This window comes from Naasia lichenicola, from assembly GCF_004801885.1.
Lineage (GTDB): Bacteria > Actinomycetota > Actinomycetes > Actinomycetales > Microbacteriaceae > Naasia > Naasia lichenicola.
This window is the reverse complement of record NZ_SSSM01000001.1, coordinates 341,104-397,462: the sequence shown is the minus strand read 5'-3', so window position 1 is coordinate 397,462 and position 56,359 is coordinate 341,104. Positions and strand designations below refer to the sequence as shown.

53 protein-coding genes (2 of these 53 running past the window's edge) are annotated in these 56,359 nt (G+C 68.3%); 22 read left to right on the top strand and 31 right to left on the bottom strand.

The annotated features are described in order from the left end of the window. Positions 1-145 carry the end of a YbaK/EbsC family protein gene (locus E6C64_RS01880; RefSeq protein WP_136425915.1) on the top strand. It extends 317 nt beyond the left edge of the window, so only the last 145 of its 462 coding nucleotides appear in the window; the start codon falls outside the window, past its left edge; the stop codon is at positions 143-145. A gap of 109 nt (positions 146-254) precedes the next feature. Here the strand turns inward: E6C64_RS01880 and E6C64_RS01875 are convergent, their stop codons facing one another. Beyond that, a complete protein-coding gene (locus tag E6C64_RS01875; protein WP_136425914.1) occupies positions 255-1,379 on the bottom strand; it encodes a glycosyltransferase family 4 protein in 1,125 nt (374 codons plus the stop codon). 40 nt (positions 1,380-1,419) lie between these two features. Beyond that, positions 1,420-2,340: an alpha/beta fold hydrolase gene (locus tag E6C64_RS01870; protein ID WP_136425913.1), complete on the bottom strand. Its 921-nt coding sequence runs from the start codon at positions 2,338-2,340 to the stop codon at positions 1,420-1,422. 142 nt (positions 2,341-2,482) lie between these two features. Between E6C64_RS01870 and treS the strand changes: the two genes are divergently transcribed. Continuing rightward, positions 2,483-4,234 carry a maltose alpha-D-glucosyltransferase gene (gene treS, locus E6C64_RS01865; protein WP_233255405.1) on the top strand — a complete coding sequence of 584 codons (1,752 nt, stop codon included), beginning with the start codon at positions 2,483-2,485 and terminating at the stop codon, positions 4,232-4,234. A 9-nt stretch (positions 4,235-4,243) separates the two neighbouring features. Then, entirely contained in the window at positions 4,244-5,095 is an 852-nt protein-coding gene (locus E6C64_RS01860; RefSeq protein WP_332908209.1) for an exonuclease domain-containing protein, read from the top strand. Positions 5,096-5,237: 142 nt separating this feature from the next. Here the strand turns inward: E6C64_RS01860 and E6C64_RS01855 are convergent, their stop codons facing one another. The 3 genes from E6C64_RS01855 to glgA form a co-directional block, all read right to left on the bottom strand. Further along, positions 5,238-5,486, bottom strand: coding sequence for a type B 50S ribosomal protein L31 (locus E6C64_RS01855; RefSeq protein WP_136425911.1), 249 nt, complete (start codon positions 5,484-5,486; stop codon positions 5,238-5,240). Between the two features lie 186 nt (positions 5,487-5,672). Next, on the bottom strand, positions 5,673-6,455 hold the full coding sequence (locus E6C64_RS01850; protein WP_136425910.1) for an ABC transporter ATP-binding protein: 783 nt from the start codon (positions 6,453-6,455) through the stop codon (positions 5,673-5,675). 100 nt (positions 6,456-6,555) lie between these two features. Then, positions 6,556-7,737 (bottom strand): glycogen synthase, encoded by a 1,182-nt coding sequence (glgA, locus tag E6C64_RS01845; RefSeq protein WP_136425909.1) that lies wholly within the window; start codon positions 7,735-7,737, stop codon positions 6,556-6,558. 121 nt (positions 7,738-7,858) lie between these two features. Between glgA and glgC the strand changes: the two genes are divergently transcribed. After that, positions 7,859-9,100, top strand: a complete 1,242-nt coding sequence (gene glgC, locus E6C64_RS01840; protein ID WP_136425908.1) for a glucose-1-phosphate adenylyltransferase — start codon at positions 7,859-7,861, stop codon at positions 9,098-9,100. Between the two features lie 59 nt (positions 9,101-9,159). Then, complete coding sequence (serB, locus tag E6C64_RS01835; protein ID WP_136426369.1) at positions 9,160-9,810, top strand: phosphoserine phosphatase SerB; 651 nt, start codon at positions 9,160-9,162, stop codon at positions 9,808-9,810. Positions 9,811-9,902: 92 nt separating this feature from the next. Here serB and fabG read toward each other — a convergent pair whose 3' ends face one another. Beyond that, a complete protein-coding gene (gene fabG / locus E6C64_RS01830; protein ID WP_136425907.1) occupies positions 9,903-10,613 on the bottom strand; it encodes a 3-oxoacyl-ACP reductase FabG in 711 nt (236 codons plus the stop codon). A gap of 173 nt (positions 10,614-10,786) precedes the next feature. On the opposite strand from fabG, the gene E6C64_RS01825 reads away from it, so the two are divergent. The 4 genes from E6C64_RS01825 (at position 10,787) to E6C64_RS01810 (ending at position 13,806) form a co-directional block, all read left to right on the top strand. Next, the gene (locus tag E6C64_RS01825; RefSeq protein ID WP_136425906.1) at positions 10,787-11,095 is read left to right on the top strand and encodes a DUF3099 domain-containing protein; all 309 of its coding nucleotides are present in this window, start codon (positions 10,787-10,789) and stop codon (positions 11,093-11,095) included. 31 nt (positions 11,096-11,126) lie between these two features. After that, positions 11,127-11,354, top strand: a complete 228-nt coding sequence (locus E6C64_RS01820) for a hypothetical protein (RefSeq protein WP_233255404.1) — start codon at positions 11,127-11,129, stop codon at positions 11,352-11,354. A 120-nt stretch (positions 11,355-11,474) separates the two neighbouring features. Further along, complete coding sequence (locus E6C64_RS01815; RefSeq protein WP_136425904.1) at positions 11,475-12,311, top strand: SURF1 family cytochrome oxidase biogenesis protein; 837 nt, start codon at positions 11,475-11,477, stop codon at positions 12,309-12,311. 73 nt (positions 12,312-12,384) lie between these two features. Then, complete coding sequence (locus tag E6C64_RS01810; protein WP_136425903.1) at positions 12,385-13,806, top strand: NAD(P)/FAD-dependent oxidoreductase; 1,422 nt, start codon at positions 12,385-12,387, stop codon at positions 13,804-13,806. 155 nt (positions 13,807-13,961) lie between these two features. Here the strand turns inward: E6C64_RS01810 and E6C64_RS01805 are convergent, their stop codons facing one another. The 4 genes from E6C64_RS01805 to E6C64_RS01790 all read right to left on the bottom strand — a co-directional run bounded on the left by E6C64_RS01805 (position 13,962) and on the right by E6C64_RS01790 (position 18,247). After that, positions 13,962-14,888: an ABC transporter permease gene (locus tag E6C64_RS01805; RefSeq protein ID WP_136425902.1), complete on the bottom strand. Its 927-nt coding sequence runs from the start codon at positions 14,886-14,888 to the stop codon at positions 13,962-13,964. Next, positions 14,885-15,859 (bottom strand): ABC transporter permease, encoded by a 975-nt coding sequence (locus tag E6C64_RS01800; RefSeq protein WP_136425901.1) that lies wholly within the window; start codon positions 15,857-15,859, stop codon positions 14,885-14,887. The genes E6C64_RS01805 and E6C64_RS01800 overlap by 4 nt, the downstream gene beginning before the upstream one ends. Before the next feature lie 19 nt (positions 15,860-15,878). Next, a complete protein-coding gene (locus E6C64_RS01795; RefSeq protein ID WP_136425900.1) occupies positions 15,879-17,030 on the bottom strand; it encodes a polyamine ABC transporter substrate-binding protein in 1,152 nt (383 codons plus the stop codon). Positions 17,031-17,113: 83 nt separating this feature from the next. Continuing rightward, entirely contained in the window at positions 17,114-18,247 is a 1,134-nt protein-coding gene (locus E6C64_RS01790) for an ABC transporter ATP-binding protein (RefSeq protein WP_136425899.1), read from the bottom strand. 227 nt (positions 18,248-18,474) lie between these two features. On the opposite strand from E6C64_RS01790, the gene E6C64_RS01785 reads away from it, so the two are divergent. Continuing rightward, positions 18,475-18,843, top strand: a complete 369-nt coding sequence (locus E6C64_RS01785) for a cupin domain-containing protein (RefSeq protein ID WP_136425898.1) — start codon at positions 18,475-18,477, stop codon at positions 18,841-18,843. Between the two features lie 43 nt (positions 18,844-18,886). On the opposite strand, the gene E6C64_RS01780 is transcribed toward E6C64_RS01785, so the two are convergent. After that, a complete protein-coding gene (locus E6C64_RS01780; protein ID WP_136425897.1) occupies positions 18,887-20,551 on the bottom strand; it encodes an amidohydrolase in 1,665 nt (554 codons plus the stop codon). Positions 20,552-20,652: 101 nt separating this feature from the next. Between E6C64_RS01780 and E6C64_RS01775 the strand changes: the two genes are divergently transcribed. Beyond that, entirely contained in the window at positions 20,653-21,708 is a 1,056-nt protein-coding gene (locus tag E6C64_RS01775) for an agmatine deiminase family protein (protein WP_136425896.1), read from the top strand. Between the two features lie 209 nt (positions 21,709-21,917). Here E6C64_RS01775 and E6C64_RS01770 read toward each other — a convergent pair whose 3' ends face one another. Further along, complete coding sequence (locus E6C64_RS01770) at positions 21,918-23,516, bottom strand: ABC-F family ATP-binding cassette domain-containing protein (protein ID WP_136425895.1); 1,599 nt, start codon at positions 23,514-23,516, stop codon at positions 21,918-21,920. A gap of 221 nt (positions 23,517-23,737) precedes the next feature. Here E6C64_RS01770 and E6C64_RS01765 point away from each other — a divergent pair, with 221 nt between their 5' ends. Continuing rightward, complete coding sequence (locus tag E6C64_RS01765) at positions 23,738-24,349, top strand: biotin transporter BioY (RefSeq protein WP_136425894.1); 612 nt, start codon at positions 23,738-23,740, stop codon at positions 24,347-24,349. A gap of 159 nt (positions 24,350-24,508) precedes the next feature. Here E6C64_RS01765 and E6C64_RS01760 read toward each other — a convergent pair whose 3' ends face one another. The 5 genes from E6C64_RS01760 to sufB all read right to left on the bottom strand — a co-directional run bounded on the left by E6C64_RS01760 (position 24,509) and on the right by sufB (position 28,732). After that, complete coding sequence (locus E6C64_RS01760; RefSeq protein WP_136425893.1) at positions 24,509-24,838, bottom strand: metal-sulfur cluster assembly factor; 330 nt, start codon at positions 24,836-24,838, stop codon at positions 24,509-24,511. Next, positions 24,838-25,605, bottom strand: a complete 768-nt coding sequence (gene sufC, locus E6C64_RS01755; protein WP_136425892.1) for a Fe-S cluster assembly ATPase SufC — start codon at positions 25,603-25,605, stop codon at positions 24,838-24,840. Before sufC ends, E6C64_RS01760 begins: the two co-directional genes overlap by 1 nt. Positions 25,606-25,669: 64 nt before the next feature. Next, positions 25,670-25,999, bottom strand: coding sequence for a non-heme iron oxygenase ferredoxin subunit (locus tag E6C64_RS01750; RefSeq protein WP_136425891.1), 330 nt, complete (start codon positions 25,997-25,999; stop codon positions 25,670-25,672). Beyond that, a complete protein-coding gene (locus E6C64_RS01745; RefSeq protein ID WP_136426368.1) occupies positions 25,999-27,213 on the bottom strand; it encodes a SufB/SufD family protein in 1,215 nt (404 codons plus the stop codon). Before E6C64_RS01745 ends, E6C64_RS01750 begins: the two co-directional genes overlap by 1 nt. 100 nt (positions 27,214-27,313) lie before the next feature. Continuing rightward, positions 27,314-28,732, bottom strand: coding sequence for a Fe-S cluster assembly protein SufB (gene sufB / locus E6C64_RS01740; protein WP_136425890.1), 1,419 nt, complete (start codon positions 28,730-28,732; stop codon positions 27,314-27,316). A gap of 396 nt (positions 28,733-29,128) precedes the next feature. On the opposite strand from sufB, the gene E6C64_RS01735 reads away from it, so the two are divergent. Beyond that, a complete protein-coding gene (locus E6C64_RS01735) occupies positions 29,129-30,097 on the top strand; it encodes a COX15/CtaA family protein (RefSeq protein ID WP_233255403.1) in 969 nt (322 codons plus the stop codon). A gap of 248 nt (positions 30,098-30,345) precedes the next feature. On the opposite strand, the gene E6C64_RS01730 is transcribed toward E6C64_RS01735, so the two are convergent. Beyond that, a complete protein-coding gene (locus E6C64_RS01730) occupies positions 30,346-31,239 on the bottom strand; it encodes a heme o synthase (protein ID WP_233255448.1) in 894 nt (297 codons plus the stop codon). A 230-nt stretch (positions 31,240-31,469) separates the two neighbouring features. On the opposite strand from E6C64_RS01730, the gene tkt reads away from it, so the two are divergent. The 5 genes from tkt (at position 31,470) to pgl (ending at position 38,299) form a co-directional block, all read left to right on the top strand. Further along, the gene (tkt, locus tag E6C64_RS01725; RefSeq protein ID WP_136425887.1) at positions 31,470-33,569 is read left to right on the top strand and encodes a transketolase; all 2,100 of its coding nucleotides are present in this window, start codon (positions 31,470-31,472) and stop codon (positions 33,567-33,569) included. Between the two features lie 88 nt (positions 33,570-33,657). After that, on the top strand, positions 33,658-34,785 hold the full coding sequence (gene tal, locus E6C64_RS01720) for a transaldolase (protein WP_136425886.1): 1,128 nt from the start codon (positions 33,658-33,660) through the stop codon (positions 34,783-34,785). Positions 34,786-35,013: 228 nt separating this feature from the next. Next, positions 35,014-36,552: a glucose-6-phosphate dehydrogenase gene (gene zwf, locus E6C64_RS01715; protein WP_136425885.1), complete on the top strand. Its 1,539-nt coding sequence runs from the start codon at positions 35,014-35,016 to the stop codon at positions 36,550-36,552. Further along, the gene (locus E6C64_RS01710) at positions 36,549-37,532 is read left to right on the top strand and encodes a glucose-6-phosphate dehydrogenase assembly protein OpcA (RefSeq protein ID WP_136425884.1); all 984 of its coding nucleotides are present in this window, start codon (positions 36,549-36,551) and stop codon (positions 37,530-37,532) included. Before zwf ends, E6C64_RS01710 begins: the two co-directional genes overlap by 4 nt. Then, positions 37,529-38,299 carry a 6-phosphogluconolactonase gene (pgl, locus tag E6C64_RS01705; RefSeq protein ID WP_136425883.1) on the top strand — a complete coding sequence of 257 codons (771 nt, stop codon included), beginning with the start codon at positions 37,529-37,531 and terminating at the stop codon, positions 38,297-38,299. The genes E6C64_RS01710 and pgl overlap by 4 nt, the downstream gene beginning before the upstream one ends. Positions 38,300-38,475: 176 nt before the next feature. On the opposite strand, the gene E6C64_RS01700 is transcribed toward pgl, so the two are convergent. From E6C64_RS01700 to uvrB, 11 genes are all read right to left on the bottom strand, one after another. Beyond that, positions 38,476-38,847 carry an RNA polymerase-binding protein RbpA gene (locus E6C64_RS01700; RefSeq protein ID WP_136425882.1) on the bottom strand — a complete coding sequence of 124 codons (372 nt, stop codon included), beginning with the start codon at positions 38,845-38,847 and terminating at the stop codon, positions 38,476-38,478. Between the two features lie 58 nt (positions 38,848-38,905). Next, the gene (secG, locus tag E6C64_RS01695) at positions 38,906-39,157 is read right to left on the bottom strand and encodes a preprotein translocase subunit SecG (RefSeq protein ID WP_136425881.1); all 252 of its coding nucleotides are present in this window, start codon (positions 39,155-39,157) and stop codon (positions 38,906-38,908) included. A 228-nt stretch (positions 39,158-39,385) separates the two neighbouring features. Beyond that, positions 39,386-40,204 carry a triose-phosphate isomerase gene (gene tpiA / locus E6C64_RS01690; RefSeq protein WP_136425880.1) on the bottom strand — a complete coding sequence of 273 codons (819 nt, stop codon included), beginning with the start codon at positions 40,202-40,204 and terminating at the stop codon, positions 39,386-39,388. Then, a complete protein-coding gene (locus E6C64_RS01685; RefSeq protein ID WP_136425879.1) occupies positions 40,189-41,391 on the bottom strand; it encodes a phosphoglycerate kinase in 1,203 nt (400 codons plus the stop codon). Before E6C64_RS01685 ends, tpiA begins: the two co-directional genes overlap by 16 nt. Positions 41,392-41,416: 25 nt before the next feature. Continuing rightward, a complete protein-coding gene (gap, locus tag E6C64_RS01680; protein ID WP_136425878.1) occupies positions 41,417-42,421 on the bottom strand; it encodes a type I glyceraldehyde-3-phosphate dehydrogenase in 1,005 nt (334 codons plus the stop codon). Positions 42,422-42,669: 248 nt separating this feature from the next. Next, positions 42,670-43,296 carry a superoxide dismutase gene (locus E6C64_RS01675; protein WP_136425877.1) on the bottom strand — a complete coding sequence of 209 codons (627 nt, stop codon included), beginning with the start codon at positions 43,294-43,296 and terminating at the stop codon, positions 42,670-42,672. Between the two features lie 185 nt (positions 43,297-43,481). Beyond that, positions 43,482-44,459, bottom strand: coding sequence for a DNA-binding protein WhiA (gene whiA / locus E6C64_RS01670; RefSeq protein WP_136425876.1), 978 nt, complete (start codon positions 44,457-44,459; stop codon positions 43,482-43,484). 270 nt (positions 44,460-44,729) lie between these two features. Further along, positions 44,730-45,647 carry an RNase adapter RapZ gene (gene rapZ / locus E6C64_RS01665; RefSeq protein ID WP_136425875.1) on the bottom strand — a complete coding sequence of 306 codons (918 nt, stop codon included), beginning with the start codon at positions 45,645-45,647 and terminating at the stop codon, positions 44,730-44,732. A 103-nt stretch (positions 45,648-45,750) separates the two neighbouring features. Further along, positions 45,751-47,745, bottom strand: coding sequence for an excinuclease ABC subunit UvrC (uvrC, locus tag E6C64_RS01660; protein ID WP_136425874.1), 1,995 nt, complete (start codon positions 47,743-47,745; stop codon positions 45,751-45,753). Positions 47,746-47,747: 2 nt separating this feature from the next. Further along, entirely contained in the window at positions 47,748-50,633 is a 2,886-nt protein-coding gene (gene uvrA, locus E6C64_RS01655; protein WP_136425873.1) for an excinuclease ABC subunit UvrA, read from the bottom strand. A 141-nt stretch (positions 50,634-50,774) separates the two neighbouring features. Continuing rightward, positions 50,775-52,844 (bottom strand): excinuclease ABC subunit UvrB, encoded by a 2,070-nt coding sequence (gene uvrB / locus E6C64_RS01650; RefSeq protein ID WP_136425872.1) that lies wholly within the window; start codon positions 52,842-52,844, stop codon positions 50,775-50,777. 298 nt (positions 52,845-53,142) lie between these two features. Between uvrB and E6C64_RS01645 the strand changes: the two genes are divergently transcribed. The 4 genes from E6C64_RS01645 (at position 53,143) to E6C64_RS01630 (ending at position 55,559) form a co-directional block, all read left to right on the top strand. Beyond that, positions 53,143-53,661, top strand: a complete 519-nt coding sequence (locus E6C64_RS01645; RefSeq protein ID WP_136425871.1) for a hypothetical protein — start codon at positions 53,143-53,145, stop codon at positions 53,659-53,661. A gap of 275 nt (positions 53,662-53,936) precedes the next feature. Beyond that, positions 53,937-54,437, top strand: coding sequence for a hypothetical protein (locus E6C64_RS01640; protein ID WP_136425870.1), 501 nt, complete (start codon positions 53,937-53,939; stop codon positions 54,435-54,437). A 5-nt stretch (positions 54,438-54,442) separates the two neighbouring features. Further along, positions 54,443-54,634 (top strand): hypothetical protein, encoded by a 192-nt coding sequence (locus tag E6C64_RS01635; protein WP_136425869.1) that lies wholly within the window; start codon positions 54,443-54,445, stop codon positions 54,632-54,634. A gap of 25 nt (positions 54,635-54,659) precedes the next feature. After that, the gene (locus E6C64_RS01630) at positions 54,660-55,559 is read left to right on the top strand and encodes an EamA family transporter (protein WP_136425868.1); all 900 of its coding nucleotides are present in this window, start codon (positions 54,660-54,662) and stop codon (positions 55,557-55,559) included. Here E6C64_RS01630 and coaE read toward each other — a convergent pair. Together coaE and rpsA are read right to left on the bottom strand one after the other, a co-directional pair. Beyond that, entirely contained in the window at positions 55,556-56,167 is a 612-nt protein-coding gene (gene coaE / locus E6C64_RS01625) for a dephospho-CoA kinase (RefSeq protein ID WP_136425867.1), read from the bottom strand. The genes E6C64_RS01630 and coaE overlap by 4 nt on opposite strands. Before the next feature lie 131 nt (positions 56,168-56,298). Continuing rightward, positions 56,299-56,359, bottom strand: partial view of a 30S ribosomal protein S1 gene (rpsA, locus tag E6C64_RS01620; protein ID WP_136425866.1) — the 3' end only. 1,397 nt of this gene lie beyond the right edge of the window; the window shows 61 of its 1,458 coding nt (coding positions 1,398-1,458); the start codon falls outside the window, past its right edge; it ends in the stop codon at positions 56,299-56,301.

Sequence of the window (56,359 nt, the reverse complement as noted above, 5' to 3'; positions counted from 1 at the left end):
CGCACCGCTGCCGACGCTCATCGATGAGGATCTGCTCGCCCTGGAGATCCTGTGGGCGGCGGCCGGCATGCCGAACGCGGTCTTCCCGATCTCCCCTGCCCGTCTCGTGGAGCTCACCGGCGGCACGGTGGCGCGGATCCACTGAACTCACGCGCGGGGCCTCGATACGGGCGCAGGGCGCCCTACTCGACCAACGAGAATGTCGCGGCCCGCTGGTCGAGTAGGCCGTATCGAGGCCCATGACGGTTCGATCCTCAGCGCTTCGGCCGCTCACCCAGCTGCACCAGGACGTCCCAGAGCACCGCCGCGGAGGCATCCCAGCTGAACAGCTCGGCCTGCCTCACGGACGCGGCCGATCGCGCCGCCCATTCGGTCGGGTCGTCGAGGGTGCCGATGGCCTGCGCGATCGCCGCGGGATCGTGCGGGTCGACGAGGATCGCCGCGTCGCCGCCGATCTCCTCGAAGATCTCGATGTCGCTGATCACCACGGGCGTGCCCAGGCGCATCGCCTCGATGACGGGGATTCCGAACCCCTCGTCGAGCGACGAGGAGACGAGCGCTGTGGCACTCAGCAGAGCATCCGCGTACTGCTCGTCCGTGGCCCCGTTGTGAAATCTCAGGCGCGCTCCGGGGGCGATCCGCTCCAGCCGGTGCAGCTCGTCCGGCGTGATCCGGCTCATCAGATGCAGCTCGTGATCGGGCAGGAAGGCCATGGCGCGCACGAGCGCCTCGACGTTCTTGTAGCCGATGAACGAGCCCATGTAGATGAGGATCCGCGGCTCCGATGAAGCGGGAGCCGGCGGCGTCCGAGCGCTCGCGAGGGCCAGCCGCTCCCCCACCGGATCGTCGGATGCGTTGTAGACCACGTCCACTCGGCGCCGGGTGAGCCGGTGCTGCGCCATCAGCCGCTTCGTGGTCTTCGAGACAGTGACCACCGAGTCGGCGCCGTTGAGCAGCAGCCGCTGCGGCCACCAGGCGAGGTAGTAGATGCGCCACAGAAGCCGCACCCACCAGGCGAACTCGCGCGGAGGCGTGCGGTGGCGGTAGTAGATGAGATCGTGCAGCGTGACGACCAGTCGGTAGCGCCGTCCGAGCTTGCCCATGGTCTGCATCGGCGTGAAGACGACGTCGGGCTCGAGCCGGTTGACCTGCAGCGCCACCAGGGGCTCGCGCGGGCTGGTCGGTGCGGAAGCCATGGCCCATGGCAGGTCGGGCAGCAGCTCGAGCTGCTTCTTCGAGCTGATCAGCATGGTCAGCTCGACGTCCGGAGACCGGGCGGCTCGTCGGGCGAGCGCGGTGACGATGCCGTTGCTGTAGCGGCTGATCCCGTCGTGCCGGCCGTCCGTGCGGATGTAGCGGCAGTCGACGACGAGCTTCACAGGGCGGCCTCCATCGGCGTCGGGCTCATCGGCGAGGGGCTCACGAGGCGGGTGGGCTCTGCGGCAGCACGAAGGCGTCGATCTGGCGGGCCGCCTCTGCGGGGACCTCGTAGTGGATGAGGTGTCCGACGCCCGGGATCATCTTCAGGTCCGCCGATGGGAACAGGCGCGCAAGAGCCTCGTTGTCCGCGACCGGGGTGATGTCGTCGAGCTCGGCGGCGATCAGCTGGACCGGGATGGCGATGGACGGTGCGTATTCGCTGACGTCATGGCTCACGGATGCTCGGAACGCGTCCAGCACGACCTGTCGGTTGGCGAAGGCGCCGAAGAAGCGGTCGTGCTGGTTGTGCACCCAGCGGCGCAGCACCGGGTCCTTCGACTTCGTCATGAAGATGCTGATCCCGCGGGTGACCAGTCGCCAGCGGAGGATCCAGAACCCGAGCCGCTCCGGCAGACGGGCACCCAGCCAGTAGTAGAAGATCGCGAGTCGCGTGCCGACGGCGTTCGGCCCCGACAGGGCGGGCGAGGCGATCGGATTGATCAGGATCGCACGCGGCGCGGGAAGTCCTCCGCCGAGCGCCGCCGCGACGACGATCGAGCCGAAGGAGTGGCCGAGCACGACGGCGGTACCGAGCAGCCCGAGACGGTCGAGGAAGGCGCGCAGCCAGCTCGCGTAGCCGGCGAGGTCATGCACGTCGTAGTGCAGAGGCTCGGAGACGCCGAAGCCGGGGAGATCGGGAGAGATCACGCGGATCCGCGGATCGTTCGCGCAGAGGTGGGCGACGATCGACTCGAGGCCGTTGTGGTCTCCGCGGAAGCCGTGCACCGCCACGATGGTGACCTCGGCGCCGACCGGTCCGTACTCCCAGTAGCGCGTCGCGCTGCCCAGCACGTCGACCTTCTGGGTCCGGACCTCCACCGCGTCGACGAGCCCTGCATAGGGCGAAGCGACCGTTTTCATCCGGTCGAGTCTATGGCGGCTGTCCGACGCGCCGAGCTCGACGCGGCGGAGACGAACGCCGAAAGCAAGGTGAGAATCGGCTCCGAGCGACTCGCTAGGGTTGATGCACGGGCCCGGAGAAGGGTCTTCCGTCGCCGAAGGGATGTCCGTGAGCTTCACTGCCCCCATCACTCTGCCTGGTCTGGCCCTCGATCCGCAGTGGTACCGCCGATCCGTGTTCTACGAGGTCATGGTCCGCTCGTTCGTCGACGGGAACGGAGACGGCACCGGCGATCTCGGCGGGCTCATCTCCCGGCTGGAGTACCTGCAGTGGCTCGGGGTCGATGCGCTCTGGATGCCGCCGTTCTACCAGTCGCCTCTCCGCGACGGCGGCTACGACGTCTCGGACTTCAAGGCGGTCCTGCCGGAGTTCGGCACCCTCGACGAGTTCCGCGAGCTGGTCCGCAAGGCGCACGAGCGCAACATGCGGATCATCATGGACTTCCCGCTCAACCACACCTCCGACGCCCACGACTGGTTCCAGCAGTCACGGAGCGACCCCGAGGGGCCGTACGGCGACTACTACGTCTGGCGCGACACCGACGAGGAGTATCCGAACATCCGGATCATCTTCGTCGACACCGAGGAGTCGAACTGGACGTTCGATCCCGTCCGTCGGCAGTTCTTCTTCCACCGCTTCTTCTCGCACCAGCCCGACCTCAACTTCGAGAACCCGGCGGTGCAGCAGGAGATCTTCGACACGGTCCGCTTCTGGCTCGACCTGGGCGTGGACGGACTGCGGCTCGACGCCATCCCGTATCTGTTCGAGTCGCCGGACGGCAACGGAGAGGGCGAGCCGCCGACGCACGAGTTCATCCAGCGCCTGCGGGCGATGATGGACCGCGACTACCCCGGACGGATCCTGGTCGCCGAGGCCAACCAGTGGCCGCGCGAGGTCGCTGCGTTCTTCGGCACCGAGGAGGACCCCGAGTGCCACATGGCGTTCGACTTCCCGATCATGCCGCGCATCTTCTACTCCCTGCGCTCGCAGACCTCGAACGAGCTCATCAAGATTCTCTCCGAGACCACCGACGTGCCCTCCAGCGCCGCCTGGGGCGTGTTCCTCCGCAACCATGACGAGCTCACGCTCGAGATGGTCTCGGAGGAGTACCGGCAGGCGATGTACGGCTGGTACGCCTACGACCCGCGGATGCGCTCCAACATCGGCATCCGGCGGCGTCTCGCGCCGCTGCTCGACAACTCCCGCGCCGAGCTCGAACTCGCCCACGCGATCCTGTTCTCGCTCCCCGGCAGCCCGTTCCTCTACTACGGCGACGAGATCGGCATGGGCGACAACATCTGGCTCGCCGACCGCGACGCGTCCCGCACCCCGATGCAGTGGACGCCGGATCGCAACGCGGGCTTCTCATCCGCCGATCCCGGCAAGCTCTTCCTGCCCGTGATCCAGTCGCTCGTGTACCACTACGGCCAGGTCAACGTCGAGGCGCAGCTGGCCCAGTCGCGCTCGCTGCTGCACTGGGTGCGCAACGTCATCCACGTGCGCAAGGCGCATCCGACCTTCGGCCTCGGCACGATGCACGTGCAGACCACCGACCACGAGTCGGCTCTCGCCTTCGTGCGCTCCTACAAGGGCAGCGGACAGCACTTCGGCGATCAGCCGGAGGACATCCTGTGCGTCTTCAACTTCTCGCACAACCCGATCTCGACGACCGTCTCGGTGCCCGAGTTCGCCGGCGAAGAGCTGACGGACCTCTTCGGCGGCGGCCAGTTCCCCAAGGTCGACGCAGAAGGCAACGTCACCCTGACCCTGGGAACGCAGAGCTTCTACTGGCTGAAGATCGGCAACGCGCGCCGTCTGGCGCGGGCTACGGCCGATGACGGAGGCCAGATCTAGGCTGACGGGGTGACCCGGCGCAGCGCAGATCCGTTCGCGACGCCCCTCTTCGATTTGGAGTGGGCGGAGCTCGACTTCGAGCACCCCGATGTGCCGACGCGGACCCACGTCGCGCCGGCACCGGCGCGGCCCGTCCCCCCTGCGCCCGCCCTGCTCGAGCCGCTGCTGCCCGGTCCTCCCGAGTGGTCCGACGCGCTGGGCGTCTTCGATCTCGAGACGACCGGAATCGATACCGACATCGCTCGGATCGTCACCGCGCACGTCGGACTGATCGACGAGACAGGTGCCATCGTCGAGCGCAAGGAGTGGATCATCGACCCGGGCGAGCCGATCCCCGCCGGCGCCACGGCGGTGCACGGCATCGACGACGCACGCGTGCGCCGCTTCGGCCGCTCCCCCGCCGAGGTCGTGCCCGAGATCCTCGACGCCATCCGCTCGGTCACCAGACGCGGCTTCCCGCTCGCGATCTACAACGCCCCGTACGACCTCACCCTGCTGTCGCGGGAGGCCGCCCGGCTCGGGCTCGAGCCGCTCGACGGCACCCAGCTCATCGTCGACGCGCTGGTTCTCGATCGTGCGCTGGACAAGTACCGCAAGGGCAAGCGCACCCTCGAGCTGAACGCCGCCTTCTACGGAGTGCCGCTCGAGACCGCGCACGACGCCGGCGCCGACGCCATCGCTGCCGGCCGGGTGGCGCAGGCCATCGCCCGCCGCTACCCCGTCGAGCTCGGCGTCGAAATGGATCGGCTGCACGCCATGCAGGCGGAGTGGTGCCGGATCCAGGCGGCGGACTTCCAGGAGTACATGCGCCGCACCCGCGACCCCGACTTCACCGCCGACGGCGCCTGGCCCCTGCGCTGATCTAGCGCCGAGCACTGTCGTACGGACCGAGCACTGCCCTAGACCGCAGTGTTCTGTCCGCGCAACAGTGTTCGCCCTGCAGACGCACGAATGCCGCCCGGACGGATCCGGACGGCATTCGAGGCGGCTGAAGCTCGGTGGCCTACTTGCCGAAGTTCTTGAAGCGCTGGTTGAACTTCTCGACGCGGCCGGCGGAGTCCATGATGCGCTGCTTGCCCGTGTAGAACGGGTGCGAGGCGGACGAGATCTCGACGTCGATGACCGGGTAGGTCTCGCCGTCGAGCTCGATGGTCTTGCCGCTCGAGACGGTGGAGCGGGTGAGGAAGGTCTCACCGGACGCGAGGTCGCGGAAGACGACTGCCTTGTACTCGGGGTGGGCGCCTGACTTCATAGCGGTATTCCTCAATCGATGGATGCGGAGTCACAGGTCGGGCGATGCACCCGACTGGAGCTGGTGGGGCCGCCGTGGAACTGGGACGAGCCGACGGACAAGGTTATCAGAGCTTGGGCGGGCATGCCATCCGATTCGAGGGCCTCGATACGGCGCCGACGCGCCTACTCGACACCGGCAGCAGGACTAACTGGCGCGAGCCGCGAATCGTCCACCCGTGTTGACGACCTCGAGGCTGACGCCGAAGGCCTCCGAGAGGACCTCGGAGGTGATGACCTCGTCGATCGGGCCGGAGCGCACGACGGCGCCGTCGCTGAGCAGCAGGGCGTGGGTGAATCCGCGCGGGATCTCCTCCACGTGGTGGGTGACCATGATGATCCCGGGCGCGAACGGCGAGCTGGCGTAGCCGCCGAGCAGCTGGAGCAGCTCTTCGCGGGCGCCCAGGTCGAGGCTGGCGGCCGGCTCATCGAGCAGCAGCAGCTCGGGGTCGGTCATCACCGCACGGGCGATCTGCACGCGCTTCTGCTCGCCGTCGCTGAGCAGTCCGAAGCGGCGGTCGCCGAGGTGGCCGAGCTTCCATTCGGCGAGCACGCGCTGGGCGCGGCGCACGTCGAGATCGTCGTACTCCTCGTTCCAGCGTCCGGTGACGGAGTAGGCGGCGGTCAGCACGACGTCGAGCACCGTCTCGCTCGCCGGGATGCGCTTGGCCATCGCGGTGCTCGCGAAGCCGATCCGAGGGCGCAGCTCGAACACGTCGCTCTTGCCGAGCGCGGACTCGAGGATCGTGGCGTTGCCCCGCGTCGGATGGATGAGGGCCGCAGCGATCTGCAGCAGCGTCGTCTTGCCCGCGCCGTTCGGACCGAGCACGACCCATCGCTCGGAGCTGTCGACGGTCCAGTCGACCTTGTCGAGGATGTCGTTGCCATCGCGGACGACGGTGACGCCCTTCAGGTCGAGAACCGTTGTCATGAGATCCAGACTACTGGGAGGAACAGGAGCGGTCCGGGCCGCGGCGCGCGTTCAGCGGCGCAGCGGACCGGTGGAGCAGGTCGGGCCTGCGGACGGGGAGTCAGAGCAGCGAGGCGTAGATCTCTCGGGTCTGGGCGGCGATGCTCGACCAGCTGAAAAGCTCCTCGGCGCGTCGCCTTCCCGCCTCGCCGTATCGCGACGCCAGGGCGGGATCGGACACGACCTCGGTCAGCGTCTCAGCGAGATCCTTGACGAACCGGTCGGGATCCAGCGGGGTCCCGGTGCCGTCGTCGACCTGCTCGATCGGCACGAGGCGTCCGGTCACCCCGTCCGCGACGACCTCGGGGATGCCGCCGGTCGCGGTGCCGACGACCGCGGCGCCGCAAGCCATCGCCTCGAGGTTGACGATGCCGAGCGGCTCGTACACCGAGGGGCAGACGAAGGTGGTGGCCGAGCTCAGCACCGCGCGCAGCTCGGTTCGACTGAGCAGGCGATCGATCCAGACCACACCGGTGCGCTCCGTCTGCAGCTGGGCGACCGCGCCGCTGACCTCGGCCATGATCTCCGCCGTGTCGGGTGCACCGGCGCAGAGCACGAGCTGCACCTCAGGAGGCAGCAGGCGGGCGGCGCGCAGCAGGTACGGAAGGCCCTTCTGCCGGGTGATCCGACCGACGAAGACCACGGAGGGACGCTCGGGATCGATGCCGAGCGAGCGGACGAGCGCCTCGTCGTCGAGCGGCGCCCAGTCCTCGAGATCGATGCCGTTGTAGACGACCGAGACCTTGGCCGGGTCGATGGAGGGGTAGCTGCGCAGGATGTCGCGACGCATCCCGTCGCTGACCGCGATGACCGCCGACGCCGACTCGAACGACTCCTTCTCGATCCAGCTCGAGATCCGGTATCCGCCGCCCAGCTGCTCGGCCTTCCACGGACGCAGCGGCTCGAGGCTGTGCGCGGTGACGACGTGCGGGATGCCGTGCAGCATCGATGCGAGCTTTCCGGCCGCGTTGGCGTACCAGGTGTGCGAATGCACGAGATCGGCGCCCGCGGTGTCCGCCGCGATCTGCAGATCGACGCCCAGAGTCGCGAGGCTCGGATTGGCATCGGCCAGCTGCCCCGGCACCTGATAGGCGAACACGCCCGGCTCGTCGCGCGGCAGGCCGAAGCACCGCACGGTGACGTCGATGTCGGCGCGCAGCGCCTTCACCAGTTCGGCCACATGGACCCCTGCCCCGCCGTAGATCTCCGGCGGATACTCCCTTGTCAGCAGATCGACTCGCACGGCACCACGTTAGTCCCTGCACCCCTCCCGCTGCCCTACCTCCATGTGTGCTCATGGAGCCACCGGATGTGCCCCGATGAGGGTGGGTACTTGCGCCCTCATCAGGCTCTAAGGTTGGCTCATGGCATCAAAGAAGATCTTCGGAATCGTCCTCGCCGGAGGTGAGGGCAAGCGCCTCATGCCCCTGACGGCCGACCGAGCCAAACCCGCTGTGCCCTTCGGCGGCACCTACCGCCTGATCGACTTCGCGCTGTCGAATCTGATCAACTCCGGTCTCACCCAGATCGTCGTCCTCACCCAGTACAAGTCGCACAGCCTCGACCGCCACGTGGCCGAGACCTGGCGGCTGTCGGGCCTGCTGAACGCGTACGTGGCATCGGTGCCCGCCCAGCAGCGGCTCGGCAAGCGCTGGTTCTCGGGATCGGCCGACGCCATCCTGCAGAGCCTCAACCTCATCAACGACGAGAAGCCCGACATCGTGGTCGTGGTCGGTGCCGACCACGTGTACCGCATGGACTTCAGCCAGATGATCGACGCCCACATCGAATCGGGCAGCGGAGTGACCGTCGCGGCGATCCGACAGCCGATCTCGCTCGCGAACCAGTTCGGCGTGATCCAGACGGGTGTGCGCAAGCCCACCTCCATCCAGAAGTTCCTGGAGAAGCCGGCCAACCCCAAGGGACTCGCCGACTCCCCCGACGAGGTGCTGGCCTCGATGGGCAACTACGTCTTCGACACCCAGGCCCTCATCGACGCGGTCGTCGCCGATGCCGAGCTGCCCGACTCCAAGCACGACATGGGCGGCGACATCATCCCGGCCTTCGTGAAGGCGGGCAACGCGGCGGTCTACGACCTCAACCGCAACGACGTTCCGGGCGCGACCGACCGCGACCGCTTCTACTGGCGCGACGTGGGGACGATCGACTCGTTCTTCGAGGCCCACCAGGACCTCATCTCGGCTCTGCCGGTGTTCAACCTGTACAACCGCCAGTGGCCGATCTACACGCAGCAGCTCAACTCGCCGCCCGCGAAGCTCGTGCGCGATGCGCACGGCAACAACGGCAGCATGACCGACTCCATCGTGTCGCTGGGGTCCCTCATCTCCGGTGCGCGGATCGAGCGCAGCGTCATCGGCCCGTGGTCGACCATCGAGTCGAACGCCGTGGTCACCGACTCGGTGCTGTTCGATCGGGTCACCGTGCACGCCAACACCGTCGTCGCCCGCGCGATCCTCGACAAGAACGTCGTGATCGAGGAGGGCGCCCGGGTCGGCGTCGACCACGAGCACGACCGTTCCCGAGGCTTCACCGTCACCGACAGCGGCATCACCGTCGTCGGCAAGGGCGAACGGGTAGCGCCGTAGCCGGGACGGCTGTGCCCGACCCGGGCCCGCCGGTCGGCACCGCCACCGGGTCCCTCGCCCTGCCACGGGCGGGGATCCGCCACCTGGTGGTGCTCGACGTCGACTCGACACTGATCGAGGACGAGGTGATCGAGCTGCTCGCCGACGCAGCGGGCAGCCGTCCGCTGGTGGCCGAGATCACCCGCCGTGCCATGGAGGGCGAGCTCGACTTCGCCGCAAGCCTGCGCGAGCGGGTCGCGACCCTCGCCGGAGTGCCGGTCGACGTGTTCGAGCGGATCGGGAAGCAGATCCGCGTCACCGACGGCGTGCCCGCCATGGTCGCCGGACTGCATGCGGCCGGCTGCCGCGTCGCCACCGTCTCGGGCGGCTTCCACGAGATCCTCGATCCACTCGCGGACCGGCTCGGCCTCGACTTCTGGCGAGCCAATCGCCTCGAGGTCCGGGATGGGCTGCTGACCGGCGGACTGGTCGGGCCCATCATCGACGCCGCGGCGAAGGCGCAGGCGCTGACCGAGTGGTCGGCGGCCTGCGGTATCCCGCTCGCTCGCACCATCGCCATCGGGGACGGCGCCAACGACCTGCTGATGATGGCCTGCGCCGGGCTGTCGGTGGCCTTCGACGCCAAGGCGCCGGTGCGTGGTCAGGCGGACGTCATCGTCGACGGCCGCGACCTCTCCCAGATCCTGGCCCTGGTCGGCCTGCGAGGCTAGACCCCGTCATCGAGATGCCAGTTTCCGTCCCAAGAACGCGCGGATAGGGACGGAAAGTGGCATCTCGATCCGGCTGTGGATCGGCGAGGTGCTCAGTGGCCCATGCCGAGGCCGCCGTCGACGGGGATGACGGCGCCCGAGATGTAGCCGGCGTCGTCGCTCGCGATCCAGGCGACGACCTTCGCGACCTCGGCCGCGCTCGCGAACCGACCGGCGGGGATGGCCTTCCGGTACTCGGCCTGCTGCGCTTCGGGGAGCTCCGCGGTCATCTCCGTCTCGATGAATCCCGGAGCGACGACGTTGGCGGTGAGGCCACGGGCGCCCAGCTCGCGGGTGAGCGACCGGGCCATGCCGACCAGCGCGGCCTTGGAGGCGGAGTAGTTGACCTGGCCCGCTCCCCCGTACAGGCCGACGACGCTCGAGATGAAGATCACGCGACCGAAGCGAGCCTTCAGCATGCCCTTCGATGCGCGCTTGACCAGACGGAAGGCCCCGGTGAGGTTCGTGTCGATGACATCCGTGAAGTCGTCCTCGGACATGCGCAGCACGAGGGTGTCCCGAGTGATCCCGGCGTTGGCGACGATGACCTCGACAGGGCCGAGCTCGGCCTCCACGGCGGTGAACGCGGCGTCGATGCTCGCGGCGTCGGTTACATCCCCCGCCACGGTGAGCGCGCCATCCGGCCCGCCGCTGCCGGAGCGGGAGGTGACTGCGACCCGGTGGCCCTGCGCGACGAACTCCTCGGCGATCGCATAGCCGATACCGCGATTCCCGCCGGTGATGAGAACGGTTCGAGTGGTCAACGCGGGCTCCTGTCGCCTGCCGAACGGCGACGTCCGATCGGCGGCGTCCAGCCTAGAGCGTCGCCCGCGCGACCACCGGCCCGGCCGGCGCTCCGGACCTCTCGCTGTGCCGTTGCTGTAAACGGGGGCGCCGCGACTGGGGCGCCGTTCCACCGGCGTAGGCTGATCCGGTCATGGTCAAACGCGATCAGCCGCAGTCCCTCACCAACCTTCCCGCATCTCCCAGCGAGGAGCGGCACTCTCGCGCCGTGAGGTACACGGTGACCATGGGCGTGCGCACGATCTGCCTCATCGCCTGCATCATCTCTCGGGATAATCTGGTGCTCGTGGCCATCTTCGGTCTCGGAGCCATCGTCCTCCCGTACGTCGCCGTCGTCTTCGCGAACGTGGGCGCCAAGCCCGCGCCGCAGACCTCGATCGTCGGCCCGGTGCAGGTCGTTCCCGTGCTGGAGCAGCGCCGAGACCCGACGAGCGGACAGTAGGCGGGCGATAGTCATGGGGGCGGTGAACGGGATGCAGACGGAACCGGATGCCGTGCCCATCTGCTCGCGGGCCGGCTGCCGACTGCCGGCGGTGGCGCGGATCGAATGGCGCAACCCCCGCATCCACTCGGAAGACCGCGTGAAGGTCTGGCTCGGCTGCGACGAGCACGCGCCGTGGCTGCTCGACTACCTCCTGTCCCGCGACTTCCCCGCACGCATCGTGGATGGCGTCACGCCGGAGCACACCGAGATCCCGTGACGCCGTCCGGCCGACGGCGACCATCGCGGCACCCGTCGCCCTGCCGCCCGTCTCAGCTCGTCGTGCCAGGCTTGGCGCGATGACCGAGTCGACGCCGCCGCCCGCGAACCGAGCGGTCCGATGAACCGCTGGCGCTTCGCGCTCACCGGACGGTGGCTGCGCTACCTGGCACTCGCGGTGCTGTTCGCCGTGGCCTGCGCGGGTCTGGCATGGTGGCAGCTCGAGCGGAGAGCCGAGAAGGTCGCCGAGGACACTCGGATCGAGCAGAACTACGACGCCGAGCCGATTCCGCTCGCCGACGCGCTGACCGGGCTCACGGACTACCGCGTCACCGAGAAGTGGCAGCCGGTCGCCATGACCGGGACCTACGAGACCGACCAGCAGCTCCTGGTCCGCAATCGTCCTCGCAGCTCGCAGCCCGGGTTCGAGGTGCTCACCCCCCTGCGCCTCGCCGACGGCTCGGTGTTCATCGTGGACCGGGGCTGGCTGCCGGTCGAGTCGTCGGCGCTGGCGCCGGACAGCATTCCCGATCCGCCGAGCGGACAGGTGAGCGTCGTCGCCCGCCTCAAACCCGGCGAGCCGACCGTGCCGGCCGGGACCACGGCCACCGGGGTGCTCGCCTCGATCCACCTGCCAACGATCGCCACGACTCTGGACCAGCCGACCTACACGGGGGCATACGGCCTCCTGGTCAGCGAGAGCCCCTCGGTCACCGAGGTGCCGTTGCCCAACTTCCGACCGGAGATCGATGAGGGTCCTCACCTCTCCTACGCCTTCCAGTGGGTGATCTTCGCGATCATCGGCTTCGTCGGGCTCGGCTTCGCCATCCGCCAGGAATACCGGTACCGCAACGCCGACGACCCAGAGGAGCAGGAGCGGGCGGCGCAGCGCGTCCGCAGACGCGCGGCGAAGAGGTCGGACAGCGATATCGAGGATGCCCTGCTCGAGAAGCGCTGATACCGGATCCATTGCGTGACGGGTCGCGGACTGTCGGAAACGTCCGTCGGACGTGGCCGGTAGGCTCGGATCCGTGGCAACCACCGTCTTCGAACGCCAGGCTCCACCCGCGAGCGCCGTCGAGCACTCCCTCGCTCAGAGCCGTCGTGGGGGGTTCTGGCTGAACGATCTCGGACCCCGGGTGCAGCACCCCCGCCTGACCGCCGACATCCACGCCGACCTGGTCGTGGTGGGCGGCGGCTACTGCGGTCTGTGGACGGCGCTGCTCGCGAAGCAGCGCGATCCGGATCGCTCGGTGGTCCTGCTGGAGGCCAAGACCGTGGGCTGGGCGGCGTCCGGCCGCAACGGCGGGTTCGTGGCCGCCAGCCTCACGCACGGGGCCGCCAATGGCGAGGCGCGGTTCCCCCAGGAGCTCGCGCAGCTCGACCGGCTCGGCATGGAGAACCTCGACGCCATCGAGCGCACCGTCGCCGAGCTGGGGCTCGACTGCGACTTCGAGCGTTCGGGCGGCATCGACATCGCCACCGAACCGCACCAGGTCGAGTGGCTGCGTGAGGCGGCAGCCGCCGACCCGCACAGTCAGCTGCTCGAGGGCGACGCCATCCGAGCGCTCGTCGACTCCCCCACCTACCTCGCGGGCCTTCGCGATGCGCGGACCACCGCTCTGGTGCATCCGGCGAAGCTCGCCGTCGAACTCGCCCGCGTCGCGGTCGAGGCCGGAGTGCAGATCTTCGAGGACACCCGCGTCACCGAGCTCGACAGCGACGGAGACGGCGTGCAGGTCCGCACCCCCGACGCCCGCGTGCAGGCCGGCTCCGTCGCGCTCGCGACCAACGTCTACCCGTCGCTGCTCGCGCGGAACCGACTGATGACCGTTCCCGTCTACGACTACGTGCTCATGACCGAGCCGCTGACCGACGCACAGCTCGCCGCGATCGGATGGAGTGGACGCGAGGGCATCGGCGATGCCGCCAACCAGTTCCACTACTACCGACTGAGCGCCGACAACCGGATCCTGTGGGGCGGCTACGACGCCGTGTACTACGCCGGCGGCAAGGTGCGCTCCCGCTATGAGAAGCGGCCGAAGAGCTTCGAGCGGCTCGCCAGCCACTTCCTCACGACGTTCCCGCAGCTCGAGGGCATCCGGTTCACCCACCGCTGGGCGGGCGCCATCGACACCTGCAGCCGCTTCTGCGCGTTCTACGGAACCGCACGCAAGGGCCGGGTCGCCTACGCCGCCGGCTTCACCGGACTCGGCGTCGGAGCCACGAGGTTCGCGGCTGAGGTCATGCTCGACCTCCTCTCCGGGGAGAAGACCGAGCGCACCGAGCTCGAGATGGTGAAGTCCCTGCCCATCCCGTTCCCGCCCGAGCCGCTCGCCTCGATCGGCATCCAGGCCACGCGCTGGTCGCTCGACCGCGCCGACCACCGCGAGGGACGGCGCAACGTCCTGCTCAAGGCCATGGACGCCGTCGGCCTCGGCTTCGACTCGTAAGTCAGGACCCGCTCAGCCGGTCTCGAGACGGCCGTGAACGGCCTCCTCGACCAACGATGCATGGACGAACTGCCCAGTTCTGCTGCCTGAGAGTGCTTTCAAGCGGCAGAACTGGGCAGTTCGTTGTCATGCAGAGGGTGCTTGCGCCCGATGGATCAGCCGCCGGCGAGGGTGGAGGCAAGGCTCGGGCCCTCGCCCGTCTTCTTGCTGGCCCGGGACAGCACGAAGGCCACGAGGCCGAGTGCGACGAGGGTCAGCAGCAGCATGAGCGTCGACATCGCCGCGATCTCGGGCCGCAGGCTCGAGCGCAGCGACGAGAAGACGAACACCGGCCACGGCGTCGACCCCGCGACGGACACGAAGCTCGAGAGCACCGTGTTGTCGAGGCTGAGTGTGAACGACAGCAGGGCGCCCGAGATCACCGCGGGACGCATGAGCGGGAAGGTGATGTCGAGGAACCGGCGGATCGGCGGAGCACCGAGGTCGGCAGCTGCCTCCTCCAGGGAAACGCTGAGCCCCGCCATCCTGGCCCGGACGATGAACGTCACGACCGCGCAGGAGAACAGGGTGTGCGCGATGATCAGCCGGACCAGTCCGAGGTTGAACGCGGACAGCCCCCAATCGGTGCCGAGCGTGACGAACCACGGCAGCAGAGAGACCGCGTTGACGATCTCGGGCGTGACCAGGGTGAGGGCGAGCAGTCCGGTGAGGACGCCGACCCACTTGGCCTTCGGCGAGCGGGCGAGCGCAACGCCGGCCAGTGACCCCAGCACGGCAGACACGACAGCCGACCAGAACGCCACGTAGAGCGAGACCTGCACGCCCGAGATGATCGCCGGATTGCTCAGCGCCGCCGCATAGGAGGAGAACCCGAAGCCGTCCCATGCCTGCAGGATGCGTCCGGTGTTGAACGAGTACGCGATGATCACGAGCACCGGGAAGAACAGGAACAGGAAGCCGAGTACGCCCCAGATCGTGAGCAGCAGGGTTCCGACGTCGACCTTGCGGCGATGTCCCTTCGGCTCGGTCTCGGTCCCGGTCACCGCTGTGGCGGTGGCCGGTGCATCGATGGTGGCGGTCATGCTGCGCTCCCCTTGGCGTCATCGAGCACGTTGACCCGTTCGACCCTGTCGATGACCATGCCGATCACCTTGAAGATGATCGCGAAGACAACGACCACCGCGAGGATCGCGAGCATCAGCAGGATCGCCATCGCCGACCCGAGAGCCCAGTTCTGCGCGGTCTGGAACTGCGAGGCGACCATCTGGCCGACCATGCTGCCCGCTGCCCCGCCGAGCACGCTCGGCGTGATGTAGTCGCCCATCAGCGGCACGAACACGAGCAGCAGGCCCGCGCCGATGCCGGGCAGGGCGAGCGGAACGGTCACCCGGCGGAAGCCCTCGAAGGCATTGGCGCCGAGATCGCGGCTCGCCTCGAGCAGGCGGTGATCCATCCGCTCGAGCGCCACGTAGAGCGGAAGGATCATCAGCGGGAGGTAGTTGTAGACGACTCCCAGCTGGACCGCGCCCGAGGTGTAGAGCAGTTCGGGCGTGCCGAAGCCGAGGTTCCGCGAGACGTCCGCGAGGAACGACTGCGGGCTGAGGGTGATCTGCCAGCCGATCGTCCGGACCAGGAAGTTGGTCCAGTACGGCACGAGCACCAGGCCGAGCGCGAGGCCCTGGTACTTCGGGGACAGCTTGACGGCCATCCAGTAGGCGATCGGGAAGCCGATCAGGAGGCAGATCAGCGTCCCCGATGCCGCGATGTTCAGCGTGCGCGCGAAGGTCTGGAAGAAGACGGGGCTGAGGGCCTCGGCGAAGCGTCCCAACGACAGCGTGTCGTTGGAGTGGGTCACGTAGAGGCTCGGCTTGTCTCCGAAGCTGTACCAGAGGATGACGACGAACGGCACGATGAAGAAGAAGACGAGCCAGACCCCGATGGGCAGGGCGAGCAGCCCGACGTTCCACCGGAACCGGCGGGCGCCCGTCCTGCGCGGGCCGATCCCGGAGCTCTGCGTGAGCCCCGGGGCGGACGAAGCGTCGAGTGCCGTCATCGCGCAGCGTTCATCGTGATCACTGGCCTGCCGAGGCCTTCAGCTCGTTGTAGATGGAGACGCGCTCCTCCTGCGACTCCACGACCTCGTCGAAGACGAGGCCCTTGATCTGGTCCTCGGTGAAGAACACGTACTCCGGGAACTCGAAGTCGCCGCCCTCGGTGGCCGCCTCCTCGATGCCCGTCACGCAGGTGTTGTAGCCGATGAAGATGCACTCCTTGAGGCTCACGGCGGGGTCGAGCACGTAGTTGATGAAGTCGTGCGCGGCGTCCACGTTCGCCGAGCCCTTGACGATGCTCCAGTTGTCCTGGAAGAGCGCGCCGCCCTCGGTGGGCTGCACGTACACGTAGCGGCTCTGGTCGGGGTTCTCGATGATGCCCTGGCGCGCGTCGCCGTTCCAGGCATGCGCGAGGATCCGGCCGTTCTGGGTGATCGTGCCGCTGGGGTACGACTCGAAGGCCTGGATGTGGGTCGCCATGGTGTTGACGATGAAGTCCTGGAAGCCGGCGAGGTCGGCCTCGTCGTTGGTGGCCGGGTCGATGCCCTTCCAGAAGGCATAGGCCCAGAAGATCTCGTTCGGGTCGTCGAGCAGCGAGAACGATCCGCTGGCCTCGTTCTGCGCGACGCGCCAGAAGTCGTCCCAGGTCGTCATCGGCGTGGTGACGACCGTGGTGTCGTAGGCGTAGCCGGCCGAGCCCCACGCCTTCGGGATGCTGTAGTCGTTGTTCTCGTCGAACTTCGTGCCCGTGTAGTTCGAGTCGAGGTTCTTCATGTTCGGGAGCTTGGAGTGATCGAGCTTCTCCAGGAGGTCGAGCTCGATCATCTGCGGCACGTAGCCGAGGGTCGGGACGACCAGGTCGTAGCCGCTGGTGCCCTTCGCGGTGGCGAGCTTCGCGATCATCTCCTCGTTCGAGCCGTAACTGTCGAGCGCGACCGTGGGTCCGCCGGTCTCCGAGGTGAAGTCGGTGAGCACCTCGGGGTCGTCGTAGGTGCCCCAGGTGTAGAGGTTGAGCGAGCCGGTGCCGCGACCGCCGGTGGTGCTGCCCGGTGCGCAGGCCGCGAGCGCGAGGGTCGCGCCCGCTGCGACGGAACCGCCCAGGAACAGGCGCCGGCTGAGCTCCTTGCTCATGAGCTTCGGGGCGAGGATGCGGACTTGGGGGACGTCGGGCACGGAATGCTCTCCTAGTGGTGGGGCTGCGTTGCTGTGGCTGCCGGGGCGGTTGGTGGTGAAGGTGCTGCGGATGCTGCCGGTGTTCAGGCGGTCGGGTAGATGGTGACGCTCTCCGCGCTCCAGCTCGCGGTGACGGCGTCGCCGATGCGGGTCGGCATGTCGACGGTGCGGTTGGTGCGCGCCATGACCTTGAGGCCCTCGGCGGTCAGCATGACCACCTGGAGGTAGGAGCCGAGCTGGCTGATGCTCATCAGGGTGGCGGAGATCTGGTTGGGGCCGGCCGCGTCGCCGGCGGTCACGGTGACGTTCTCGGGGCGGACCGCGACGGTGGCCGGGCCGCCCTTCACCAGTGGCTGGCCCGGTGCCTTCGCCGACACGAGGGTCGCACCGGGGACGGTGACGCTCGCGCCGACCGGGCCGGTGTTCTCGACGCTGCCGGTGAAGAAGTTCTGCTGGCCGATGAAGCCAGCGACGTTCGCCGTCGTCGGGGAGTCGTAGACCTCCGCCGGGGAGCCGATCTGCTCGATCCGTCCGCCGTTCATCACGGCGATCCTGTCGCTCATCGTCATCGCCTCCTCTTGGTCGTGGGTGACGAAGACGAAGGTCGTGCCGAGCTGCTGCTGCAGGAGCTTGAGCTCGATCTGCATCTCCTCGCGGAGCTTGCGGTCGAGTGCCGACATGGGCTCGTCGAGCAGCAGGACCGAGGGGCGGTTGACGAGGGCGCGAGCGAGGGCGATGCGCTGCTGCTGACCGCCGGAGAGCTGAGCCGGCATCCGGTCCGCGAGGTGCTTCATCCTCACCATGGCCAGGGCGTCGCCGACCCGCTGACCCATCTCGCTCTTGGGCACCTTGGCGTAGCCGAGGCCGTACGCCACGTTCTTGGCGACGGACATGTGCGGGAACAGGGCGTAGGCCTGGAAGACGGTGTTGACGGGACGCTTGTGCGGCGGCAGATCCTGCATCACGACGTCGGAGATCGAGATCGATCCCTCGTCGGGGTACTCGAACCCGCCGATCATCCGGAGGGTGGTGGTCTTGCCACAGCCGCTGGGGCCGAGCAGGGAGATGAATTCGCCTGCCCTGATGTCGAGGTCGAGGGATTGGACGGCGTAGTTCTTGCCGTAGAGCTTGGATACTCCGGACAGCGTCACGCGCCCCGGAGCGGTGGAGTGCTCCACCGTCTTGAAGTCGATCTCCGTCTCAGCGGTTGAAGTCATTTGTGCAGTGGCTCCTCGACGGCCGGTCACGGGGCGCGCAGGATGAATCGCGCAGAGGTTCGTCTCTGCCGAAAGTAGGTCACTGAGAGCCGCTGTGACAACCTGAACCGGCCGCTCGGCGATACTTTTTACACAATCGAAACGGTGAAGGTTCCTCGTCACCGCTGACGAAATCGTCCGCGAACGAGCGATCCGGCCACGAAAACCGCAGAATCCGGGGATACCGCATGACCGAATGGCTGATCAGGCCCAATCACTCCGCAGCTCTGGAGGCGCTGGCCGTCGAGCACGAGCGGGTGCCGGAGGCCCAGCGGGAGGATGGTGCGCCCACGACCGGCTCCGTGACGCTCGCCTCCGGCCAGCAGGACGGCAGCAGCGGGATCGAGATCGGCGTCTGGGAGATGAGCGTCGGCGCGATGAGCGACACCGAGGTGGAGGAGGTCTTCGTCGTGCTCTCGGGCGCCGCGACGATCCTCTTCGTCGACGAGGACCGCACGCTCGCCCTCTCCCCCGGAGACCTGGTGCGCCTGGCGGCCGGCACGCGCACCATCTGGACCGTCGCCGAACCCCTGCGGAAGCTCTACATCACCCTCTGATGCGCGCGTTGCGGCCGCATCGCACCGCACCGAGCGGCGGGCTTCAGGCGCGGTAGACGACGACCCCATCGCTGACGGTGAGCACGTTCGTGACCGTGTGCAGCTCGAGCGGCGGGACCGCGAACGGGTCCCGGTCGGTGACGGCGATATCCGCGGGCGCACCGATCTCGATCACGCCGCGTCCGTCATGGTGCGTGACTCGCGCCGATCCTGAGGTGTATGCAGCGATGGCCTGCGTGAGGGTGAGCTCCTCCCCCGAGCCGAGCGGCGCAGAGGTCGTGTCGCCCGGCTCGATCCGGGTGACGGCGACGTGGATGGCCTGCCACGGGTCCGGCGTCGACACCGGCCAGTCCGATCCCATGGCGAGCGGGACTCCCGCGGCGGCCATCGAGGCGAACGGATACTGGGCGTTGAAGCGGTCCTCGCCCACGATGGGAAGGTTGAGCTCTGTCATCTGATCGGAGCTGCAGGCCCACAGCGCCTGAAGATTCGCGGTCGCGCCGATCTCGGCCATCAGCGCGATGTCGGCCGGGTCCACCTGCTGCAGATGCGCGATGTGATGGCGGGTGTCCGCGATGTCCGCGACCTCGTTCGCCCCCTGGATGGCGTGCAGGGCCTCCGCGATCGCGCGGTCGCCGATCGCGTGGATGTGCAGCTGGAAGCCCTCGCCGGCGAGCCGACGGGTGGTCGCGTCGAGCACCGCGGGCGGGAAGTGCGAGGGACCGAGGTGCGAGGTCGGATGTCCGCAGGCGTCGAGGTAGGGCTTCTTCATGGCGGCGGTCTGACTCTCGGGAACGCCGTCCTGCATGATCTTGATCGTCGGAGTGCGGAAGGTGCCGCCCGCCGTGTTGCTGCGGGTGCCGATCCGATCGCGCCGACCCACCATGTCCGCGACCACGTCGTCGACATCGTCGAGTCCGAATCCGCGGGTGAGCCAGAGCGCGCCGGTCGCGTGCGCGGTGAGCCGGCCCGATTCGATCGCCTCGATGTAGGCGTCGGAGGTGTCCCGCATGCCGGCGTAGGCGCCGACGATCGCGTCCTGCCAGCCCGTCACTCCGAAGCTGCGGAGGTACCGCTGCGTCTCCTCGAGCGCTGCGACGTAGGCCGCGTCGTCGGGGACGGGCAGCAGGTGCTCGAGCAGATCCATCGCGCCCTCCTGGAGGGTGCCCCACGGGTTGCCCTCCTCGTCGCGGTCGATGTGGCCGTCCGCCGGGTTCGGGGTGTCCTTCGTGATGCCCGCCGCCGCGAGCGCCGCGGGCGACACCCACGCGCCGTGATGGTCGGCGTTGACGAGGTAGATCTTGCGGCCGGGCACCGCCTCCTCGAGCAGCTCGGCGCGCGGATTGCCGCCCTCGAAGAACGGCATGTGCCAGCCGCCGCCGATGATCCACTCGTCATCGGGATGCTCGGCCGCGTAGGCGGCGACCATCTCGAGCGTCGAGGCCGCATCGGTGCTGTCCGTCAGGTCGCAGGTGAGCCGCTCGTGCCCGCCCTGAACGGCATGCACGTGGGAGTCGATGAATCCGGGGGTGATCAGCCCGCCGGCCACGTCCACCCGCTCCGCATCCGGTGAGACCGCCGCCTGCGCCTCGTCATCCGATCCGATGGCGACGATGACGCCGTCGGAGAGGGCGACGGCCGTCGCGGTGGGATGCAGCTCCGTGCCCGTGAAGACGCGGCCGGACAGGAGGACGAGGTCGGTAGGCATGGCGACACGCTATCCGAGTGATCGGAGCGGGAGCACCCGAACACGGAGCAGATCGTCGGTCCGCAGGCGATCGGACCGTCGGAATCGATAGCCTCGACCCCATGACCTGGATGATGCCCTGGGAGGGCGACCCCCACGACCGACTGTGGCTCGCCTGGCCGGTCGGCGGCTACGCCCTCGGCGACTCCGACGAGACGGCGCTCGCCGCCCAGCGCACCTGGGCCGCTGTGGCCAACGCGGCCGCCGAGTTCGAGCCCGTCACGGTTGTCGTCGACCCCGCGGATCTCGACGCGGCGCGCGCGCACCTCTCGGGTTCGATCGAGCTGCGCGAGGCGCCGCTCGACGACGCATGGATGCGCGACGTGGGTCCCACCTACGTGATCGATCGCGACGCCGAGGGCGGTCCGAAGCTGGGCGGCGTCGACTGGATCTTCAACGGCTGGGGCGCGCCCGACTGGGCGGTGTGGGGCAAGGACCACGAGATCGCCCGGAGCGTGCTCGGCTGGTCGGGCGGCGAGCGGATCGCGAGCTCGATCGTGAACGAGGGCGGCGGCATCCATGTCGATGGTCGTGGCACGGTGCTGCTGACCGAGACGGTCCAGCGCGGCCAGGGGCGCAATGCGCACCTCAGCCGTGTGGAGATCGAAGCCGAGATGCTGCGCACCATCGGGGCGACCACCGCGATCTGGCTCGATCGCGGCCTCACCCGCGACTACGAGAGGTTCGGCACTCGGGGCCACGTCGACATCGTCGCGGCGTTCGCCGCTCCCGGCCGGGTGCTCGTGCACGACCAGACGGATCCGTCGCACCCCGATCACGAGGTCACCGCAGAGGTGGTCGCCCGCCTGGCCGAATCCCGAGACGCCGCCGGCAACGCGCTCGACGTCGTCCGTCTCCCTGCTCCGTCGAAGCTGCGCGCGAAGGATGTGGAGGGCGTCGACGACTGGGTCGACTACAGCTACGTCAACCACGTGCTCGTCAACGGCGGCGTGATCGCCTGCGGCTTCGACGACCCGATGGACGAGGTCGCCGCGGGGATCCTCGCCGAGCAGTACCCGGGTCGCACGGTGGTCACCGTCGACGCCCGCGAGCTGTACGCACGCGGCGGCGGGATCCACTGCATCACTCAGCAGCAGCCGAGCCTGCCAGCGCGCTGAGTCGCAGAGCTGTGGACCGAGGTGACGCAGATGGCTGGCTCGACGAGATCGAGCTGACCATCTCCGTCACGTGGACCGGGCTTCGACGCGGGCGCTGAGCGCCCGGCTCAGCCACCGGACAGGCTTCCCCACCGGGCTTCGACACGGGCGCTGCGCGCCCGGCTCAGCAACCGGGGCCCGGGGCCGATCGATGCCTGAGGAGCGCGCGTCTAGGCGAGGGTGATCAGGTCGATGTAGTCCTTGGTCCAGAGGTCCTCTGTGCCCTCGGGCATGATGAGCACCCGCTCCGGGTTGAGGGCCTCGACCGCGCCCTCGTCGTGGCTGACCAGGATCACGGCGCCGGTGTAGGCGGCGAGTGCCCCGAGGATCTCCTCGCGGCTGGCCGGGTCGAGGTTGTTCGTCGGCTCGTCGAGCATCAGCACATTGGCCGACGAGACCACCAGCATGGCCAGCGCGAGGCGGGTCTTCTCCCCACCGGAGAGGACGCCGGCGGGCTTCGCACCGTCGTCACCGGTGAACAGGAACGAGCCGAGCACGCGGCGGGCTTCGGTCTCGTTGATGTTGGGCGACGCGCTCAGCATGTTCTGCACCACGCTGCGCTTGACGTCGAGCGTCTCGTGCTCCTGGGCGTAGTAGCCGATTCGCAGGCCGTGACCTGCCTCGATCACCCCGGTGTCGGCCTGATCAACGCCCGCGAGGATGCGCAGCAGCGTCGTCTTGCCTGCTCCGTTCAGGCCGAGCACGACGACCTTGGAGCCGCGATCGATCGCGAGGTCGACGGAGGTGAAGATCTCGAGCGAGCCGTAGGACTTGCTGAGGTTGTTGGCCATGATCGGCGTCTTGCCGACGGGTGCCGGATCGGGGAAGCGCAGCTTGGCGACCCGATCCTGCACCTGGACGTCCTCGAGGCCCTCGAGCAGCTTCTCGGCGCGGCGGACCATCTGATGTGCGGCGGCGGCCTTCGAGGCCTTCGCGCCGAACTTGGCCGCCTGCAGCTGCAGCACGCCCGCCTTCTTCTCGGCGTTGGCGCGCTCCTTCTTGCGACGCTCCGCATCCGCCTCGCGCTGGCGCAGGTAGTGCTTCCAGCCCATGTTGTAGACGTCGATGACCGATCGGTTGGCGTCGAGGTAGAAGACCCGGTTCACCGTGTCGCCGACCAGCTCGACATCGTGGCTGATCACGATCACGCCACCGGAGTAGCCCTTGAGGAACTCGCGCAGCCACACCACGGAGTCGGCGTCGAGGTGGTTGGTCGGCTCGTCGAGGATCATCGTCTCGGCGCCCGAGAACAGGATGCGGGCGAGCTCGATCCGACGACGCTGACCACCGGACAGGGTCTTGAGCGGCTGATCGAGGATGCGGTCGGGCAGGCTGAGGTTGCTCGCGATGGAGGCGGCCTCCGCCTCTGCCGCGTAGCCGCCGAGGGCGAGGAAGCGGTCGTTGAGGTCGCCGTACTGCTTCATCGCCTTCGCGGCGACCTTCTCGTCCGTGCTCGCCATGCCGACGGTCGCTTCGGTCATGCCGAGCACCAGGGATCCGAGGCCGCGTGCGTTGAGGATCCGGGTGCGGGCCAGCTCCTCCGGGTCGCCGGAGCGGGGATCCTGCGGCAGGTAGCCGATCTCGCCGTGGCGCTCGATCTTGCCGCCGGTGGGCAGGGTCTCCCCCGCGAGGGTCTTCGTGAGGGTGGTCTTGCCCGCGCCGTTGCGTCCCACCAGCCCCACCTTGTCGCCCGGTGAGACACGGAAGTTGACGCCCTCCATGAGGACGCGCGCTCCGATCCGGATCTCGAGGTCGTGCACGGCGAGCACAGGCGTAGTCCATTTCTTCGTGCGGAGGCCGACGCTCTGCGCGCCCCTCCGGGGTGCGACGAACAGTGTCGCTGAGAGCCTGGCCGGAATCGGCGGGCCCTCTAGTATAAATTCACGGCGGCCGACCGGCCGTCGCACCGTTCCGATCTTCCTCGGGCGCTGTCCGCACGCGGGTCAGAGGCCGTGGACGAGGCGTTGAACTCGCACTCCCGAGGAGCCCGATGACCCGCACTCCCGCAACTCCCGCCGGATCGGTCGCCATCCGCCGCACGGTGCTCGCCGATCGGGTGATCCCCCGGACCCTCGCGACGGACGCCGTGCTCGTGCTGCTCGGTGCGGCGCTGACCGCGGTGCTCGCACAGGTCGCCATCCCGCTCTGGCCCGTTCCGATCACCGGACAGACGCTCGCCGTGCTGCTCGTCGGCGGATCCCTCGGCGCCGCGCGGGGAGCGATCTCCATGGGCGTCTACGCTCTCGTCGGAGCGCTCGGACTTCCCGTCTTCAGCGACGCGAGCCACGGCGTCGGAGTCCTGTTCGGAGCGACGGGCGGATACATCGTCGGCTTCGTCCTCGCCGCCGCGCTCACCGGCTATCTCGCCGAGCGCCGCTGGGCGAAGTCGTTCGCCGGCGGGCTCGTGAGCTACTTCGCCGGATCGGCGGCCGTATTCGCGGTCGGTCTGCCCTGGCTCGGCTTCACCCTAGGCCTGACGATCGAGCAGACCCTCGTCGCTGGCCTCTACCCGTTCATCATCGGCGGCGTGATCAAGGCCGTTGTCGCCGCCGGAGTCATCCGTGCGGGCTGGTTCGCGGCGGATCGCGGGCGTCGGAGCTGAGTCGGTTCGCTGAGAAGCCGAAAAGTGCCGTTATGAGCGAGTCATAACGGCACTTTTCGGCTTTTCAGCGTGGTGCTCTGCGCAACCGGCTTCGATAAGCCCGCGCTGGCGCGCGTGCATACTCAGCCAACGGGCTTCTTCTCGATGTAGCGCGGAGCGCTACATCGAGAAGCCAATCGCGCGCATCATCTCGCGGCCGTCGTCGGTGATCTTCTCGGGGCTCCACGGCGGCATCCAGACCCAGTTGATCCGGAAGCGATCGGCGTGCCCGTCGAGCGCCTCGGCGGTCTCCTCCTCGATGACGTCCGTCAGCGGGCAGCCCGCCGAGGTCAGCGTCATCGAGATGACGAGTGCGTCGTTCTCCTCGTCCCAGTTGAGGTCGTAGATCAATCCGAGATCGACGACGTTCACGCCGAGCTCGGGGTCGACGACGTCCTTCAGCGCCTCGGAGATCTCGTCCCAGCGCTCGGGAGTGAGCGAGACGACCATCAGACGGCCGCCGTCTCGCCGGTGAGGAAGCGGTCGTAGCCCTCTTCCTCGAGGCGCTCGGCCAGCTCGGCTCCACCCTCTTCGGCGACCCGGCCGGCGACGAAGACATGCACGAAGTCGGGGCTGATGTAGCGCAGGATCCGCGTGTAGTGGGTGATCAGCAGAATGCCCAGGCCGGTCGCCTGGTGGGCGCGGTTGACGCCTTCGGAGACGATCTTCAGCGCGTCGACGTCGAGGCCGGAGTCGGTCTCGTCGAGAACGGCGAACTTCGGCTTGAGCAGCTCGAGCTGCAGGATCTCGTTGCGCTTCTTCTCGCCGCCGGAGAAGCCCTCGTTGACGTTGCGCTCCGCGAAGGTGGAGTCCATCCGCAGCTTGCCCATCGACTCGCGCACGTCCTTGACCCAGGTGCGGATCGAGGGCGCCTCGCCGTCGATGGCGGTCTTGGCGGTGCGGAGGAAGTTGGTGTTGGTGACCCCGGGGATCTCGACGGGGTACTGCATGGCGAGGAACAGGCCGGCACGGGCCCGCTCGTCGACCGACATCGCGAGCACGTCCTCGCCGTCGAGGGTGATCGAGCCGCCGTCGACGGTGTACTTGGGGTGGCCGGCGATCGCGTAGGCGAGTGTGGACTTGCCCGATCCGTTCGGGCCCATGATCGCGTGGATCTCGCCCTCCTTGATCGTCAGGTCGACGCCGCGGAGGATCTGCTTCTGACCCTGATCGGTGGCGACGCTGACCTGCAGGTCGGCGATGGTGAGTGTTGACATCCGGTTTACCTCGTGTTGTGGGATCTCGCGCAGGGAAGCGGGAGGAGTGGGTGGGAGGTCGACGTCAGGCGTCGACGCTGCGGGGGGTGGGATCGATGTAGACGTCGCCGTCGACGATGGTCACGTCGAAGACGGGCACCGGCTCGTAGGCGGGGAGGCTGAGCGGCTTCCCGCTGGTCAGCTCGAACTTCGAGCCGTGCGCCCAGCATTCGAGGGTGTCGTCCTCGACGAAGCCTTCGGACAGCGAGATGTCGCCGTGGGTGCAGGTGTCGCCGATGGCATGGATGACTCCCGCGCTGTCCTTCACGACGGCGATCGGGATGCCCTCGACGACGACGCGGGTGGCCGACTCGAGGGTGATGTCGTCGGCGGGGCCGATCTTGACCGCGGCCATCAGCGCTGCGCTCCGTCCACCTGACGGCCGAGGGTGCTGCCCGCGATGCCGACCGACGCCGCGAGCTCGGCCTCGATGGCCGAGTTCAGGCGCTCTTCGAGCGGCGCGAAGCCGATCTTCTGCACGATCTCGGCGAGGAAGCCGCGCACGACCAGGCGCCGCGCCTCGGACTCGGAGATGCCGCGCGAGCGCAGGTAGAAGAGCTGCTCGTCGTCGAAGCGGCCGGTGGCCGACGCGTGACCCGCGCCCAGGATGTCGCCGGTCTCGATCTCGAGGTTCGGGATGGAGTCGGCGCGCGTTCCGTCGGTCAGCACGAGGTTGCGGTTCTGCTCGTAGCTGTCCGTCGCCGAGGCGTTCGCGCCGATGAGCACGTCGCCGATCCAGACCGTGCGCGCGCCCTCGCCCTGCAGCGCGCCCTTGTAGTTCACTCGCCCCTTGGTGTTGGCGGCCTCGTGGAACAGGAAGACCTGCTGCTCGAGGTGCTGGCCCGCGTCGGAGAAGTAGACGCCGAGCAGCTCGCCATCCGCGCCGGGCTCGGCGAGGGTGATGGCGGGGTTGACGCGGACGACCGATCCGCCCAAGGAGACCACGACGTGCTTGAAGCGGGCGTCGCGGCCCACACGTCCGAAGTGGGTCGCCACGTAGCGGGCGTCGTCGTCGAAGTCCTGCACGGTGACCACGGTCAGCCGAGCGGAGTCGCCGATCACGATCTCGACGTTCTCGACGAGCGATGCGGCGCCCGAGTTGTCGAGCACGATGACGGCGTTGCTGAAGGGCTTGGCCTCGATGATCGTGTGCGCGGCGCGCGGCGCCGCACCGAAGGCGCTGCGTCCGAGGACCAGCTCCTGCTCGTCCTCGCCGCTGACCGTGATGACCAGAGCCTTGTCGAAGCTCCCCCACGCGTTGGCGGCAGCCTTGTCCTCGGGGGTGCCGACGACGCCGACGCGGGCGTCGCTGCGGTCGACCCACGAGACGTCGATGCCGGTGGTCGTCGGCGCGTCGAGCTCATAGGGCGCGCCCGAGAGCTCGCCGTCGATCAGGTCGCCGATGCGACCGACCGGGGTGAGCTTCCAGTTGACCTCGTGCCCGGTGACCGCGGGGAACTCCGCCGCCGCGTAGGAGCGGAAGCGTGCGTCGCGGGTCTGGACAGGGATAAAGCCCTTCTCGCGTGCATCCCAGCCACCGTCGCTGTGCGCCTTCGATCCGCCCGGCAGTCCGCCGGTGGTCGGTGCGCCCGAAGCGGTCGCCGCGTGCTGGTCGGGGGTCAGCGCAGTCGCCGCCTCCACCTGATCGCCGTGTGCCAGTTGTGCCGTGTCAGCCAACGCTGCCTTCCATGCCCATCTCGATGAGCTTGTTCAGCTCGAGGGCGTATTCCATGGGGAGTTCCCGCGCGATCGGCTCGATGAAGCCGCGGACGATCATCGCCATGGCCTCGTCTTCGGGCAGACCACGCGACATCAGGTAGAACAGCTGCTCCTCGCTGACCTTCGAGACGGTCGCCTCGTGGCCGAGCTGGACGTCGTCCACGCGGATGTCGATCGCCGGGTAGGTGTCGGAGCGGGAGATGGTGTCGACCAGCAGCGCATCGCAGCGCACGGTGTTCGCCGAGTGATGCGCGTTCGCGTCGACGCGGACCTCGCCGCGGTAGCCGGCTCGGCCGCCACCGCGCGCGATCGACTTGGAGACGATCGAGCTCTGCGTGTAGGGAGCCATGTGGATCATCTTGGCGCCGGCGTCCTGGTGCTGACCGGGGCCCGCGAAGGCGACGGACAGGGTCTCGCCCTTGGCGTGCTCGCCGACCAGGTAGATGGAGGGGTACTTCATCGTCACCTTGGAGCCGATGTTGCCGTCGATCCACTCCATGGTCGCGCCCTCGTGGGCGATGGCCCGCTTGGTGACCAGGTTGTAGACGTTGTTCGACCAGTTCTGGATGGTCGTGTAGCGGACGCGGGCGTTCTTCTTGACGATGATCTCGACCACCGCGGAGTGCAGCGAGTCGGACTTGTAGATCGGCGCCGTGCAGCCCTCGATGTAGTGCACGTACGAGCCCTCGTCGGCGATGATCAGCGTGCGCTCGAACTGGCCCATGTTCTCGGTGTTGATCCGGAAGTAGGCCTGCAGCGGGATCTCGACGTGCACACCGGGCGGCACGTAGACGAAGGAGCCGCCGGACCAGACGGCGGTGTTGAGCGCGGCGAACTTGTTGTCGCCGGCCGGGATCACGGTGCCGAAGTACTCGTCGAAGAACTCGGGGTGCTCCCGGAGGGCAGTGTCGGTGTCCATGAAGATGACGCCCTGCTGCTCCAGATCCTCGCGGATCTGGTGGTAGACGACCTCGGACTCGTACTGTGCCGCGACGCCGCCGACCAGGCGCTGACGCTCGGCCTCGGGGATGCCGAGCCGCTCGTAGGTCTTGCGGATGTCCTCGGGGAGGTCTTCCCAGGTCTGCGCCTGCTTCTCGGTGGAGCGGACGAAGTACTTGATGTTGTCGAAGTCGATGCCCGAGAGGTCGGCGCCCCAGGTGGGCATGGGCTTGCGCTCAAAGAGGGCGAGGCCCTTGAGCCGGTTCTTGAGCATCCACTCGGGTTCGCTCTTCAGCGTGGAGATCCCGCGGACGACCTCGGGCGACACACCGCGTCGGGCCGTCGCTCCTGCGGCGTCGGAGTCGGACCAGCCGAACTCGTACTGGCCCAGGCTCGCGAGTTCGGGACGGTCGATCAGAACATCTGACATGCCTACCTCTTTCCTCACCAAGGCCAACCCGTATGGCTGTCCTGGCATTCCATGTCCTGACAGCACGGACGATCGTGCGGCTCGCGCGCGGCACCTCGTTCGAGGCGCAGCCTCCGAATGGTGCCTCCGCTGCTGTTCGGCTGCGGTGGAACCGGATCCGATGGCGGGAGAGCGAGCCCGCCGTCAACATCGACGTGCTGGCGTGGCATGAAACATCCCGATTCTACAGGGCGGGCTCACCGCCGTGCAGGGGACGGGACAAACCCTCAGCCTGATCCCGCCGGTGTCTGCTGCGGTCGACGCTCCGGCGTCCGCACGGACTCGCCCCAGATGGGCCCGCTTACACTGGATCGGTCCCGCGCGGCGTGCGATCGGGCGGGAGATCGAGGGGCGAGCGTGGGTCGGCTGACTCGGAGATTCTGGAACTGGCTGCCCTCATCCATCGACCGCCGCGTGCGCGTCGTGGCATGGCTGTCCCTCGCCTTCCAGGTCGTCCTCATCGGCACCGGCGGAGCCGTGCGTCTCACCGCATCGGGCCTCGGCTGCCCGACCTGGCCGCGCTGCACGGCTGACTCATTCGTCAACACGCCCGAGATGGGGCTGCACGGCATCATCGAGTTCGGCAACCGGATGCTGACCTTCGTCCTGGCGATCATCGTCATCGCCGCCTTCCTGTCCGTGCTGCGCTACCGCCGGGGACGTCGCGATCTCTTCGTGCTCACCCTGCTGCAGGGGCTGAGCATCCCGTTCCAGGCCGTGCTCGGCGGGATCACCGTGCTGACCGGTCTCAACCCCTATGTCGTCGGCGCCCACTTCGCCGTGTCGATCGTGCTCGTCGCGGTCACCACGACCCTCGTCTGGCGGGTCTATCGCGGTCCCCGAGGATCGCTGATGCCTGCCCCGCGGGCATACGCGACGCTCGTCCACGTCACGAGCCTGCTCGTCGCGGTCACCGTCGTGGTCGGCATCCTCACCACCGGATCCGGACCCCACGCCGGCGACAACTCGAATCCGCTCAAGCCCGCTCCACGCAACGGACTCGATCCCGAGCTGCTGCAGCACGTGCACAGCTGGCCCGCCTACGCCACGTTCGCGCTCACTCTCGCCGTCGTCATCGCGGCGTTCGCACTTCGGCTCCCCCGCCGCTGGCCGCTGGCGCTGCTGGCCGTCGAGGTGGTGCAGATCATCGTCGGCATCACGCAGGCACGGCTCGGGCTGCCCGAGGTGCTGGTCGGCATCCACATGATCCTCGCGGGGCTGCTCGTCGCGGCCATCACGGCGACGGTGCTGTCGCTTCGAGCACCCTCAGCGGTGGATGCGGCACCGGCGGAGCGGCGCTACGGGCCGGAATCCGTCTCGCTGTAACCCACGGGAACGGCGCCGAACCGGGCTGGACGGGCCTGGACGAGGCTGGACGGGCCTGACCCGCGCGGATGCCTGCTTCACCGTTCAGGAGATCGAACGCCGATCAGGCGAAAATCGCCTGATCCGTGGTCGAAAACCCAGAATCGCCTGATCCGTGAAGATCGCCTGATCCGTGGAGATGGCCTGGGCCTGCAGCGCACCCATCGCTCCCGTGCGCGAGGGGCCGCGCGACTGGACCGGGCGACGGGTCAGAACGGGAGGAGCGGGTCGATGGCGACCGCGAGGAAGAGCAGGGTGAGGTAGCTGATCGACGCGTGGAAGACGCGCATCGGCTTGCCCTCTCCCCCGCGGATGGCGAGGCCGTAGAGACGGTGCGTCTCGTAGATGAACCAGCCACCCGAGAGCAGCGCCACGACGGAGTACACGACGCCCATAGATGCGACGGGGATGAGCAGCAGCGAGCAGGCGATCGTGGCCCATGCGTAGAGGATCGTCTGCAGTCCCACCTGCTGGCGGGTGCGAACGGCGCCGAGCATCGGCACGTGCACCGCGGCGTAGTCCTCGCGGTACTTCATCGACAGCGGCCAGTAGTGCGGCGGGGTCCAGAGGAACACGACCCCGAACAGCACGAATGGGGCCCAGGTCAGCGATCCGGTGACGGCCGCCCAGCCGATCAGTACGGGGAAGCATCCGGCGATCCCGCCCCAGATGATGTTCTGCGGGGTGCGCCGCTTCAGCCACAGCGTGTAGACGAAGACGTAGAAGAGGATCGCGGCCACCGACAGCCCGGCGGCGAGCGGAGTGGTGAAGAGCAGCAGCCAGACCGTCGAGACCACCGCGAGGACCGTCGCGAAGACGAGCGCCTCGCGCGGAGTCACCTCGCCCGTGACCAGCGGCCGCCGCTTGGTGCGGTGCATGACCGCGTCGATGTCGCGGTCGATGTACATGTTGTACGCGCTGGCGGCGCCGGCGCTCAGCGAGCCGCCGATCATCGTGGCCACGATCAGCCACGGATTCGGGATGCCGCCCGCCGCGAGGATCATCACCGGCGCGGTCTCGACGAGCAGCAGCTCGATCACGCGGGGCTTGGTGAGGGCCACATAGGCCTTCGCCTTGGCCGCCGTGCGTGCGCGGACGCCGATGCGAGCGCCCTCGAGGAGGGGCTGCGCGTCATCCTTCACTGCAGTGCTCACCGTCGTCGATTCTACGTCGAGTAGAAGCCCGACTCGGAACCCCCGAGCCGCCCACAGCGCATCTTCGCGACATTTCAGCAGATGTCTGGATGCCTTCGGGGAATGTCCTGATGCCCCGTTACTTATACTTGAACGGGTCGATCCCGGCCCGCACAACTTCATCTGGAAGGCCAGGCTCAGTGGCAGATCTGCAATGGGAACCCATCGACAGCAAGGCCGTCGACACCACGAGGATCCTCGCGGCGGACGCGGTCGAGAAGGTCGGCAACGGTCACCCGGGCACCGCGATGAGCCTCGCGCCCGCTGCCTACCTCCTGTTCCAGAAGGTCATGCGCCGCGACCCCAGCGACTCCACCTGGATCGGGCGGGACCGCTTCATCCTCTCGGTGGGCCACAGCTCGCTCACCCAGTACGTGCAGTTCTACCTCGGCGGCTACGGCCTCGAGCTCGACGACCTGAAGGCCCTGCGCACGTGGGGCTCCAAGACGCCCGGGCATCCTGAGTACGGCCACACCGACGGCATCGAGATCACCACCGGCCCGCTCGGCCAGGGACTCGCCTCCGCCGTCGGCTTCGCCTACGCGTCCCGCTTCGAGCGCGGTCTCTTCGACCCGGATGCCCCCACCGGCACGAGCCCGTTCGATCACTTCATCTACGTGATCGCCGGCGACGGCGACCTGCAGGAGGGCGTCACCAGCGAGGCCTCCTCGCTCGCCGGCCACCAGCAGCTCGGCAACCTGGTCGTCATCTACGACAGCAACCAGATCTCGATCGAGGACGACACCAACATCGCCTTCACCGAGGACGTGGCCAAGCGCTACGCGGCCTACGACTGGGATGTGCAGACGGTCGACTGGAAGAAGACCGGCGAGTACGTCGAGGACGTCCAGGAGCTGCACGCCGCGATCGAGCGAGCCAAGGGCGTCACGGACAAGCCGTCGCTGATCATCCTCAAGACGATCATCGGCTGGCCGAGCCCCAAGAAGCAGAACTCCGGCAAGATCCACGGCTCCGCTCTCGGCGCCGAGGAGCTGGCCGCCGTCAAGAAGGTCCTCGGCTTCGACCCCGACAAGACCTTCGACGTCGACCCCGAGGTGCTCGAGCACACCCGCGGCGCCATCGAGCGCGGCCAGGCCCAGCATGCCGAATGGCAGAAGTCGCTCGACGAATGGGCGGCCGCGAACCCCGACAGGAAGGTCCTGCTGGACCGTGTCCTGTCGGGTGAACTGCCCGACGGCATCGAGGAGGCCCTCCCGGTCTTCCCCGCCGGAAAGGACGTCTCGACCCGCGCCGCGTCGGGCAAGGTCATCAACGCGATCGCCCCGCTCGTCCCCGAGTTCTGGGGCGGATCGGCGGACCTCGCAGAGTCGAACCTGACCACCATCGAGGGCGGCGGATCGTTCGTCCCCACCGAGTGGTCGACGCACGAGTGGGCGGGCAACCCCTACGGGCGCGTCCTGCACTTCGGCATCCGCGAGCACGCGATGGGCTCGATCCTCAACGGCATCGTGCTGCACGGCAACACCCGCCCGTTCGGCGGCACCTTCCTCATCTTCAGCGACTACATGCGGCCCGCGCTGCGTCTTGCCGCACTGATGAAGGCGCCGACCATCTACGTCTGGACCCACGACTCCGTGGCCCTCGGCGAGGACGGCCCCACGCACCAGCCGATCGAGCAGATCGCCACCCTGCGCGCCATCCCCGACTTCGACGTCGTCCGCCCAGCGGACGCGAACGAGACGGCCTGGGCCTGGAAGACGGTGCTCGAGCGTCGCGAGGGTCCGGCCGGAATCGCGCTGAGCCGGCAGAACCTGCCGGTCTTCGAGCGCGGCGACGGCGAGGCGGAGGGCGACACCTTCGCACACGCGCGCGGCGTCGCGAAGGGTGCGTACATCCTGGCCGAGGCTCCCGGCGGAACCCCCGACGTGATCTTCATCGCCACCGGCTCAGAGGTGCAGATCGGCGTCGACGCTCGAGAGAAGCTCGCCGCCGAGGGCATCAACGCCCGCGTCGTCTCCGCTCCCTCCCTGGAGTGGTTCGCCGAGCAGAGCCCCGAGTACCAGGAGAAGGTCCTGCCGAAGGCCGTCACGGCCCGCGTCTCCATCGAGGCGGGCATCGCCCTCACCTGGCGTCCGCTCATCGGCGATGCAGGCCGCAGCGTCTCCATCGAGCACTTCGGCGCCTCCGCGGACTACAAGACGCTCTACGAGAAGTTCGGGATCACGACCGAGTCGGCCATCGCGGCCGCCAAGGACTCGATCGCGGCTTCGGGCGCCTGAACCGACGAGCACCGGCCGATGAGCACCGGGCCGGCGAGCACTGAGCCGTCGGCCCACCCATCCACGAACTGAATCCGAAAGAGGAGAAATGACGAACACCGCCTCCACCACCACGCCCACCGCGGAGCTCTCCGCCGTCGGCGTGAGCATCTGGCTCGACGACCTGTCGCGCGAGCGCATCAACTCCGGCGGCATCCCCAAGCTGATCGCGGAGAAGAACGTCGTCGGCATCACCACCAACCCGACGATCTTCGCCTCGGCGCTCTCGAAGGGCGAGTCGTACGACGAGCAGGTCCGGGAACTCGCCGCAGCCGGAGCCGACGTCACCACCGCGGTGTTCGAGATCACCACCTCGGACGTGGCACAGGCGTGCGACATCTTCTCGGACGTGTACGAGGCCACGAACGGCTACGACGGCCGCGTCTCGATCGAGGTCGAGCCGGGCCTCGCGAACGACACCGAGGGCACCATCGCCGAGGCGAAGCGCCTGTGGAAGAAGGTCGACAAGCTCAACGCGATGATCAAGATCCCCGCGACCAAGGCGGGCCTGCCGGCGATCACCGAGGTGATCGGATCGGGCATCAGCGTCAACGTGACCCTGATCTTCGGCCTCCCCCGCTACAAGGAGGTCATCGACGCCTACCTGACCGGACTCGAGCAGGCAGCCGCCAAGGGCATCGACCTCTCGACCATCCACTCGGTCGCCTCCTTCTTCGTGTCGCGCGTCGACACCGAGATCGACAAGCGGCTCGACGCCGTCGGCACGCCCGAGGCGCTCGCCCACAAGAGCAAGTCGGGCGTTGCGAACGCGCAGCTCGCCTACGAGCTCTTCCTCGCCGAGATGGCCACCGAGCGCGCGCTCGCGCTGCAGGAGCAGGGTGCCAACCGCCAGCGCCCGCTGTGGGCCTCCACCGGAGTCAAGAGCCCCGACCTGCCCGACACCATGTACGTCGTCGAGCTCGCCACCCACGGCGTCGTCAACACCATGCCCGAGAAGACGCTCGACGCGACCTTCGACCACGGTGTCATCAAGGGCGACGTCGTCGCCGCCAGCTACGCGGGTGCGCACGAGATCATCGATGCCCTCCCCGGCTTCGGGATCGACTACGACGACGTCACCGAGACGCTCGAGGCCGAGGGCGTCGACAAGTTCAACGTCTCATGGGGCGAGCTGCTCGACACGGTGACCGCCGCGCTCGAGGGCGCCAAGAAGTAGCCAGCCCGCACGGTCGGTCTGGGAGGGATGGCAGCGTCCGCCCCTCCCAGATCCGGGCACCATTCAGCTTCAGCATCACCCAGCTTCAGCACCATCGAGCTTCAGCACCATCCGCATCACCATCTTCAGCACCATCCGCAGCACGGAGTCGGCAGTGTCGGCGAGCCTCCACGCGGGCAGTTCCCGGCCCCGAGCGCACAGCCCGAGGCCGCCACAGCAAGGAGTCGCATGCCGGTCGACATCACACCGGACTTCAATCCGCTTCGCGCGCCGACCGACCGGCGACTGAATCGGATCGCCGGTCCCAGCGGGCTGATCATCTTCGGCGTCACCGGAGACCTGTCCCGCAAGAAGCTCATGCCCGCCGTCTACGACCTCGCCAACCGTGGCCTGCTTCCGCCCGGCTTCGCACTCGTCGGCTTCGCCCGCCGCGACTGGGAGGACCAGGACTTCGAGAAGGTCGTCTATGACGCGGTCAAGCAGTACTCCCGCACCCCCTTCGACGATGACGTGTGGCGCCAGCTCGCGCAGGGCATCCGGTTCGTATCCGGCACCTTCGACGACGACGCAGCCTTCGAGGAGCTCGCGAAGACGATCCACGAGCTGGACGCCCACCGCGGAACGATGGGCAACCACGCCTTCTATCTGTCGATCCCGCCGAAGTCGTTCCCCGTCGTCACCGAGCAGCTGCGCCGCAGCGGCCTCGCGGCGCCGAAGGACGACCAGTGGCGCCGCGTGGTCATCGAGAAGCCCTTCGGCAGCGACCTCGCCACCGCCCGCGCGCTGAACGACGTCGTCGAGTCGGTCTTCCCGGCCGACTCCGTCTTCCGGATCGATCACTACCTCGGCAAGGAGACGGTCCAGAACATCCTGGCGCTGCGCTTCGCGAACCAGCTCTACGAGCCCATCTGGAACTCGAACTACGTCGACCACGTGCAGATCACCATGGCCGAGGACATCGGCGTCGGCGGTCGAGCCGGCTACTACGACGGCATCGGCGCAGCCCGCGACGTCATCCAGAACCATCTCCTCCAGCTGCTCGCCCTCACCGCGATGGAGGAGCCCGTCTCCTTCGACGCCAAGGACCTGCGCGCCGAGAAGGAGAAGGTGCTCTCGGCCGTCCGCATCCCCGAGGACCTCGCGAACTTCACCGCCCGCGGTCAGTACTCGGGCGGCTGGCAGGGCGGCGAGAAGGTGCTCGGCTTCCTTGAGGAGGACGGGATGAATCCCGAGTCGCTCACCGAGACCTATGCGGCGATGCGGCTGAGCATCGACACCCGTCGCTGGTCGGGAGTGCCGTTCTACCTCCGCGCCGGCAAGCGGCTCGGCCGTCGCGTCACGGAGATCGCCGTCGTCTTCAAGCGCGCTCCGCAGTACCTGTTCGAGGCGAGCCAGACCGAGACCCTCGGTCAGAACGCGCTCGTCATCCGGGTGCAGCCCGACGAGGGCGTCACCATCCGCTTCGGCTCCAAGGTGCCCGGCGCCGGCATGCAGGTGCGCGACGTGACGATGGACTTCGGCTACGGCCACGCCTTCACCGAGGCGAGCCCAGAGGCGTACGAGCGGCTCATCCTCGACGTGCTGCTCGGCGATCCTCCGCTCTTCCCCCGGCACGAGGAGGTCGAGCTCTCCTGGAAGATCCTCGACCCGATCGAGGAGTTCTGGGCCACCCAGGGCCAGCCCGAGCAGTACCGCCCCGGAACCTGGGGCCCCGAATCGGCTGACGCCATGATGGCCCGCGAGGGCCGAGTCTGGAGGCGCCCGTGATCGTCGACCTGCCCAACACCACGACCGCGAAGGTCTCGAAGGCGCTCGTCAAGATCCGCGAGGAGGGCGGCGCCGTCGCCCTCGGCCGCGTGCTCACCCTCGTCATCGCGACGGAGATCGGGCACGAGGAGGAGGCCATCGAGGCCGCCAACGACGCCTCGCGCGAGCACCCCATGCGGGTCATCGTCGTCTCGCACGGCGACGACGTCGGCGAGGCGGGCGAGCCCCGCGTCGACGCTCAGATCCGGGTCGGCGGCGACGCCGGCGCGAGCGAGGTCATCGTCCTGCAGGCGCACGGCGCCGCGGCGACCGACGAGGAGGGCCTGGTCACCGGTCTGCTCCTGCCGGACGCGCCCGTCGTGGCCTGGTGGCCCGGGGTCGCGCCAGCTGTCGTGTCCGAGTCGCCGATCGGCCGGATGGCGCAGCGCCGGATCACGGACGCGTCGTCGCAGCCCGATCCGCTGTCCTTCCTCCAGCACCTGGAGAAGACCTACGCGCCCGGCGACACCGACTTCGCCTGGACCCGGCTGACCCTCTGGCGCGCGCAGCTCGCCGCCGTGCTCGACCAGCCTCCCTACGATCCCGTGATCGGCGTCGAGGTGCGTGGCTCCGAGGACTCGCCGTCCACGGGCCTGCTCGCCGCCTGGCTCGGCCTCCAGCTCGATGCGCCGGTCAGCCACGAGATCTCCAAGCGCGGCACCGGCTCGAGCGGGATCCACGGCGTCACCATGGTCCGGCGCTCGGGCACCATCGAGTTGGAGCGCCCCGAGGGCAACATCGCCTCCCTGACCCAGCCGGGACAGCCGGTGCACGACGTGTCGCTCCCCCGCCGCAGCCTCCGGGACTGCTTGGCTGAAGAGCTGCGCCGCCTCGATCCCGACGACCTGTACGGCGAGGTCATCAAGCGCGGTCTGGCTAGACTTGCGGCACCCGTGGAGGTGGCGTCCACGTCCGCCCCCGCGAAAGGCCTGCATAAGTGACGAACGATCGCCGCGTGCTGATCCACCCCGACCTCGACTCCCTCACCGGATCGGTCGCCGCACGCTTCCTCACGAAGCTCATCGACATCCTCGATGAGGAGGACGAGGCGCACATCGTGCTCACCGGCGGAACCGTCGGCGCAGCCACGCAGCGCGCCATCCGCGACTCGTCCGCGCGCGACACCGTCGACTGGCAGCGCGTGCACTTCTGGTGGGGCGACGAGCGCTTCCTGCCCGCCGGTCACGCGGACCGCAATGACCGGCAGGCGCGTGAGGCCCTGCTCGACTCGCTGAACCTGCCCGAGGCGAACATCCACGCGTTCCCGACGAGCGACGACGTCCCCGACATCGCCGAGGCCGCCCGCGTCTACGCGCGCGAGCTCGCGGAATGGACGAAGGAGGGTGCGATCGCCCCCAAGTTCGCCATCACGTTCCTCGGCGTCGGCCCCGACGGGCACGTCGCCTCGCTCTTCCCCGGACGCGAGCGCTACCGCTCCGATCCGAACACGGTCATCGCGGTGCACGATGCTCCGAAGCCTCCACCCGAGCGCCTGAGCCTCACGATGTCGGTGATCAACAGCTCCGACCGGGTCTGGATGGTCCTCGCCGGTTCGGACAAGGCGTCCGCCCTCGGCCTCGCCCTCGCCGGCGCCTCCATCAACGAGGTGCCCGTCGCAGGTGTGCAGGGCCGCAAGCGGACGGTGTTCTTCGTCGACGGCGCGGCTGCTCGCGACGTGCCGGAGGCCCTCATCGCCTCGACGTATTAGGCCGCAAGAGGAGCCCGAAGGGCTCCGATCGGCCAATGGTGAGAGACGCGGCACTGGGCCCCCAGCGCACGCTTGCGCTGGGGATTGCCGCAGCATCACGAACCATCGCAGGAAGCTCGCGCAAACGAAGAAGACCCCGTCTGGTTCAGACGGGGTCTTCTTCGTGCGCTCGGTGGCTATTCCGCTGCTGCGGGGACCTTGCCGCGTCGGATGCGCAGCTGCTGCAGCGCGTCGTCGAGGAGCTGCGCCGCCTCTTCCTCGGTGCGCCGCTCCTTCACATAGGCGAGGTGCGTCTTGTACGGCTCGGTCTTGCTGACGGCCGGCGGGTTCGCCTTGTCGCGTCCGGCGGGAAGGCCGCTCGACGGAGAGTCGATCGTCTCGGGGATCTCGTCCGTGGGGAGGTTGGCCGCGAAGAATCGCACCGTCTCATTGCCCAAGGCGTCCCAGTAGGAGACCGCGATGCGATCTGCGTGGAAGCCGTGGTCCTGCTCACCCATGGGGCCCGCGCCTACGCGCGAGCCACGGATTGCACTGCCGCCAGAAGCCATATCTGTCCGTTCGTTTCGGGAGGTACTCGGGAAGAGAGCTGAAGGGAGTCGCGGAGCGTCAGGCGCTGACGTCGAAGCGCGTGATCAGACCGAGCACCACGATGCAGGACACCCAGACGAGGCCGAGGATCACCGTGATGCGGTTGAGGTTGCGCTCTGCGACACCCGAGGCACCGAGGTTGGAGGTGACGCCGCCGCCGAACATGTCGGACAGGCCGCCGCCGCGTCCGCGGTGCAGCAGGATCAGCATGGTCAGCAGAAGGCTCGTGATGCCGAGCAGCACCTGGAGCACGACCTGGAGGATTGCCACGCGGAGCCTTTCTTGTCATGGAGGCGGACGGCTGGGCCGGACGCCGCAGCGCCGGGCGTCGGGGCCACGGCACAGAAGGGCCCGGCGAGCCGGGCCAGAGTCGAGTATAAGCCAGACCTGCACGCGTGCAGGTCAGGGGCGCACCCGACGTATCGCCGCTGACCTGCCCAGTTCTGCCGCTCGGAATACGATTCAGGCGGCAGAACTGGGCGGCTCAGCAGATGAGGTCTAGAGGCCGACGTGCTTGCGGAACTGGGCGATGCTCGAGAACTCCTTGAGATCGAGGCTCGCGCCGCCCACCAGGGCACCGTCGACATCGGTCTCGCGGAGGAACCCGGCGATGTTGTTCGCCTTCACCGAGCCGCCGTAGAGGATGCGGGTGGCCTCCGCCGCTTCGGCGGAGAGCACCTCACCGAGCAGCGCACGCAGCGCTCCCGCCACCTGCTGGGCCTGCTCGGGAGTCGCGGCCTGGCCGGAGCCGATCGCCCACACGGGCTCGTAGGCCACCACGATGTTCGCGTCAGGGGCTGCGCCGTTCAGCGCCGCCTTCAGCTGCGACACCGGCACGGCGCTCGGACCGTACTTCTCGAGGTCCTCGGCGGTCTCGCCGACGCAGATGACGGGAACGAGTCCGTGCTTGAGCGCAGCCGCCACCTTGGCGGCGACGATCTCGTCGCTCTCGCCGTGATACTGGCGACGCTCCGAGTGGCCGATGATCACGTACTCGGCCTCGAGTGCTGCGAGGAACGCCCCCGAGATCTCGCCGGTGTAGGCGCCCGACTCGTGCTGCGAGACATCCTGGCCGCCGAACTTCAGCTCGAGCTTGTCGGCCGAGATCAGCGTCTGCACGCTCCGCAGATCGGTGAAGGGCGGGAAGACCGCCACCTCGACGTCGCGGAAGTCGTGGTTCGCATCCTTCAGCGTCCACGCCAGCTTCTGCACGAATGCGATCGCCTGCAGGTGGTCGAGGTTCATCTTCCAGTTGCCGGCGATGAACGGGACGCGCCCCTTGGGCGCCGCGCTCTCTCTGCTCACGGTGCGTGCCATCCGAGGACCTCCAGTCCGGGCAGTTGCTTTCCTTCGAGGAACTCGAGGCTGGCGCCGCCACCCGTCGAGATGTGCCCGAACTGGTCGTCGCTGAAGCCGAGCGCCCGCACGGCGGCGGCGGAGTCGCCTCCGCCCACCACGGACAGCCCATCGACCTTCGTCAGCGCCTCGGCGACGGTCTTGGTGCCGCCGGAGAAGGCCTCGAACTCGAACACGCCCATCGGCCCGTTCCAGAAGACGGTCTTCGAGCCTGCGATCACCTTCGCGAAAGCGGCGGCGGTGTCCGGCCCGATGTCGAGCCCGATGCCGTCGGCGCCGAAGGCGGAGCCCTCGATGTCGTCGACGGCGCGGACCTCATGCTCGGCGTCGGCGGAGAACCCGCTGGCGACGACGACATCCGTGGGGATGACGAGGTCGACTCCGAGCTCCTTGGCGCGCGCCACGTATTCGGTGACGGTATCGAGCTGGTCCTTCTCGAGCAGGCTCTTGCCGACCGGATAACCCTGTGCGGCGAGGAAGGTGAACAGCATGCCCCCGCCGACGAGGATGGACTGCACCCGCGGCAGCAGGTGGTCGATGACGCCGAGCTTGTCGCTGACCTTCGAGCCGCCGAGGACGACCGCGTACGGCTTCTCGGGATTCTCGGTCAGTCGGTCCAGCACCTCGAGCTCGGTCGCGATGAGGGTGCCGGCTGCGCTCGGAAGCGCCTCGGCGAGCTCGTACACGCTGGCCTGCTTGCGATGCACGACACCGAAGCCGTCGGAGACGAAGGCATCGCCGAACGCCGCGAGCTCGGCGGCGAACGCAGCCCTCTCCCCCGCGTCCTTGCTGGTCTCCCGCGGATCGAACCGCAGGTTCTCCAGCAGGGTCACCTTGCCCGAGGGCGCTGCCGCGTCGGCGGGTGGCCCTTCGGCGAAGTCGACCGGCAGGCCGAGCAGCTCGGAGAGCCGCTGGGCCACCGGGGCGAGGCTGTACTTCGGGTTCGGCTCCCCGTCGGGCCGACCGAGATGAGAGATGACCGTGACGGTCGCCCCCGCCTCGAGCAGCGCGTTGAGGGTCGGCAACGAGGCCTTGATGCGGCCGTCGTCGGTGATCTGCCCGTCCTCCAGGGGGACGTTCAGATCGCACCGGACGACTACCCGCTTGCCTTCGAGCGATCCGAGGGAGTCGAGTGTGCGCAGCGCCATGCTTCTTGTACCGTCGCGGTGCCGCCTAGAGGCGGGCGCCGACGAATTCGGTGAGGTCGACGAGGCGGTTCGAGTAGCCCCACTCGTTGTCGTACCAGGCCGACAGCTTGACCTCGTTGCCGAGCACGCGCGTCAGGCCCGAGTCGAAGATGGCCGAGTGCGGGTCGGAGACGATGTCGCTGGAGACGATCTCGTCCTCGGTGTAGAGCAGGATGCCCTTGAGGTAGCCCTCGGCAGCCTCCTTGTAGGCGGCGTTCACCTCGTCCACGCTCACGGCCGAGTTGGTGACGACGGTGAGGTCGGTCAGCGAACCCGTGGGGACGGGCACGCGGAGCGCGAAGCCGTCGAGCTTGCCCTTCAGCTCGGGCAGGACGAGGCCGATGGCCTTGGCGGCACCCGTGCTGGTGGGGACGATGTTGACGGCGGCGGCGCGGGCGCGACGCAGGTCGCTGTGCGGGCCGTCCTGCAGGTTCTGGTCGGCGGTGTAGGCGTGCACCGTCGTCATGAGGCCGCGCTCGATGCCGAACTTGTCGTTGAACACCTTCGCGAGCGGCGCGAGGCAGTTCGTGGTGCAGGAGGCGTTCGAGATGATGTGGTCCGTGGAGGGGTCGTAGTCCTCGTTGTTGATGCCCATGACGAACGTCGCGGCCTCGCCCGAGGCGGGAGCCGAGATGATGACCTTCTTGGCGCCGGCGTCGAGGTGCTTCTGGGCGTCCTCCGCCTTCGTGAAGCGTCCGGTCGACTCGATGACGATGTCGACTCCGAGGTCGCCCCAGCCCAGGTTGGCGGGGTCGCGCTCCGCGAGCACCTTGATGGCCTTGCCGTTGACGACGATCGAGTCGCCCTCGAGCGAGACGTCGGCGTCGAGGCGGCCGGTGATGGAGTCGTACTTGAGGAGGTGGGCGAGCGCCTTGTTGTCGGTCAGGTCGTTGACCGCGACGATCTCGAGGTCACTGCCCTTCGCGAGTGCTGCTCGGAAGTAGTTGCGACCGATGCGGCCGAATCCATTGATGCCGACACGAACTGCCAACGAAATGCTCCTGACAACGGGGCGCCGATGCGGCGCCTGCGGGTGGGATGGGGGCGGGCCGATTCGGCCGCGAGGGGTGGTTCCGCACCTCGATGAGGAGGCGCGGGCCCGGATCGACGCGACGCAGGCGGGCTCCGCCGTGTCGATCCGAGCCTAGCGCTACGAGCGGATGGCGCCGGGTGGCTGCCATCCGCACGCGGTGATGCTGCGGTGCTGGGCCGGTGCTGGACCCTGCTGGAGCTCGGCGCCTAGGAGAGGACGACGAGACCGGAGGTCTTGGTCTGGGCGGCGGTGAAGCGCGCCTGGACGTTCTCCCAGCTGACGATGTTCCAGAACGCCTTCACGTAGTCCGCACGGACGTTCTTGTAGTCGAGGTAGTAGGCGTGCTCCCAGACGTCGAGCATGAGGAGCGGGACCGTGGTGGCCGCGATGTTGCCCTGCTGGTCGAAGAGCTGCTCGATGATGAGGTTCTGGCCGATGGAGTCCCAGGCCAGGATCGCCCAGCCGGAGCCCTGCACGCCGAGCGCGACGGCGGTGAAGTGGGCGACGAAGGCGTCGAAGGAGCCGAAGGCGTCGTCGATGGCGGAAGCGAGCTCGCCCGTGGGCTTGTCGCCGCCGTCCGGAGACAGGTTCGTCCAGAAGATCGAGTGGTTGACGTGACCGCCGAGGTTGAAGGCCAGGTCCTTGCTGAGCTTGTTGACGTTGGCCAGGTTGCCGGCGGCACGCGCTTCGGCCAGCTGGGACAGAGCGGTGTTCGCTCCCGTCACGTAGGTCTGATGGTGCTTGCTGTGGTGCAGCTCCATGATGGTGGCGCTGATGTGCGGGGCGAGCGCTCCGTAGTCGTATCCCAGGGCGGGAAGGGTGTATTCGGCCATTCAGGTTCTCCTCTTCTTCGGCCCGAGAGGCCGCGAAGAACGCGGCTCTTCCGGTGCTTTCAGTCTATGACTTGGGCAAACGCCGAAAGATTCCCGAAAGCTTGTGGAGTGGCCGTTCGGAGCAAACGCTCGGGTTGATCCGGGTCGAGGACCCGGCCTTGCCGCCGCCGGGCCCGTTCGGCCGGCTACTCCTCGAGGTCGGGCGGGAGGTTCGCCTCTGTGCCCGGGATGTTCAGCTCGATGGCGCGCTTGTCGGCCATGGCCAGCAGACGGCGGATCCGACCGGCGACCGCGTCCTTGGTCATCGGCGGGTCGGCGTAGTGGCCGAGCTCGTCGAGGCTGGCCTCGCGGTGCGCCAAGCGGAGCTCGCCCGCGTAGCGCAGGTGGTCGGGGATCGTGTCGCTGAGGATCTCGAGCGCTCGCTCGACGCGGGCGCAGGCCGCCACAGCCGCCTGGGCGGATCGGCGGAGGTTCGCGTCGTCGAAGTTGACCAGACGGTTGGCTGTCGCGCGCACCTCGCGGCGCTGGCGCAGCTCCTCCCAGTTCTGCCGGTTGGAGGTGGCTCCCATGTGCTGGAGCATCTCGCCGATGGCCTCGCCGTCGCGGATGACGACGCGGTGGACGCCGCGGACCTCACGGGCCTTCGCGGAGATCCGCAGCCGACCGGCTGCGCCCACCAGGGCCATTGCGGCCTCGTTGCCGGGGCAGGTCACCTCCATGGCGGCAGAGCGCCCGGGATCGGTCAGCGAGCCTCGGGCGAGGAAGGCTCCGCGCCAGATCGCCTCGAGGTCCTCGAGCGATCCGGTGGTCAGCCGGTTGGGCAGTCCACGGATGGGACGGCGGCGCGCATCCAGCAGGCCCGTCTGGCGGGCGAGCGTCTCGCCGCCATCGATGACCCGGACGACGTAGGAGTCGCTGCGACGGACACCGGCCGCCGAGATGACGCGGACGTCGCCGCGGACGCCGTAGAGCTCGGCGAGGTCCTTGCGGACTCGCCTCGCCAGCTGTGGCGAGTCCAGCTCGGATTCGACAGCGATCCGCCCCGAGATCAGATGCAATCCCCCAGCGAACCGCAGGATGGTCGCGAGCTCCGCCGCGCGAACCGTCGTCTTCCCGACGTCGATGCGTGACAGTTCCTCTTTGACGGTTGCGGTCAGTGCCAAGTACCCAGTCCTTCATGCGCGAAAAATCGTCCGACACCACCGGATCCGTTCGGGTCCCCACCGGTGTGTCGCTCGTCCGTCCATACTGTCACCGTCGGCGAGTCGCGGCTGAGGACAGAGGGATCCTCATCTGCCCCGAGAGGAGTCGGTACCCCCCGTTTCGCCACGCCAGAGCACGGTTCGAGGGCTGCGGCGTGCCGACGAATTGGGGCGCCAACGGGGGCGTGTCACCCTTTCGGGGGGCGCCGGAGCGTGCCAGTCGGGTTCGAGCTACTCGCGGCCGAGATCGCGATGCTTGACGCTGACGCTCACGCCGGGCTGCTCGCGGAGCTGTCGCGCGAGCTCTTCGACCATCGCCACGGACCTGTGCCTGCCGCCGGTGCAGCCGATCGCTATCGTCGCGTGACGCTTGTTCTCGCGCCGGTAGCCGGCGAGGACCGGCTCGAGCGCGCCGGCATAGGCGTCGATGAACGGGCGGGCGCCCTCCTGCGCCAGCACGTAGCCGCTGACGTCGCTGTCGAGCCCCGTCCCGGGCCGGAGCTCGGGCACCCAGTACGGATTGGGCAGGAATCGCGCGTCGGCGACGATGTCGGCGTCGGTCGGCAGGCCGTACTTGTAGCCGAAGCTCGTGAGAGTGACCCGGACGCCGGGGGTGTCCGCCTCGCTGAACAGGTCGGTGATCTGGTTGGTCAGCTGGTGGATGTTCAGCTCGCTCGTGTCGATCACGAAGTCCGCCTGCTCGCGGATCTCGGCGGTGCGTGTGCGCTCCGCCGTGATGCCGTCGAGGATCCCGCCGCCGCCCTGCAGCGGGTGGGGCCGGCGCACCTGCTCGAAGCGACGGACCAGTGCGGCGTCGGTGGCATCGAGGAAGAGCACCTTGATCTGTGTGCCGGCCTTGAGCTTGTGCACCGACTCGCGCAGTTCGGAGAACAGCGCGCCGCCGCGCACATCGACGACGACCGCGATCCGGGGCAGGGCCTCCCCCGCGTGCTCGGCGACATCGATCAGCGGCACGAGCATCTGGGGCGGCAGGTTGTCGACGACGTACCAGCCCAGATCTTCGAGTGCGTTGCCGACTGTGCTGCGGCCGGCTCCGGACATCCCCGTGACCACGAGCACCGCCTGAGGAGGACGGGCCGTGCCCTCGCGGGGCGCGCTGTCCGCGGGCGCGGAGGTGTCACCGGTCATCAGCTGCCGCTTCCGATTGCCATCGATTCAAGACTAGAGCGCCGAACGAGTCAGGCTCCCGTCTCGGAGTGGAACGTCGCGTGTCCGATCGGCACGGCCCGTCTCACGCCTGAAGACGCTCGTGGATCGTCTCGGCGATCCGCGGGCCGATGCCCTTGACCTCCTGGATCTCCTGCACGCTCGCCTCCTTGAGCTTCGCGACGGAGCCGAAGTGCTTGAGCAGGTCCTTGACCCGGGCCGCGCCGAGGCCGGGGATCTCGGTGAGCACCGAGGTGATGTCGCGCTTGCGCCGAGCGCGCTGGTGCGTGATGGCGAAGCGGTGCGCCTCGTCCCGGATGCGCTGGACGAGGAAGAGGGCGTCGCTGTTGCGAGGAAGGATGACCGGGTAGTCGCTGTCGGGCTGCCAGACCTCTTCGAGGCGCTTGGCGATGCCGACGAGGGCGATGCCCTGGACGCCCGAGTCGGCGAGAGCTCGAGCGGCGGCCGCCACCTGCGGCTGGCCGCCGTCGACGATCAGCAGGTTGGGCCGGTAGGAGAACCGCCCGGGCTTCTTCGGCGCCGACGGCTCGAGCTCCTCCTCGGATTCGGACTCCTCTGATTCGGATTCCTGGCCGTCGTCTTCGGGTTCGTCATCATCGTTTCGAGCTGCCGAGCTCGGGAGCTCACCGGAGATGACGAGCTCGGCCGACTTGGGGACCTCCCCCGTATCGAGGTAGGACAGTCGGCGGGAGAGCACCTGGTACAGCGACTCGGTGTCATCCGTCGAGTCGGCCACGTTGAAGCGCCGGTACTGGTCCTTCCGTGGCAGTCCGTCCTCGAACACCACCATCGAGGCGACGATATTGGTGCCCGACAGGTGCGAGACGTCGTAGCACTCCATCCGCAGCGGGGCGTCGTCGAGGTCGAGCGCCTCCTGCAGATCGGTGAGGGCGCGCGATCGGGCGACGTAGTCGGCGCTTCGCCGCATCTTGTACAGGCCAAGAGCCTGCTTGGCGTTGAGAGTGGCGGTCTGCAGCAGCGCCGCTTTCTCGCCCCGCTGGGCGGCGCGCAGCTTCACGCTCCCCCGGTCCTTGAGCATCGTCAGCAGCTGCTCGAGGGCCTCCGCGTCGTCGGGGAGCTCGGGCACGATGATCTCCCGCGGCGGCGGCTCGGACGCGTCGTAGGCGCTCTGCAGCACCGAGTCGACGAGCTCGGCCATCCCGATGTCGAGCTCCTTGTCGACCACCCAGGAGCGCACGCCGCGCACTCTGCCGCCGCGCACCCGGAACTGCTGCACGGCGGCTGCGAGCTCGTCGTGCTCGATCCCGAACACGTCGGCCTCGACGCTCTCGGAGAGCACGACCGCGCTCGACTCGAGCACGTTCTGCAGGGCGCCGATCCGATCGCGCAGCACGGCGGCCCGCTCGTAGTCGAAGTCGGCGGCCGCCTGCTTCATGCCGCGGGTGAGGTCGGCGATCATCCTCGGATCGGGGCTCGCCATGAACGCCACGAACTCGTCGATGATCGCGCGGTGCTCGGCGATCGTGACCTTCTGCGAGCACGGACCGCCGCAGCGTCCGATCTGTCCGGGGAAGCACGGCCGCCCGGTCTCCATCGCCCGCTTGTAGGACGAGTCGGAGCAGGTGCGCACCGGGAACGCCTTGACCATCTGCTCGATGGTCTCGCGCACCGCCCACACCTTGGGATACGGACCGAAGTAGCGCGCGCCGGGGATCTTGCGGTTGCGGGTGACCGTGATCCGCGGAGCCTCGTCGCCCAGCGTCACGGCGAGGTAGGGATAGCTCTTGTCGTCGCGGAACTTGACGTTGAACGGCGGAGCGAACTCCTTGATCCAGGTGTACTCGAGCTGCAGCGCCTCGAAGTCGCTGCCGACGACCGTCCACTGCACCCCTGCCGCGGTCGTCACCATGCGCCGGGTGCGCTCGTGCAGGGTGTGCAGCGGAGCGAAGTAGTTGCTCAGCCGCTGTCTGAGGTTCTTCGCCTTGCCGACGTACAGCACCCGCCCAGAAGCATCTGAGAACCGGTAGACGCCGGGCTCGGTCGGGATCTCCCCCGCCTTCGGCTTGTAGGCGAGGGTCGGACGTGTGGAGGTGGGCATGGCTACGAGGCGCGCACCAGCGCCCGCTTGGGCTCGAGGATCTCGGCGAGGAAGGTGCCGGTGTGGCTCTCCTCGACGCCGGCGAGCTTCTCGGGCGTGCCGGTGGCGATGATGGTTCCACCGCCGGAGCCGCCCTCGGGTCCGAGGTCGATGAGCCAGTCCGCCGACTTGATCACATCGAGGTTGTGCTCGATGCAGATGACGGTGTTGCCCTTCTCGACGAGCTCGTTGAGCACGAGCAGCAGCTTGCGGACGTCCTCGAAGTGCAGCCCTGTGGTCGGCTCGTCGAGCACGTAGACCGTGCGGCCGTTGGAGCGGCGCTGCAGCTCGGTGGCCAGCTTGACGCGCTGCGCCTCACCGCCGGACAGGGTCGTCGCACTCTGGCCGAGGCGCACGTAGCCGAGACCGACGTCGACGAGGGTCTTGAGGAAGCGGTGGATCGCGGAGATCGGCTCGAAGAACTCCGCGGCCTCGGCGATCGGCATGTCGAGCACCTCGGCGATGTTCTTGCCCTTGTAGTGCACCGTCAGGGTGTCGCGGTTGTACCGGGCGCCGTGGCAGACCTCGCAGACGACGTAGACGTCGGGCAGGAAGTTCATCTCGATCTTGATCGTGCCGTCGCCCTGGCAGTTCTCGCAGCGGCCGCCCTTGACGTTGAAGCTGAACCGCCCGGGCTGGTAGCCGCGGGTCTTCGCCTCCATCGTCTCGCTGAACAGCGTGCGGATGCGGTCGAAGACACCGGTGTAGGTGGCGGGATTGGATCGAGGGGTGCGGCCGATCGGCGCCTGGTCGACGTGCACGACCTTGTCGAGGTTGTCGAGTCCGGTGACGCGGAGGTGCTTGCCGGGCAGCTTGCGCGCACCGTTGAGCCGGTTGGCCAGCACCCGGTAGAGGATGTCGTTGACGAGCGAGCTCTTGCCCGATCCGCTCACCCCGGTGACCGCGGTGAAGACGCCGAGCGGGAAGTCGACGGAGACGTTCCTGAGGTTGTTGGCGCTGGCGCCGACGACGCCGATCATCCGCTTGCGGTCGATCTTGCGGCGCTTCTTGGGCACCTCGATCGAGCGCCTGCCGGCGAGATAGTCGCCGGTGTAGGAGTCGGTGTTGGCCAGCAGCGACTCGTAGTCGCCCGAGTGCACGACCGTTCCGCCGAGCACACCGGCACCGGGGCCGATGTCGACGATCCAATCTGCGGTGCGGATGGTGTCCTCGTCGTGCTCGACGACGATCAGCGTGTTGCCAAGATCGCGCAGCTTGACGAGCGTCTCGATCAGGCGGCGGTTGTCGCGCTGGTGCAGGCCGATGCTCGGCTCGTCGAGCACGTACAGGACGCCGGTGAGCCCGGAGCCGATCTGGGTGGCGAGGCGGATGCGCTGCGCCTCACCGCCGGAGAGGGATCCGGCGGAGCGGGACAGGCTGAGGTAGCTCAGCCCGACCTCGAGCAGGAACTGGAGGCGCACCCGGATCTCGCGGAGCACCTGGGCGGCGATCTTGACGTCGCGATCGTTCAACTGGATGGTGTTGACGAACTCGCTCGCCTTCACGAGGCTCAGCTCGGTCAGGTCGGAGATGCTCCGACCGTCGACGAGCACGGCGAGCACCTCGGGCTTGAGCCGCTTGCCGGCGCAGACGTCGCAGGGCACCTCGCGCAGGTACTCGGCCCAGCGCTGACGGGCGGCGTCGGTGTCGGCCTGGATGTAGTTGCGCTCGAGGTACGGGATGACTCCCTCGAAGCCCTGGGTGTAGGCGACCTCGCGGCCGTAGCGGTTCTTCCACCGCACGTTGACCTTGAAGTTGTTGCCCCGCAGCACCGCTTCGCGTGCCTCTTCCGGCAGCTTCTTCCATGGTGTGCCGAGCGAGAACTTGAGGTCGTTGGCGAGGCCCTGCATGAGGCGCTCGTAGTAGTTGTAGAGCCCCTTGCCCTGGCTGGTCCAGGGGATGATGACGCCCTCCTGGATGCTCATGTTCTCGTCGCCGAGCAGCAGGTCGGGGTCCACGGCCATCTTGGTGCCGAGCCCCGAGCACTCGGGGCAGGCGCCGAATGGGGCGTTGAACGAGAAGGTGCGCGGCTCGATCTCGGTCAGCTGGATGGGGTGGTTGTTCGGGCAGGAGAGCTTCTCGGAGAAGGTGCGCCAGGCGTCGGGGCCCTCCTCGTCGACGAGGTTGATCTGGATGATGCCGTCGGTCAGCGACAGCGCGGTCTCGAGCGAGTCGGTGAGCCGGGTGAGCAGATCGTCCGCGGCCACCAGACGGTCGACGACCACGGCGATGTCGTGCTTGAACTGCTTCTTCAGCACCGGCGGCTCGGCCAGCTGGATGAGGTTGCCGTCGACCATGGCGCGGGAGTAGCCCTTGGCGGCGAGCTCGCGGAACAGATCGACGAACTCCCCCTTGCGCTGCTGCACGACAGGGGCGGTCACCTGGTAGCGGGTGCCGCTCTCGAGCTCCATCAGCTGGTCGGCGATCTGCTGCACCGTCTGACGCGAGATGACCTCGCCGCAGACCGGGCAGTGCGGCACGCCGATGCGTGCCCAGAGCAGGCGCATGTAGTCGTAAATCTCGGTGATCGTGCCGACGGTGGAGCGCGGGTTGCGGTTCGTCGACTTCTGATCGATCGACACGGCAGGGCTGAGGCCCTCGATGAAGTCGACGTCGGGGCGGTCGACCTGGCCGAGGAACTGACGCGCATAGGCGGACAGCGACTCGACGTAGCGGCGCTGCCCTTCGGCGAAGATCGTGTCGAAGGCGAGGCTCGACTTGCCCGATCCGGAGAGCCCGGTGAAGACGACAAGGGAGTCTCGGGGGATCTCGAGATCGACGTCGCGGAGGTTGTGGACACGTGCTCCGCGCACACTCAAGCGAGGCCCGGATACGGGTGAGATCGGCACCCATCGAGTCTAGGTCGACCCTCCGACACCGATGTCCGCGTTCGCTCGGAGCGACCTGAGCGCCCCACCCGGGCGCGTCGTTCCGCCCCCGCCCGCAACCGTCCTCGACCGCGCAAGGCGATCTGCAAGCAGTGGGACGCCTCAGGCCAGGTGGCCGGCCTTCGCCATCTGGCGCAGCTCGCCCTTCATCTCGTTGAGCTCGTCGCGCAGTCGTGCCGCCAGCTCGAACTTGAGCTCGGCGGCCGCGTTGAGCATCTGATCGTTGAGGTCGGCGATGATCGTCTCGAGCTCGGCGCCGCCGGCCGCGGCGATGCCTCGGCCGGAGCCGAGCGACGGGGTCGGGCTGCGCTTCTTGCCGACTCCCCCGGCCAGCAGCTGCTTCGTGTCGAGTCCCTCGCGCACCAGGGCGTCGGTGATGTCCGCGATCTTCTTGCGGAGGGGCTGCGGGTCGATGCCGCGCTCGGTGTTGTAGGCGACCTGCTTCTCGCGACGGCGATTGGTCTCCTCGATGGCGTTCTTCATGGAGTCGGTCAGCACGTCGGCGTACATGTGCACCTGACCGGAGACGTTGCGCGCGGCACGGCCGATGGTCTGGATGAGCGAGGTCGACGAGCGCAGGAAGCCCTCCTTGTCTGCGTCGAGGATGGCGACCAGCGACACCTCGGGCAGGTCGAGGCCCTCGCGGAGCAGGTTGATGCCGACGAGCACGTCGTAGAGGCCCGCGCGCAGCTCGGTGAGCAGTTCGACCCGGCGCAGGGTGTCGACGTCGGAGTGCAGGTAGCGCACCTTGACTCCGGACTCCGCCAGGTAGTCGGTGAGCTCCTCCGCCATCTTCTTGGTGAGCGTGGTGACGAGCACGCGCTCGTCGCGCTCGACGCGGATCCGGATCTCCTCGAGCAGGTCGTCGATCTGGCCCTTGCTGGGCTTGACGACGATCTCGGGGTCGATCAGCCCCGTCGGCCGGATGATCTGCTCGACGTAGCCGTCGGACATGCCCAGCTCGTAGCGCCCGGGGGTCGCCGAGAGGTACACGGTCTGGCCGACGCGCTGCTTGAACTCCTCCCACTTGAGCGGGCGGTTGTCCATCGCGCTGGGCAGGCGGAAGCCGTGCTCGACCAGGGTGCGCTTGCGGGACGCATCGCCCTCGAACATCGCGCCGATCTGCGGCACGGTCGCGTGCGACTCGTCGATGACCACGAGGAAGTCCTCGGGGAAGTAGTCGATCAGGCAGTTGGGCGCCTGCCCCGGACGACGGCCGTCGATGTGCCGGGAGTAGTTCTCGATGCCCGAGCAGAAGCCGATCTGCTCCATCATCTCGAGGTCGAAGGTGGTCCGCATCCGCAGGCGCTGGGCCTCGAGGAGCTTGCCCGCCTTCTCGAGCTTGGGCAGCTCCTCGGACAGCTCCTGTCGGATCGTGCCGATAGCGCGCTTCATGGTGTCGGGGCTCGCGGCGTAGTGGGTGGCGGGGAACACCGAGACGGCATCCATCTGCTTGATGACCTCGCCGGTCAGCGGGTGCAGGGAGTACAGCGCCTCGATCTCGTCGCCGAACATCTCGATTCGGATGGCGTGCTCCTCGTAGACCGGGATGATCTCGATGGTGTCGCCGCGCACTCGGAAGCGGCCCCGGGAGAAGTCGTAGTCGTTGCGCTCGTACTGCATGTTGATGAAGCGCCGCACGAGCAGGTCGCGGGAGATCCGCTCGCCGACCTGCAGTGCCACCATGGCGCCTAAGTACTCTTCGGCCGCACCGAGGCCGTAGATGCAGGACACCGTCGACACGACGACGACATCGCGCCGGCTCAGCAGGGAGTTCGTGGTCGAGTGCCGCAGCCGCTCGACCTCGGCGTTGACCGAGCTGTCCTTCTCGATGAAGGTGTCGGTCTGCGGGACGTAGGCCTCTGGTTGGTAGTAGTCGTAGTACGAGACGAAGTACTCGATGGCGTTGTTGGGCATCAGGTCGCGGAACTCGGTGGCGAGCTGCGCCGCGAGGGTCTTGTTGTGCGCGAGGACCAAGGTCGGCCGTTGGACCTGCTCGATGAGCCAGGCCGTGGTGGCCGACTTGCCGGTTCCCGTCGCTCCGAGCAGGACCACGTCGGTCTCGCCCGCGTTGATCCGGCCGGCGAGCTCCTTGATGGCCGCCGGCTGATCGCCGCTCGGCTTGTACTCGCTGACCACTTCGAAGGGACGCACGGCGCGGGTGGGCTGCATGGTCGAAAGTCTAGATTCGGCCTCCGACACCGATGTCGCCGTTCGCAGTGGGCGCACCTGAGCGATCCCGACGACGCGGATCCGCGTCTCGGCCGACGCCCGAGCTCGGCCGCCCTGAGCGCCGCCCTGCAGATGGCCACGGCCGGCCACCTAGCCTGAGCGTGCTCGTGAAGGCACCGGCAACTGGGTATCCGCGCAGTCGATCTGGGGATATCTCCCGATGCGGTCGCGCGCTCGCGCGCTTTACGTTTCGCGCACGGCCCTTCACAGACAGCGACAGCTTGGTCTCCTTCCTGCAGTGATCGTGATCGTCGGTCTGTCTCTCAGCGCATGCGCGGCGTCCCCCGGGCAGGCTGAGGGCGGATCGGAGTCGAAGACATCGGACGGCAGCGATTCGACACTCTCGACGGCGGTCGATCCACAGGCCGCTGACGATGGGGTGCCCCTCGACTCGGGTGCATCCGGGTGCGCTTCGATACCGGGCTTCTCGTCCTTCGCCGATTCCGCAGACGCGTTCGAAGCCGTCATCGGCTTCAGCATTCCGGAGGCTGACTGCTACGCGCTGAGCCCCGACGACCCGTCTGGCGTGGAGGGCACAGCCGTCTACATCACGAAGGACGTCGGCCTTGTGGCGGAGCTGCGTGCCGCGGGCGAAGCCGCGGGCTGGACGTCGACCGACTCGACGGAGACGTCGGTCACCCTGATGGAGGGGGAAGCGAAGGCGATCCGCGTAGACGCGTTCGACGCGACCGAGGCGGATGGCAGCACCCCGGCCTTCCCGCAGGGGGTTGTCGTCACGTACTTCAGCGCCGAATGAAGACCTGCAGAGATCCGGGTGGACGAAGTCCCCGGGAAGCAGCGCGTGTGTCCCAACGGAATGTCGAAGCCCGCGTTGCGGCCTGCGCCCTGCTGGTGGTCAGCCTCGCGGGCTGCACACCACCGGTGGCCGGTTCGGCGCCCAGCTCGCCGACTCCCACATCTTTCTGGAGCGGCTCATCCACGAGCCCGACTGAGACATCGACCGCGGCGAGGGGATGGATCGCCGGCAACGAGATCACCCTGACCTCGACTCGGTTCTACCCTGAATCCCGGTTGATCGTTCTGCAGGCCGTGGTCCGCAACACGTCGCATGCCGACTCGTTCGATCCGTCGATCACAGGGGCGATCTCCCTCGCCATCGGCACAGGTCCACCACTGCCGCTCCTGTACTCGCCCGTCGTGGTACCAGGGCTGCAGACCTCGGACCGCGAGCTGACGTTCCGAGCACCGGCAGCGGATCCGGATCTCGACAACGCGGTCCTCCTCCTCGGTGAAGATCCACTGGCGTGGCGCCTTCCGCTCTCTTCAACGGCGTCCGCGACCGGCACCCTGCCCATCAGCTTCCCTACGGATGCCCGCGCGCGGGCCGGCGGCCTCGTCTTCCGCGCGCGCGTGATCTCAGTCCTGCGATGGAAGTGCGTCGATTCCTCCGCTTACGGGCATGGACGGACAGGTCGGAGTGATTTCACGATCGCCGAGCCGAGCCGTTCGTCTTTCCACATCCAGGGCGAATTCGTCATGGGCTCGGCGATCGCGCGGGCGGCGACATCGTGACCCAGATGAGCGTCGTCTCGCCGAACGGCTCCGCGACCACGAGCACAGGCGTGATGCTCGAATCAATCCATCAGGGTGAGGTTCGCACTGGGGTGGAGATGTGCGTCGAGGTCGACGAGCCCGTCAGCGGCACCTACCGGGTGACCATCGATACAGCGAAGGAGGGCTCGGGGGGCTTCGAAGTCGTCCTGCCCTGATCAGCGACTCCACTACGGTCGAAAGGTGGGGACGAAGCGCACCGGCAGGCCGACGGGAAGACCGTCGATCGCGGTTGCGGGTCCCATCGTCGGCGCGCTGTCCGTGCAGTCGGGCGCGGGAGTCGCCGTCACCATCCTGCCGATCGTGGGACCCATCGGCGTCGTCGCACTGCGTCAGACCTTCGCGGCGCTGGTCCTTCTGCCCGCACTCCGGGGCAAGGAGCGGCTCCGCTGGGCGACCGTCTGGCCGGCACTCATCCTGGGTCTTTCGCTGGTGGTGATGAACATCGCGATCTACGAGGCCTTCGATCGGATCGAGCTCGGCCTGGCGGTCACCCTCGAGTTCCTCGGCCCGCTCGCCATCGCGCTGCTCTCCTCACGCCGGCTGCGCGATCTGCTCTGCGGGATCGCCGCGGGCATCGGGGTGGCGCTGCTCACGGGCAGCGTCTCGGGACTCGATCTGCTCGGCGTGCTGTTCGCCCTGCTCGCCGGCGTGGCCTGGGCGGTCTACATCATCTTCAGCTCGCGCGTGGCCGCAAGTCTCGAGGGGGTGCGCGGCACGGCGATGGCCAGCATCGTGGCCGCCGTGATCACCGCCCCGTTCCTGATCGGCCAGCTCGTCCGACTCTCCCCCGACGAGCTCGTGCACGTGCTGCTGGTGGGCTGCGCCGTCGGGGTGCTGTCCTCGGCTGTGCCCTACTCGCTCGACGTCCTCATCCTGCGGCGCATACCGCGGAGCCTGTTCAGCGTGCTGCAGAGCATCCAGCCCGCGGCCGCCGCCCTGTCCGGCCTGGTCATCCTGCACCAGACGCTCGCGCCTCTTCAGCTCGCCGGGCTGGCCGTCATCAGCGGGGCCAACGCGTTCGCCGTGGTCGGGTCGACCCGCCGCCGGCCGGCACCGGGGCCGCAGCCCGAGCCGGTCTAGCTCCGCGGCTGCGCCGACCGCAGGGCCGGCCAGATCGCGTCCGTGCCCGCGACGGTCTCGTCGAGGGATCCGCTCGAGTCGATGATGAGATCGGCGATGGCGCGGCGCTCCTCATCCCCCGCCTGAGCGCCGATCCGGCGCTCGGCCTCCTCGCGGGCCATCCCGCGGTACTCGACGAGGCGGTCCGCCCGCATCGACGCAGGCGCCTCGACGACGACGATGAGGTCCCACTCCCCACGGTTGCGCGCTTCGGCGAGCAGCGGGACGTCGTAGACGATGACGGCGTCGGGGTCGGCCGCGCGGGCGGCGGCGAAGGCCTCCTGGGAGAGTCGGAGAACCTCGGGGTGCGTGATCCGATTGAGCTTCTGCAGCGCATCGGGGTCGGCGAACACGATGCTTCCGAGCGCCGGACGGTTGAGGCTGCCGTCATCGGCGATCACACCGTCGCCGAAGGTGTCGCGGATCCTGGCGAGGCCGGGCGATCCGACGGCGACCGCATCACGGGCGAGCAGGTCGGCATCGACGATCACAGCACCCAGCTCGGCGAGGCGAGCGGCGACGGTGGACTTGCCCGATGCGATCCCGCCGGTCAATCCGATCAGAGGCATGCCTTCAACCTATCGAGATGTCGCGTGCGCTGAGGCAGCAGACGACTGCGCCGGAGACGACGAAGCCGTCCCGGACGGATCCGGGACGGCTACGTTCGACCTCGTCGCCGAGGCCTCGTCAGGTCAGACGATCAGTTGTTGCTCGAGAGCTTCTCGCGCAGAGCGGCGAGCGACTCGTCGTCGGCCAGCGTG

What these genes read in the sequence shown, in the direction of transcription:
- E6C64_RS01870 (WP_136425913.1), bottom strand. Translation starts at nt 2,340, where the DNA reads ATGAAAACGGTCGCTTCGCCCTATGCAGGGCTCGTCGACGCGGTGGAG.
- treS (WP_233255405.1), top strand. Translation starts at nt 2,483, where the DNA reads ATGTCCGTGAGCTTCACTGCCCCCATCACTCTGCCTGGTCTGGCCCTC.
- E6C64_RS01855 (WP_136425911.1), bottom strand. Translation starts at nt 5,486, where the DNA reads ATGAAGTCAGGCGCCCACCCCGAGTACAAGGCAGTCGTCTTCCGCGAC.
- E6C64_RS01850 (WP_136425910.1), bottom strand. Translation starts at nt 6,455, where the DNA reads ATGACAACGGTTCTCGACCTGAAGGGCGTCACCGTCGTCCGCGATGGC.
- glgC (WP_136425908.1), top strand. Translation starts at nt 7,859, where the DNA reads ATGGCATCAAAGAAGATCTTCGGAATCGTCCTCGCCGGAGGTGAGGGC.
- E6C64_RS01825 (WP_136425906.1), top strand. Translation starts at nt 10,787, where the DNA reads ATGGTCAAACGCGATCAGCCGCAGTCCCTCACCAACCTTCCCGCATCT.
- E6C64_RS01820 (WP_233255404.1), top strand. Translation starts at nt 11,127, where the DNA reads ATGCAGACGGAACCGGATGCCGTGCCCATCTGCTCGCGGGCCGGCTGC.
- E6C64_RS01815 (WP_136425904.1), top strand. Translation starts at nt 11,475, where the DNA reads ATGAACCGCTGGCGCTTCGCGCTCACCGGACGGTGGCTGCGCTACCTG.
- E6C64_RS01805 (WP_136425902.1), bottom strand. Translation starts at nt 14,888, where the DNA reads ATGACCGCCACCATCGATGCACCGGCCACCGCCACAGCGGTGACCGGG.
- E6C64_RS01800 (WP_136425901.1), bottom strand. Translation starts at nt 15,859, where the DNA reads ATGACGGCACTCGACGCTTCGTCCGCCCCGGGGCTCACGCAGAGCTCC.
- E6C64_RS01790 (WP_136425899.1), bottom strand. Translation starts at nt 18,247, where the DNA reads ATGACTTCAACCGCTGAGACGGAGATCGACTTCAAGACGGTGGAGCAC.
- E6C64_RS01785 (WP_136425898.1), top strand. Translation starts at nt 18,475, where the DNA reads ATGACCGAATGGCTGATCAGGCCCAATCACTCCGCAGCTCTGGAGGCG.
- E6C64_RS01780 (WP_136425897.1), bottom strand. Translation starts at nt 20,551, where the DNA reads ATGCCTACCGACCTCGTCCTCCTGTCCGGCCGCGTCTTCACGGGCACG.
- E6C64_RS01775 (WP_136425896.1), top strand. Translation starts at nt 20,653, where the DNA reads ATGACCTGGATGATGCCCTGGGAGGGCGACCCCCACGACCGACTGTGG.
- E6C64_RS01765 (WP_136425894.1), top strand. Translation starts at nt 23,738, where the DNA reads ATGACCCGCACTCCCGCAACTCCCGCCGGATCGGTCGCCATCCGCCGC.
- E6C64_RS01760 (WP_136425893.1), bottom strand. Translation starts at nt 24,838, where the DNA reads ATGGTCGTCTCGCTCACTCCCGAGCGCTGGGACGAGATCTCCGAGGCG.
- sufC (WP_136425892.1), bottom strand. Translation starts at nt 25,605, where the DNA reads ATGTCAACACTCACCATCGCCGACCTGCAGGTCAGCGTCGCCACCGAT.
- E6C64_RS01750 (WP_136425891.1), bottom strand. Translation starts at nt 25,999, where the DNA reads ATGGCCGCGGTCAAGATCGGCCCCGCCGACGACATCACCCTCGAGTCG.
- sufB (WP_136425890.1), bottom strand. Translation starts at nt 28,732, where the DNA reads ATGTCAGATGTTCTGATCGACCGTCCCGAACTCGCGAGCCTGGGCCAG.
- tal (WP_136425886.1), top strand. Translation starts at nt 33,658, where the DNA reads ATGACGAACACCGCCTCCACCACCACGCCCACCGCGGAGCTCTCCGCC.
- zwf (WP_136425885.1), top strand. Translation starts at nt 35,014, where the DNA reads ATGCCGGTCGACATCACACCGGACTTCAATCCGCTTCGCGCGCCGACC.
- E6C64_RS01700 (WP_136425882.1), bottom strand. Translation starts at nt 38,847, where the DNA reads ATGGCTTCTGGCGGCAGTGCAATCCGTGGCTCGCGCGTAGGCGCGGGC.
- tpiA (WP_136425880.1), bottom strand. Translation starts at nt 40,204, where the DNA reads ATGGCACGCACCGTGAGCAGAGAGAGCGCGGCGCCCAAGGGGCGCGTC.
- E6C64_RS01685 (WP_136425879.1), bottom strand. Translation starts at nt 41,391, where the DNA reads ATGGCGCTGCGCACACTCGACTCCCTCGGATCGCTCGAAGGCAAGCGG.
- E6C64_RS01675 (WP_136425877.1), bottom strand. Translation starts at nt 43,296, where the DNA reads ATGGCCGAATACACCCTTCCCGCCCTGGGATACGACTACGGAGCGCTC.
- rapZ (WP_136425875.1), bottom strand. Translation starts at nt 45,647, where the DNA reads ATGACCGGTGACACCTCCGCGCCCGCGGACAGCGCGCCCCGCGAGGGC.
- uvrC (WP_136425874.1), bottom strand. Translation starts at nt 47,745, where the DNA reads ATGCCCACCTCCACACGTCCGACCCTCGCCTACAAGCCGAAGGCGGGG.
- uvrB (WP_136425872.1), bottom strand. Translation starts at nt 52,844, where the DNA reads ATGCAGCCCACCCGCGCCGTGCGTCCCTTCGAAGTGGTCAGCGAGTAC.
- E6C64_RS01635 (WP_136425869.1), top strand. Translation starts at nt 54,443, where the DNA reads ATGAGCGTCGTCTCGCCGAACGGCTCCGCGACCACGAGCACAGGCGTG.
- coaE (WP_136425867.1), bottom strand. Translation starts at nt 56,167, where the DNA reads ATGCCTCTGATCGGATTGACCGGCGGGATCGCATCGGGCAAGTCCACC.